Annotated in this window: 56 protein-coding genes, 2 pseudogenes and 1 riboswitch (2 of these 59 only partly in view); of the genes and pseudogenes, 35 read left to right on the top strand and 23 right to left on the bottom strand. The window is 69.8% G+C overall.

From position 1 onward, the window contains the following. A protein-coding gene (locus tag DFR72_RS22175; RefSeq protein ID WP_090074213.1) for a mycothione reductase crosses the window boundary here: on the bottom strand, positions 1-1,061 show its 5' portion. 313 nt of this gene lie to the left of the window's left edge; the window shows 1,061 of its 1,374 coding nt (coding positions 1-1,061); it begins with the start codon at positions 1,059-1,061; the stop codon falls past the left edge of the window. Positions 1,062-1,610: 549 nt separating this feature from the next. Then, the gene (locus DFR72_RS22170) at positions 1,611-2,138 is read right to left on the bottom strand and encodes a YbhB/YbcL family Raf kinase inhibitor-like protein (RefSeq protein WP_090074315.1); all 528 of its coding nucleotides are present in this window, start codon (positions 2,136-2,138) and stop codon (positions 1,611-1,613) included. A 299-nt stretch (positions 2,139-2,437) separates the two neighbouring features. Between DFR72_RS22170 and DFR72_RS22165 the strand changes: the two genes are divergently transcribed. The 4 genes from DFR72_RS22165 to DFR72_RS22150 all read left to right on the top strand — a co-directional run bounded on the left by DFR72_RS22165 (position 2,438) and on the right by DFR72_RS22150 (position 4,542). After that, positions 2,438-2,998, top strand: coding sequence for a polysaccharide deacetylase family protein (locus DFR72_RS22165; protein WP_342768664.1), 561 nt, complete (start codon positions 2,438-2,440; stop codon positions 2,996-2,998). A gap of 66 nt (positions 2,999-3,064) precedes the next feature. Beyond that, entirely contained in the window at positions 3,065-3,514 is a 450-nt protein-coding gene (locus tag DFR72_RS22160; RefSeq protein WP_090074216.1) for an AMIN-like domain-containing (lipo)protein, read from the top strand. Between the two features lie 18 nt (positions 3,515-3,532). Beyond that, on the top strand, positions 3,533-4,003 hold the full coding sequence (locus DFR72_RS22155; RefSeq protein WP_090074218.1) for an AMIN-like domain-containing (lipo)protein: 471 nt from the start codon (positions 3,533-3,535) through the stop codon (positions 4,001-4,003). A gap of 62 nt (positions 4,004-4,065) precedes the next feature. Further along, the gene (locus DFR72_RS22150; protein WP_143087019.1) at positions 4,066-4,542 is read left to right on the top strand and encodes an AMIN-like domain-containing (lipo)protein; all 477 of its coding nucleotides are present in this window, start codon (positions 4,066-4,068) and stop codon (positions 4,540-4,542) included. Between the two features lie 60 nt (positions 4,543-4,602). Here DFR72_RS22150 and lon read toward each other — a convergent pair whose 3' ends face one another. Further along, on the bottom strand, positions 4,603-6,954 hold the full coding sequence (gene lon / locus DFR72_RS22145) for an endopeptidase La (protein ID WP_090074320.1): 2,352 nt from the start codon (positions 6,952-6,954) through the stop codon (positions 4,603-4,605). 76 nt (positions 6,955-7,030) lie between these two features. Then, the gene (locus tag DFR72_RS22140) at positions 7,031-7,741 is read right to left on the bottom strand and encodes a cytochrome P450 family protein (RefSeq protein ID WP_090074222.1); all 711 of its coding nucleotides are present in this window, start codon (positions 7,739-7,741) and stop codon (positions 7,031-7,033) included. Between the two features lie 46 nt (positions 7,742-7,787). Between DFR72_RS22140 and DFR72_RS22135 the strand changes: the two genes are divergently transcribed. Further along, positions 7,788-8,624, top strand: a complete 837-nt coding sequence (locus DFR72_RS22135) for an SAM-dependent methyltransferase (protein ID WP_245983293.1) — start codon at positions 7,788-7,790, stop codon at positions 8,622-8,624. Here DFR72_RS22135 and srmL read toward each other — a convergent pair. Both srmL and DFR72_RS47550 read right to left on the bottom strand, forming a co-directional pair. Beyond that, complete coding sequence (gene srmL, locus DFR72_RS22130; protein ID WP_090074224.1) at positions 8,597-9,625, bottom strand: PheS-related mystery ligase SrmL; 1,029 nt, start codon at positions 9,623-9,625, stop codon at positions 8,597-8,599. The genes DFR72_RS22135 and srmL overlap by 28 nt on opposite strands. 126 nt (positions 9,626-9,751) lie before the next feature. Further along, complete coding sequence (locus DFR72_RS47550; protein ID WP_090074226.1) at positions 9,752-11,632, bottom strand: patatin-like phospholipase domain-containing protein; 1,881 nt, start codon at positions 11,630-11,632, stop codon at positions 9,752-9,754. A 6-nt stretch (positions 11,633-11,638) separates the two neighbouring features. Between DFR72_RS47550 and DFR72_RS22120 the strand changes: the two genes are divergently transcribed. Beyond that, positions 11,639-12,409: a hypothetical protein gene (locus DFR72_RS22120; protein ID WP_245983291.1), complete on the top strand. Its 771-nt coding sequence runs from the start codon at positions 11,639-11,641 to the stop codon at positions 12,407-12,409. Positions 12,410-12,412: 3 nt separating this feature from the next. On the opposite strand, the gene DFR72_RS22115 is transcribed toward DFR72_RS22120, so the two are convergent. The 4 genes from DFR72_RS22115 to DFR72_RS22100 are packed head-to-tail and all read right to left on the bottom strand — an operon-like array spanning position 12,413 to position 16,389. Continuing rightward, positions 12,413-12,955, bottom strand: coding sequence for an AAA family ATPase (locus DFR72_RS22115; RefSeq protein WP_090074228.1), 543 nt, complete (start codon positions 12,953-12,955; stop codon positions 12,413-12,415). Next, the gene (locus tag DFR72_RS22110; protein WP_090074229.1) at positions 12,952-13,587 is read right to left on the bottom strand and encodes a CatB-related O-acetyltransferase; all 636 of its coding nucleotides are present in this window, start codon (positions 13,585-13,587) and stop codon (positions 12,952-12,954) included. The genes DFR72_RS22115 and DFR72_RS22110 overlap by 4 nt, the downstream gene beginning before the upstream one ends. Further along, positions 13,584-15,458, bottom strand: a complete 1,875-nt coding sequence (locus DFR72_RS22105; protein WP_090074232.1) for an ABC transporter ATP-binding protein — start codon at positions 15,456-15,458, stop codon at positions 13,584-13,586. The genes DFR72_RS22110 and DFR72_RS22105 overlap by 4 nt, the downstream gene beginning before the upstream one ends. Before the next feature lie 34 nt (positions 15,459-15,492). Further along, positions 15,493-16,389, bottom strand: coding sequence for an alpha/beta hydrolase (locus DFR72_RS22100; RefSeq protein WP_211335477.1), 897 nt, complete (start codon positions 16,387-16,389; stop codon positions 15,493-15,495). 69 nt (positions 16,390-16,458) lie between these two features. On the opposite strand from DFR72_RS22100, the gene DFR72_RS22095 reads away from it, so the two are divergent. Further along, the gene (locus tag DFR72_RS22095) at positions 16,459-17,481 is read left to right on the top strand and encodes a M48 family metallopeptidase (RefSeq protein WP_090074234.1); all 1,023 of its coding nucleotides are present in this window, start codon (positions 16,459-16,461) and stop codon (positions 17,479-17,481) included. 15 nt (positions 17,482-17,496) lie between these two features. Next, positions 17,497-18,264 carry a S1 family peptidase gene (locus DFR72_RS22090; RefSeq protein ID WP_090074236.1) on the top strand — a complete coding sequence of 256 codons (768 nt, stop codon included), beginning with the start codon at positions 17,497-17,499 and terminating at the stop codon, positions 18,262-18,264. Positions 18,265-18,325: 61 nt separating this feature from the next. Here the strand turns inward: DFR72_RS22090 and DFR72_RS22085 are convergent, their stop codons facing one another. Then, on the bottom strand, positions 18,326-18,934 hold the full coding sequence (locus DFR72_RS22085; RefSeq protein WP_090074239.1) for a LysE family translocator: 609 nt from the start codon (positions 18,932-18,934) through the stop codon (positions 18,326-18,328). Positions 18,935-19,082: 148 nt separating this feature from the next. Here DFR72_RS22085 and DFR72_RS22080 point away from each other — a divergent pair, with 148 nt between their 5' ends. Beyond that, on the top strand, positions 19,083-19,817 hold the full coding sequence (locus DFR72_RS22080; RefSeq protein ID WP_090074241.1) for a serine protease: 735 nt from the start codon (positions 19,083-19,085) through the stop codon (positions 19,815-19,817). A 13-nt stretch (positions 19,818-19,830) separates the two neighbouring features. Next, the gene (locus DFR72_RS22075) at positions 19,831-20,289 is read left to right on the top strand and encodes a GNAT family N-acetyltransferase (protein WP_245983288.1); all 459 of its coding nucleotides are present in this window, start codon (positions 19,831-19,833) and stop codon (positions 20,287-20,289) included. Here DFR72_RS22075 and DFR72_RS22070 read toward each other — a convergent pair. Next, entirely contained in the window at positions 20,243-21,436 is a 1,194-nt protein-coding gene (locus tag DFR72_RS22070; protein WP_090074330.1) for an 8-amino-7-oxononanoate synthase, read from the bottom strand. The genes DFR72_RS22075 and DFR72_RS22070 overlap by 47 nt on opposite strands. A gap of 43 nt (positions 21,437-21,479) precedes the next feature. On the opposite strand from DFR72_RS22070, the gene DFR72_RS22065 reads away from it, so the two are divergent. The 12 genes from DFR72_RS22065 (at position 21,480) to cobA (ending at position 35,332) form a co-directional block, all read left to right on the top strand. Beyond that, positions 21,480-22,541, top strand: coding sequence for a cytochrome P450 family protein (locus DFR72_RS22065; protein ID WP_211335476.1), 1,062 nt, complete (start codon positions 21,480-21,482; stop codon positions 22,539-22,541). A 22-nt stretch (positions 22,542-22,563) separates the two neighbouring features. Continuing rightward, on the top strand, positions 22,564-23,523 hold the full coding sequence (locus DFR72_RS22060; RefSeq protein ID WP_090074244.1) for a threonine aldolase family protein: 960 nt from the start codon (positions 22,564-22,566) through the stop codon (positions 23,521-23,523). A 200-nt stretch (positions 23,524-23,723) separates the two neighbouring features. Next, a riboswitch (cobalamin riboswitch) is annotated at positions 23,724-23,850 on the top strand. A gap of 39 nt (positions 23,851-23,889) precedes the next feature. Next, a complete protein-coding gene (locus DFR72_RS22055; RefSeq protein ID WP_090074246.1) occupies positions 23,890-25,794 on the top strand; it encodes a putative cobaltochelatase in 1,905 nt (634 codons plus the stop codon). A gap of 10 nt (positions 25,795-25,804) precedes the next feature. Further along, positions 25,805-26,419 (top strand): cob(I)yrinic acid a,c-diamide adenosyltransferase, encoded by a 615-nt coding sequence (gene cobO / locus DFR72_RS22050; RefSeq protein ID WP_090074249.1) that lies wholly within the window; start codon positions 25,805-25,807, stop codon positions 26,417-26,419. After that, complete coding sequence (locus DFR72_RS22045) at positions 26,413-27,792, top strand: cobyrinic acid a,c-diamide synthase CobB (RefSeq protein WP_245983285.1); 1,380 nt, start codon at positions 26,413-26,415, stop codon at positions 27,790-27,792. Before cobO ends, DFR72_RS22045 begins: the two co-directional genes overlap by 7 nt. 30 nt (positions 27,793-27,822) lie before the next feature. Then, positions 27,823-28,860 carry a cobalt-precorrin-4/precorrin-4 C(11)-methyltransferase gene (locus DFR72_RS22040; protein WP_090074251.1) on the top strand — a complete coding sequence of 346 codons (1,038 nt, stop codon included), beginning with the start codon at positions 27,823-27,825 and terminating at the stop codon, positions 28,858-28,860. Between the two features lie 5 nt (positions 28,861-28,865). Next, positions 28,866-29,681 carry a hypothetical protein gene (locus tag DFR72_RS22035; RefSeq protein WP_143087020.1) on the top strand — a complete coding sequence of 272 codons (816 nt, stop codon included), beginning with the start codon at positions 28,866-28,868 and terminating at the stop codon, positions 29,679-29,681. After that, positions 29,678-30,934: a cobalamin biosynthesis protein gene (locus DFR72_RS22030; RefSeq protein WP_090074257.1), complete on the top strand. Its 1,257-nt coding sequence runs from the start codon at positions 29,678-29,680 to the stop codon at positions 30,932-30,934. The genes DFR72_RS22035 and DFR72_RS22030 overlap by 4 nt, the downstream gene beginning before the upstream one ends. A 101-nt stretch (positions 30,935-31,035) precedes the next feature. Further along, entirely contained in the window at positions 31,036-32,412 is a 1,377-nt protein-coding gene (locus tag DFR72_RS22025; protein WP_090074260.1) for a M4 family metallopeptidase, read from the top strand. Positions 32,413-32,536: 124 nt separating this feature from the next. Next, a complete protein-coding gene (locus DFR72_RS22020; RefSeq protein WP_090074262.1) occupies positions 32,537-33,313 on the top strand; it encodes a S1 family peptidase in 777 nt (258 codons plus the stop codon). Positions 33,314-33,358: 45 nt separating this feature from the next. Further along, positions 33,359-34,072, top strand: a complete 714-nt coding sequence (locus tag DFR72_RS22015) for a PIG-L deacetylase family protein (protein ID WP_090074265.1) — start codon at positions 33,359-33,361, stop codon at positions 34,070-34,072. A gap of 51 nt (positions 34,073-34,123) precedes the next feature. Next, the gene (cobA, locus tag DFR72_RS22010; RefSeq protein ID WP_090074268.1) at positions 34,124-35,332 is read left to right on the top strand and encodes a uroporphyrinogen-III C-methyltransferase; all 1,209 of its coding nucleotides are present in this window, start codon (positions 34,124-34,126) and stop codon (positions 35,330-35,332) included. 77 nt (positions 35,333-35,409) lie between these two features. On the opposite strand, the gene DFR72_RS22005 is transcribed toward cobA, so the two are convergent. The 4 genes from DFR72_RS22005 to yaaA all read right to left on the bottom strand — a co-directional run bounded on the left by DFR72_RS22005 (position 35,410) and on the right by yaaA (position 40,739). Beyond that, positions 35,410-36,600, bottom strand: coding sequence for an MFS transporter (locus tag DFR72_RS22005; RefSeq protein ID WP_090074270.1), 1,191 nt, complete (start codon positions 36,598-36,600; stop codon positions 35,410-35,412). A gap of 450 nt (positions 36,601-37,050) precedes the next feature. Continuing rightward, complete coding sequence (locus DFR72_RS22000) at positions 37,051-38,598, bottom strand: DEAD/DEAH box helicase (RefSeq protein WP_090074272.1); 1,548 nt, start codon at positions 38,596-38,598, stop codon at positions 37,051-37,053. A 235-nt stretch (positions 38,599-38,833) separates the two neighbouring features. Beyond that, positions 38,834-39,802 carry a serine protein kinase RIO gene (locus DFR72_RS21995; protein WP_425459909.1) on the bottom strand — a complete coding sequence of 323 codons (969 nt, stop codon included), beginning with the start codon at positions 39,800-39,802 and terminating at the stop codon, positions 38,834-38,836. A gap of 208 nt (positions 39,803-40,010) precedes the next feature. Continuing rightward, positions 40,011-40,739, bottom strand: a complete 729-nt coding sequence (gene yaaA, locus DFR72_RS21990) for a peroxide stress protein YaaA (protein WP_090074275.1) — start codon at positions 40,737-40,739, stop codon at positions 40,011-40,013. A 368-nt stretch (positions 40,740-41,107) separates the two neighbouring features. Here yaaA and DFR72_RS47935 point away from each other — a divergent pair. Beyond that, a pseudogene (locus tag DFR72_RS47935) lies at positions 41,108-41,242 on the top strand (helix-turn-helix domain-containing protein); the annotation flags it as partial. A gap of 6 nt (positions 41,243-41,248) precedes the next feature. Then, positions 41,249-41,395: pseudogene (locus DFR72_RS47930) on the top strand (integrase core domain-containing protein); the annotation flags it as partial. 13 nt (positions 41,396-41,408) lie between these two features. On the opposite strand, the gene DFR72_RS21980 reads toward DFR72_RS47930, so the two are convergent. Continuing rightward, positions 41,409-42,164 (bottom strand): SAM-dependent methyltransferase, encoded by a 756-nt coding sequence (locus DFR72_RS21980; RefSeq protein ID WP_090074280.1) that lies wholly within the window; start codon positions 42,162-42,164, stop codon positions 41,409-41,411. Between the two features lie 85 nt (positions 42,165-42,249). Here DFR72_RS21980 and DFR72_RS21975 point away from each other — a divergent pair, with 85 nt between their 5' ends. Then, on the top strand, positions 42,250-43,206 hold the full coding sequence (locus DFR72_RS21975; RefSeq protein WP_170176347.1) for a GNAT family N-acetyltransferase: 957 nt from the start codon (positions 42,250-42,252) through the stop codon (positions 43,204-43,206). Here DFR72_RS21975 and DFR72_RS21970 read toward each other — a convergent pair. After that, the gene (locus DFR72_RS21970; protein WP_090074285.1) at positions 43,203-43,562 is read right to left on the bottom strand and encodes a VOC family protein; all 360 of its coding nucleotides are present in this window, start codon (positions 43,560-43,562) and stop codon (positions 43,203-43,205) included. The genes DFR72_RS21975 and DFR72_RS21970 overlap by 4 nt on opposite strands. Before the next feature lie 135 nt (positions 43,563-43,697). Here DFR72_RS21970 and DFR72_RS21965 point away from each other — a divergent pair, with 135 nt between their 5' ends. Then, a complete protein-coding gene (locus DFR72_RS21965; RefSeq protein ID WP_090074288.1) occupies positions 43,698-45,440 on the top strand; it encodes a proline--tRNA ligase in 1,743 nt (580 codons plus the stop codon). 419 nt (positions 45,441-45,859) lie between these two features. Here the strand turns inward: DFR72_RS21965 and DFR72_RS21960 are convergent, their stop codons facing one another. Next, positions 45,860-46,840, bottom strand: a complete 981-nt coding sequence (locus DFR72_RS21960; protein ID WP_090074291.1) for a DUF8017 domain-containing protein — start codon at positions 46,838-46,840, stop codon at positions 45,860-45,862. Between the two features lie 119 nt (positions 46,841-46,959). On the opposite strand from DFR72_RS21960, the gene DFR72_RS21955 reads away from it, so the two are divergent. Next, complete coding sequence (locus DFR72_RS21955; protein ID WP_170176346.1) at positions 46,960-47,937, top strand: YhgE/Pip domain-containing protein; 978 nt, start codon at positions 46,960-46,962, stop codon at positions 47,935-47,937. On the opposite strand, the gene DFR72_RS21950 is transcribed toward DFR72_RS21955, so the two are convergent. Continuing rightward, positions 47,833-48,240, bottom strand: a complete 408-nt coding sequence (locus DFR72_RS21950) for a YjbQ family protein (protein WP_090074297.1) — start codon at positions 48,238-48,240, stop codon at positions 47,833-47,835. The genes DFR72_RS21955 and DFR72_RS21950 overlap by 105 nt on opposite strands. 4 nt (positions 48,241-48,244) lie before the next feature. Then, entirely contained in the window at positions 48,245-48,802 is a 558-nt protein-coding gene (locus tag DFR72_RS21945) for a sugar O-acetyltransferase (protein WP_090074299.1), read from the bottom strand. Positions 48,803-48,824: 22 nt separating this feature from the next. On the opposite strand from DFR72_RS21945, the gene DFR72_RS21940 reads away from it, so the two are divergent. The 4 genes from DFR72_RS21940 (at position 48,825) to DFR72_RS21925 (ending at position 51,983) form a co-directional block, all read left to right on the top strand. Beyond that, a complete protein-coding gene (locus DFR72_RS21940; RefSeq protein WP_114773726.1) occupies positions 48,825-49,778 on the top strand; it encodes a glycosyltransferase in 954 nt (317 codons plus the stop codon). Positions 49,779-49,788: 10 nt separating this feature from the next. Further along, on the top strand, positions 49,789-50,253 hold the full coding sequence (locus tag DFR72_RS21935; RefSeq protein WP_090074542.1) for a DUF4442 domain-containing protein: 465 nt from the start codon (positions 49,789-49,791) through the stop codon (positions 50,251-50,253). Further along, on the top strand, positions 50,246-51,199 hold the full coding sequence (locus DFR72_RS21930) for an aminotransferase class V-fold PLP-dependent enzyme (protein ID WP_090074540.1): 954 nt from the start codon (positions 50,246-50,248) through the stop codon (positions 51,197-51,199). The genes DFR72_RS21935 and DFR72_RS21930 overlap by 8 nt, the downstream gene beginning before the upstream one ends. 67 nt (positions 51,200-51,266) lie before the next feature. Beyond that, positions 51,267-51,983 (top strand): hypothetical protein, encoded by a 717-nt coding sequence (locus DFR72_RS21925; RefSeq protein ID WP_143087030.1) that lies wholly within the window; start codon positions 51,267-51,269, stop codon positions 51,981-51,983. A 7-nt stretch (positions 51,984-51,990) separates the two neighbouring features. On the opposite strand, the gene DFR72_RS21920 is transcribed toward DFR72_RS21925, so the two are convergent. Both DFR72_RS21920 and DFR72_RS21915 read right to left on the bottom strand, forming a co-directional pair. Continuing rightward, on the bottom strand, positions 51,991-52,419 hold the full coding sequence (locus DFR72_RS21920) for a ferritin-like domain-containing protein (RefSeq protein WP_090074535.1): 429 nt from the start codon (positions 52,417-52,419) through the stop codon (positions 51,991-51,993). After that, on the bottom strand, positions 52,416-52,859 hold the full coding sequence (locus tag DFR72_RS21915) for a hypothetical protein (RefSeq protein WP_245983282.1): 444 nt from the start codon (positions 52,857-52,859) through the stop codon (positions 52,416-52,418). The genes DFR72_RS21920 and DFR72_RS21915 overlap by 4 nt, the downstream gene beginning before the upstream one ends. Before the next feature lie 127 nt (positions 52,860-52,986). Here DFR72_RS21915 and rimP point away from each other — a divergent pair, with 127 nt between their 5' ends. From rimP to infB, 4 genes are all read left to right on the top strand, one after another. Further along, entirely contained in the window at positions 52,987-53,511 is a 525-nt protein-coding gene (rimP, locus tag DFR72_RS21910; protein ID WP_090074532.1) for a ribosome maturation factor RimP, read from the top strand. Beyond that, positions 53,508-54,521, top strand: a complete 1,014-nt coding sequence (nusA, locus tag DFR72_RS21905) for a transcription termination factor NusA (RefSeq protein WP_090074529.1) — start codon at positions 53,508-53,510, stop codon at positions 54,519-54,521. The genes rimP and nusA overlap by 4 nt, the downstream gene beginning before the upstream one ends. 117 nt (positions 54,522-54,638) lie before the next feature. After that, entirely contained in the window at positions 54,639-54,887 is a 249-nt protein-coding gene (locus DFR72_RS21900) for a YlxR family protein (RefSeq protein WP_425459908.1), read from the top strand. Positions 54,888-54,974: 87 nt separating this feature from the next. Beyond that, positions 54,975-56,098: the 5' portion of a translation initiation factor IF-2 gene (infB, locus tag DFR72_RS21895; RefSeq protein ID WP_114773725.1), read on the top strand. It continues 2,101 nt past the right edge of the window; only the first 1,124 of its 3,225 coding nucleotides appear in the window; the start codon lies at positions 54,975-54,977; its stop codon lies off the right edge, out of view.

Here is a 56,098-nt window from a genome sequence, read left to right as displayed (position 1 = left end):
ACGCTCGCGATCTGCGGGCTGGAGAAGACGGCGGCCGGCACGAAGCGGTGGTCGCTCTTGATCTGGTCGTCGGGGTGCGCCAGGTTGTGCTGGACGACCTTGGCCTCGTGGTTCGCGACGTGCTTGAGCTGGTAGTCCGAGCTGATGTCGCCGAGGGCGAAGATGTGCGGCTGGCTCGTGCGCTGGTACTCGTCGACCTTGACGCGGCCATCGCCGTGCTGGTCGAGTCCGGCGTTCTGGACCTGGAGCAGGTCGCTGTTGGGCTGCCTGCCCGTTGCGATGAGGAGCTGTTGTGCCTCAACGGTTTCCTCGCCGTTGGGGCCTTCCAGGTGGAGCTTCACGCCGGTCGCGGTCTTCTCGGCGCGGGTGGTCTTGCGGTTGAGCAGGACGTTCCACTTGCCCTTGGCGACCTCGGTGAAGCGCTGGGCGATCTCCAGGTCCTCGTGACGGAGCAGGAGGTTCGACCGGGCGATCACGGTGACCTCGACGCCGAAGCTGCTGAAGACGTGCGCGAACTCCGAGGCGATGAAACCGCTGCCGACGATGATCAGGCTCTCGGGCAGCTCGTCGAGACGCATGACGGTGTCGCTGGTGTGGAAACCCGTCGTGTCCAGGTCCGCGATGTCCGGAACGGTCGGGCGGCTGCCCGCAGCCACGACGATCCGGTCGGCGGTGATCGTCTCGCCGGTGCCCGTGTCGATCGTGTGCGCGTCGATGAAGTGCGCGGTGCCCTCGTAGACCGTCACGTTCGCGTTCTCGTTGGCGCGCCAGTTGCGGCCGCCCTCCGCGATCGGGTCGATCCTGTTGAAGATCCGGTCCCGGATCTCTGGCCAGTGGACCTTGTCCAGATGTGCGTCCACGCCCAGTTTCTTGGCGTTTGCAGGGGCTGCGGCCTGGTCTGCTGTGTGGACGAACATCTTGGTGGGGATGCAGCCCACGTTCAGGCAGGTGCCACCGAAGGTGCCCTTTTCCAGGATGGCGATCTGCCAGCCTGCCATGGCTTCCGTCGGGATGCTGTTGCCGGAGCCGGTGCCGATTATGACCAGGTCGAAGTGCCTCACGTGAGGATCCAACCATTTCGGGGGTGGGGGTGTTCCCTTGAAGGGGGTTGTGGAGGGCTTACGAGGGGGCGCGACCTTGCGGGTGGTGGCCGGGCGGGTGGTCACCTTTGCCTGCCGCGACCTTGTGGGTGGTCGCCTTTGCCTGCCGCGACCTTGCGGGTGGTCATCTTGCGGGCGCCGGGCTTGCGGTTGCGTGCGTTTTCCTGGGGCTCTGCCCCAGACCCCGGCAATCTGATCAGGGGTCCACGCCACGGGTGGGTTGATGGCACGCCTGTTGAGTTGGGCGGCCGCCGGTGGTTAGAGAGTGCGTTGGCGGTGGGTCCCATCACGAGCCGAGCCAAGAGCGGGCCACATGTGAGAAGGGTGTCAACTCGACGAAAAGCGTGTCGAGTTGACACCCCTTCACACATGCAGCAAGAGCTATGGCGCGACTCGTGATGGGACCCACCGCCCATACCGCGCGGTAAGGACAGCTCGCCTTCGGCTTCGCGTGCGAGGGACGGCTCGCCTTCGGCTTCGCGTGCGATCAGGCGCTTGCTGTTAGTGCTGTTAGTGCTGGTAGGTGGGGGTGATGATGGCCCTTGCCAGGGTGTGGAAGGCCAGGTTGAAGCTCACCACTGCCGGGGAGGCGTTCTCGTCCACGTCCAGCTTGTCCACGTCTACCGCGTGCACCACGAAGTAGTAGCGGTGGGGGTGGTCGCCCTTGGGTGGGGCGGCGCCGCCGAAGGCTCGGGTGCTGTAGTCGGAGCGGACGTGGAAGGCGTCGCCTGGGAGGGTGGCGTCTTCGGCGCCTGCGCCTGTGTCCAGGCTGGTGGTGGTCGCCGGGATGTTCACGGCCACCCAGTGCCAGAAGCCCGACGGGGTTGGGGCGTCCGGGTCGTAGCAGGTGACCACGAAGCTGCGGGTCTCCTCCGGGAAGCCCGACCAGGTCAGTTGCGGGGAGGTGTTGCCGCCCTCGAAGACCTGGGCGTCGGGGAGTTGCTCGCCGTCGCGCACGTCCGTCGAGGTGACGGTGAAGGTGCCGACCTGCGGTAGCAGTTCGTAGGGGTCGGGAGCGACTGGGCGCTCGAGGCTCATGTGGTCCTCCTTCTTTGTGATCACTTCGACCCTAGCCCCGTGCAACCATGAGGGCCTGCGCGACGTCTTTCGCGTGGAGGGGGATTTTGATGTCCAAGATGCGGCTTCTTGCTGCCTTTTTGCTGGTTGCCGGGGTTGTGGCGTGTGGGGACGCGCCTGGAACGCAGTCCGGTGGTCCGGTGTTGACCACGTCGTTGGCGCCGGTGACGACCAGTTCGACTGAGCGGCCCAGGCGGATGTTCGAGCCGCCGTATTCGTACGGGACTGTGCAGGCGCATGCGCCTGCTGTTGTCGACGGGATGGTGCCCGTTGTCACGCGGATTGAGACGGACAAGCCGTACGTGTTCATCACCATCGACGACGGGGCCGTGCAGCATCCGAAGGCTCGGGAGTTGATGATCGAGGCCGGGGTGTGGCCGTCGGTCTTCCTGAACACCAAGTACGCCGAGGGGCACAAGGACTACTTCAAGCGGTTGCCCGTGACGGTGCACAGTCACACGTCGAACCACCCGAACCTGATGGGGAAGGGGCTCGAGTTCCAGAAGAACGAGATCTGCGGCAACGCCGACTTCCTCGCCGGGGACTACGGGAAGCGGCCCACGTTGTTCCGGCCGCCGTTCGGAAACTACGACTCGGCCACTCGTCAGGCGGCTGCTGGGTGTGGGTTCAAGGCGTTGGTGAACTGGACTGCTGCCGTCAACGACGGGCGGGTGCAGTTCCAGCAGGGGGACAGGCTCAACCGCGGGGACATCGTGCTCATGCACTTTCGCACGACGTTCGTCGAGGACTTCACGGCTTTTCTGAACCGGGCGAAGCAGGACGGGCTGACGCCTGTGCCGCTGGAGGACTTCCTGGGGTAGCGGGGCAACCCGGAGGGCTCGTGGGGCGTGTCCACGTGAGGGGCCTTTCGGGGAAGAGGGGGAGAGATGAAGCGCATTGCTGTCGCGCTCGTCGCCGTGGGGATGGCGATGAGCGTCGTGCCGGCCGCGTCCGCGGCTGAGGGCAACCGGCTCACGGACATCCGCACCGAGCGGCACGCCGGGTTCGACCGGGTCGTGTTCGAGCTCGACGGGCCGCGGCCCGAGGTGACGGCGGAACGGTCGGCCGAGCCCTACCACTGCGGGTCCGGCAAACCGATCTCGGCCAAGGGTGACGAGTTCCTGGACGTCACCATGCTGCCCGCCAACGCGCACGGCTACACGGGGCCGCGTTCGTTCGAGACGCCTGGGCTCTTGAACGTCCGGAGCGTCACGAACACGTGCGACTTCGAGGCGCACCTCGGCTTTTCGATCGGGTACGCGGGCAAGGGGCGGACGTACGAGGTCTCGTTCCTGGACAACCCGACCCGTGTCGTCGTCGACGTCGAGAACAGCTGACATCCAGAGGGGGAGACGGTGAAGAAGCGTCTTGGCGCGGTGCTGCTCGCGGTGGCCGCGGTGTTCACGTTCGTTCCGGTGGCTTCGGCTCAGGGGCATGCCGAGCTCACGAACATCCGGACCGGCAAGCACGACGGGTTCGAGCGGATCGTGCTCGACATGAACGGGCTGCCGAGCAACCACCAGTCCCGGGAGACCGGTTCGGTCGTCAACTGCGGTTCAGGCAACCCCGTTCCCGTGCAGGGCAACGAGATCCTCGAGTCGGTGTTCCACTACGCCGCCTCGTACGACGAGAACTTCGACCCCACCTACACGGGGCCGCGCAACTTCTCGCCGGTGGGCCTGACCAACGTGAAGACCATCGCGTTCACCTGTGACTTCGAGGCGACGCTCGGCATCGCGGTCGGCTACGACGACCCGGACTCGTGGCACAAGGTCTTCACGCTGACCAATCCCGACCGGGTCGTCATCGATGTCTACTCACGCTGAGGCAACTGTGGCGTGGGTCACACGTCTTTAGGGCATCAAGTGAGCCCTGAGAGGGGGCCAAAATGAACAAACGTCTTGTCGCACTGCTTGTGGCGGTACTGGCGGTCTTCACCTTCGTGCCGGTCGCGTCGGCGCAGAGCACGCCCACGCTGTCGAACATCCGGACCGGACAGCACGTCGGGTTCAGCCGCGTGGTGCTGGACCTCTCCGCGTTGCCGTCGGAGCACCGGGTCAGTGAGGTCACGAGCGTGGCGCACTGCGCGTCCGGGAACCCGATCGCCATCGCGGCGCCTGGAGTCAACGAGATCCTGTCGGTCACGCTGATCGGTGCGGCCGCGCACGACGACAACGGGAACCTGACGTACACCGGGTCGCAGAACTTCGCGACGCCCGGCCTGAGTCACGTTCGCGGGGTCGCGCTCACGTGCGACTTCGAGGCCACTCTCGGGATCGCCGTCGGGTACAGCAACCACTACTCGTGGCACCGCGTGTTCACGCTGACGAGCCCGAACCGGCTCGTCATCGACGTGGGCCTCTAGACACGAAAGCCTCGTGGGGGCAGCAGTCGCCGCTGCTGCCCCCACGAGGGGTCTTTGTCGTTACGCCGCAACGGTCGTCGCGACGGTCTCCTTCGAGAGCGCGTGCTCGAGCACCTGGGCCACGTCCGAGACGAAGTGCACCGTCAGCTGCTCACGCACCGACTCCGGCACGTCCTCCAGGTCCGGCTCGTTGCGCTGCGGCAGCAGCACGGTCGTGATGCCCGCACGGTGAGCGGCCAGCAGCTTCTGCTTCACGCCACCGATCGGCAACACCCGGCCGGTCAAGGAGATCTCGCCCGTCATCGCCACGTCGGAACGCACCGGGCGGCCCGAGAGCAGCGAGGCCAGTGCCGTCGTCATCGTGACGCCCGCGGACGGACCGTCCTTCGGCACCGCGCCCGCCGGGACGTGGATGTGCACTCCCCGGTCGGCCAGCGCCGCGGCCCTGTCGTCGTGCGAACGCAGGTACGACAGCGCGATCTGCGCGGACTCCTTCATCACGTCGCCCAGCTGGCCGGTCAGCGTCACGCCGGACGCGCCGGTGTCCTTCGGGGCCAGCGAGGCCTCGATGAACAGCACGTCGCCGCCGACACCCGTGACGGCCAGACCCGTCGCCACGCCGGGGACGGACGTGCGTTCCGCCGACTCGGGCGTGTTCTTCGGGCTGCCGATGTAGGACTTCAGCGACGGCTGGTCGACCGTGATCGGGAACTCGGCCTCGCCCAGTGCCACCTTCGCGGTCGCCTTGCGCAGGATGCGCGCGAGGGCCCGTTCCAGTTGCCGCACACCGGCTTCCCGCGTGTACTCGCTCGCGAGCTGGTGCAGGGCGGGCTTGTCGAACGTGACGTCCTCAGGCGTGAGGCCGGCGCGTTCGACCTGGCGCGGCAGCAGGTGGCCGCTGGCGATCGTGACCTTCTCGTCCTCGGTGTAGCCGTCGAGCTGCACGAGCTCCATGCGGTCGAGCAACGGCGCCGGGATCGACTCCAGCACGTTCGCGGTCGCGAGGAACACCACGTCCGAGAGGTCGAGCTCGACCTCCAGGTAGTGGTCGCGGAACGTGTGGTTCTGCGCCGGGTCCAGCACCTCGAGCAACGCCGCCGTGGGGTCGCCGCGGTAGTCGGAGCCCACCTTGTCGATCTCGTCGAGCAGCACGACCGGGTTCATCGAACCGGCCTCGCTGATCGCGCGGACGATCCGGCCGGGCAGCGCGCCGACGTACGTGCGGCGGTGGCCGCGGATCTCGGCCTCGTCGCGGACGCCACCGAGCGCCACGCGCACGAACTTGCGGCCCATCGCCCGTGCCACGGACTCGCCGAGCGACGTCTTGCCGACGCCGGGAGGGCCCGTCAGCGCGAGCACGGCGCCGGAACGACGGCCGCCCACCACGCCCAGGCCGCGGTCGGCACGACGCTTGCGCACGGCCAGGTACTCGGTGATGCGCTGCTTCACGTCGTCAAGACCCGCGTGGTCGGCGTCGAGGATCTCGCGCGCCGCCTTGATGTCGTAGGAGTCCTCGGTCCGCTCGTTCCACGGCATCTCGAGGACGGTGTCGAGCCACGTCCGGATCCAGCCCACCTCGGGCGACTGCTCGGAGGTGCGCTCCAGCTTGTCGACCTCGGCCAGCGCGGCCTTCGCGACCTTCTCCGGCAGCTCCGCAGCCTCGACGCGGGCGCGGTAGTCGTCCTGCTCGGTCGCCGGCTTGCCGTCGAGCTCGGCCAGCTCCTTGCGGATCGCGGCCATCTGCTGGCGCAGCAGGAACTCCCGCTGCTGCTTCTCGACGCCTTCCTTGACGTCCTTCGCGATCGTCTCGTTGACGTCGAGCTCGGTCAGGTGCGCCTGACCCCACTCCACCAGCTTCTCCAGCCGGGTGGTGACGTCGCTCGTCTCCAGCAGCCAGATCTTCTTCTGGTCGTCGAGGTAGGAGGCGTAGCCCGCGAGGTCGGCCAGCGCGGACGGGTCGCTGATCTGCTGCACCGAGTCGACCATCTGCCACGCGCCGCGCGTCTGCAGGATGTTCGTCACGAGAGCGCGGTACTGCTTCGCGAGCTCGCGTGTCCGGTCGGTGATCGGGGAGTCGTCCGCGATCGTCGCGTTCACCCACAGCGCCGCGCCCGGTCCCGTGGTGCCCGTGCCGATGCGCACGCGCTTGGTGCCGCGCACGACGGCAGCGCGTTCGCCACCGGGCAGACGGCCCACCTGTTCGATCTCGGCCAGCGTGCCTACTGCTGCGTACTTCCCGTCCAGCCGTGGGACGAGGAGCACTTGATGATTTGCTGCGGTCGTGGCCGCGTCTACGGCCGCACGCGCCTCGGAGCTCGCGTCCTCGCCGGAGATGCGGATCGGCACGACCATGCCGGGAAGCACCACGACGTCGTCCAGCGGCAGAACCGGCAGGGCCAGAGTCTCGCCCATCTCGTCACCCTCCAAAGTTGAGTCTGTACCGCTCAACCAAATGGAGTGGGCCGGTGTTCCCCCGCCGTGTTCGCTGTCAGCGAGCAGCTGCCCGGAGGCGCCTGACCAGCGCGATCTCACCGGTCGCGCGGGCCAGCGCGGCGCTCGTGGGGCACGCGGCCAGCACGCCGACGGGTCTGCGGCGCAGGTCGAGGCGGTCGCCACCCGGAAACCTCACCGAACACCGGTTGGCCGCCGCCACGAACGGCACGAGCACCTCGCCTGCCTCGACCGTACGCCCGCTCAGCACGACCGGGTGGGGCGTCCGGCGGGCGGGAGCGATGGGGATCGGGGTGTCGAACCGCAGCAGCTCCTCGGCGGCGTCCTTCGCGAGCTCCGGGGTGGTCCTGAGCAGCTCGGCCTGATGAGGGTGGTCGTGCAGCGCGCGCAACGCGTTGGAGAGGAACGCCTGCGTGGTGGCCAGGGCAGTGGCCGCGAACGCTTCCACGCCGTGCGCGAGCGTGAACGCCTCGGCCGCCGTCGCCGCGACCGACTGCGTGAACGCGGCGTCGTCGGCGTCGAGCATCTCGAGGGTGCTCAGGGTGATCACCGGCCGGGCGAGCTTCACGGCACGCGCGATCGCCCGTTTGGGTAGTGGTTCCGGATCACCGGAATCGATGCCGAGCACTGTGAGTACGTCGTCGTAACGGGTGATGCACCACCCGCCGATATCGGCGTCGAAGTGCACCGGCGAGCGTTCCCTGAGAAGGCGGAACCTCGCATGGCGTTCGGCAGTGCTGGAGTGCATGGTTCCTCACACGTGACCGAAACCATCTCGGTTCGGATGTGTGGCGGTGGACACCCGTGTGGCGACGACGGAGGATGCGCACGTGATGGAAGAGCTGAAGTGGGTCCCGTCCACGGTCGACGTCACGCGCCCGAGCGTGGCGCGGATGTACGACTACTACCTGGGCGGCTCGCACAACTTCGAAGCCGACCGCGCCGCCGCCAAGCAGGTGGAGCAGATCTTCCCCGGCGTCGCCCAGAGCGCGCAGGCGAACCGCTCCTTCCTGCGCCGGGTCGTCCGCCACCTGATGACGGAGGGCGTCGACCAGTTCCTCGACCTGGGATCGGGCATCCCGACCGTCGGCAACGTCCACGAGATCGCCCAGCACGACAACCCGGACGCGCGCGTCGTCTACGTCGACTTCGAGCCCGTCGCCGTCTCGCACAGCAACGCCCTGCTGGCCGACAACCCCAACGCGAACGCGATCCTCGCCGACCTGCGCGCGACCTCCACGGTCCTCGCCGGCGCCCGCGAGACGCTCGACTTCTCCCGCCCGGTCGGCGTGCTGGTCATCGCCGCGCTGCACTTCGTCCCGGACACCGACAGCCCGTACGAGGCCATCGCGCAGTACATGGCCGACCTGCCGTCCGGCTCGTACCTGGCCATCACCCACGCCACCTGGGACACGCTGTCCGAACAGGAACTCGCCGAGGCACGTGAGGTCGCCAAGATCTACAGCAACTCGGACAACAAGCTCACCATGCGCACGCACGCCGAGGTGACGCGGTTCTTCGAGGGCATGGAGGTGCTGGAGCCGGGCGTCGTCGCGGTCAACGACTGGCGCCCGGACTCCTTCGACGACGCCCACGTGGGCATCTACGGCGCCGTGGGCCGCAAGCCCTGAAGCAGCCTGTCCCTGATCTCGTTCGTCTCGCGGTCGGTGAGGGTGCGTTCCGGCGCCCTCATCGTCACGCGGATCAGCACGTTCTTCTGGCCCGGCCTCGCGTCGAGCCGCTCCTGGACGTGGCCCGGCAGCTGCTCCGACGGCGTCTCGCTGAGAACCTCGATCTCCTCGACGACGTCCTCGGGCACCAGCGCGCGGATCCGGTCGCCCAGCGTGTCCGCGTCGTCGTCGTTGTCCGCCATGATCGAGATGTCCCGGATCGCGGCCGGGTGCCGGGAGATCGGCCGGTACCCGGCCAGGTCCAGCATCTGTGAACTGATGCGCGGGGCGGGGTTGCGCAGCAGGCGGATGTCCGGGACTCCCTTGCGCAGCATCAGGACCCGGTCCAGCCCCAGGCCCATCGCGAGGCCGTGCGGGTGGTGTTTGAGGACGTGCCGCGCGGCCCTTCCGCACTCGCCGACCTCAACCCACTGGCCGTCGTGCTCGACGTCGATCTGCTTGCCGTGCGTGGTGTACGGGTGCTCGGCGTCGATCGTGCGATAACGCTTGCCGGGCAACAAGGTCGTGACGACCGTGTCGATGAGGTCGTCGAGTGGTTCGGGGTCGGTGCTGATCCGCCAGACGTCGAGCTGGTGCGGTGTGCCGGTGTGCAGGCGGTCGACCGTGTCGCGGCGGTAGACCAGGCCGGGGCAGAGCAGCGTCACGTCCGGGGACACGTCCTTCAGCGCGGGCGGGATCATCGCCGTGGTGTGGCTGCGCAACATGCAGGTCTCGCTGACGTACCTGGTGTAGCGGGCGTCGCGGGTGATCGCGTCCCTCGGGTAGCCGAGGTGCTCGTAGTTGTGCTCCACCGGAACGAGCGGGTGGTGGCGGACTTCCCGCGGGTGGTCCAGCGCGGCTTTGAGTTCGGCGATCAGGAGTTGCATCGCGTGCGGGCCCTGCGCGGGATCGGTGAGGTCGCGGACGTTCAGGGCGTGCACGAGTTCTTCGGTGCGGTACATGGGTTTCCCGTTCTTCTGGCCTGGGTTCCTGGTTGCGGAGTCCCCCGACCGACGGGAATTTCAGGCGCGCGCCACCCACGCGGGTCGGGGGTGGCTAAATCGCGTCACGGGGCCAGGCTAGCGCGCCTACTCGGGTGGCGTCAGCCGCAAATCCGGATCGACCGGCGGCACCCCGTCGAACGGCCCGTCGTCCTTGAGCAGCCCGACGTGGTCCAGCGCGACCTCGATCCCCGCCCGGAACGGATCACCGTCGGCCGGCGGAGTGCGGAACCAGTCGTGCAGCTCCTCGGGGATCTCGAACCGCCGCAGCAGTTCCTCGTACAGCGCGTCGCGGTCGGCGGCCTGCGCGCCGAGGTCCTGGTACTCGCGCAGCGCGATGCGCAGCCGGATCCAGCGGTAGCGGTCGGTGTTCTGCTGCTGCTGGAAGCGTTCGCGCAGCAGGTCGCCGGCCCGCTGGCCGCGCAGTGCGAGCTTGCGGATCGTGGCCGGCGGCATGAACAGGTTCGAGCCGCCCTCGTCGGCCGACTGCCGCACGTGCGCGATGCGGCCGCGGTAGCCGGGCAGCGCCGACTGCATGGTGTCGCGCCAGTCCAGGAACGTGTCCAGGATGGACACGAGGAACCGCGGCATGGAACCGATCGACGCGTAGGGCGTGCCCGAGGCCGACGCGTCCTGCTCCGGCAGCCACACGTCGTTCGTGTCGCCGTTCGGGTAGGGCTGCAGGCTCAGGCCGAACGTGGGCCAGCGCGGCAGCAGCGCGTCGAAGAAGTGGATCGGGAAGTTGCTGGTGATGCCGCCGTCGGAGAACCAGTGCACGCGCCCGTCCCGGCACAACGGCACCGCGGCGATCAGGCCGGGGAACGACAGCGACATCCGCACGGCGACCACGACCGGCAGCTGGTCCCTTGAAGGCAGGTCCAGCAACGGCATGTACTCGTGCAGCGGGCACTTCTCCGCCGTTTCGCGCCCGTTCAGCTGCTCGACGACCCTGCGCGGCAGGACGTGGCTGAGACACTCCTCGCAGTACTGCCACTGCTCCTCGAACGGCAACCGGTACGGCCTTCCCTCGGACAGGTCGGTCGTCATCAGCACGAGGTTGATGTCGCCGAGGTCGCCGAACGTCAACGCCTCGTCGGTCCCCGCGATGTCGTCCAGCCGGTCCGCGATCCAGTCGGCCAGCGGCGGCACGCCGGTCGACTTCGGCACGCCCGCCAGCCGGTCGAGCCACGACGGCCTGAAGTCACCGGTGCCGGGCACGAGTCCGAAGTGGATGGACCGCGCGTTGTTCTTCAGGAAACGCTGCACGGCATATCCGTACGTGACGAACAGCGCGCTGACGGCCGCCAGCGACAGCACCAGCCACACCAGCAGCACGATCGCCGCCGTCGCGTGGTGCCGGGAGAACGCCAGCCCCAACGCGAGCGGTACCGCCGCGAACACCCAGGCAGGCCAGGGCAGACTCGACCGCAACGGCCACAGCACGATCACCAGGCACGCCAGCGCCACCACGACGACGACCGCCGCGAGCCACACCGGATACGCCGAAGGCGCGAGCCAGGCCGAGAACAGCACGGGCCCGCCCAGCCACAGCAACGCCATCAGCGCCAGCACGGCCTTCGCGCGCCACCCGACCGCGCCCAGCAACGCGAAGAACAGGCACGAGATCGCACTGCGCCCCGTCGTCTCCCGCTTCTGCATGGACGCGACGACGATCCGGTACAGCGCACGCGTCTTCTCGCCGGGCTGGAACAGCTGCGCCATCCGCCACCGCTCGGCGCCCGACCCGGACGTGAACCAGTCGATCAGCCCTGCCAGCTTCTCGAAGCCACCGGAGGCGCGCCCGCGTTCGGCCGCCGCCGTGAACCCCGCCGCGATCGCACCGGCGGACGCGCCACCGATCTGCTTGAACTCGTAGTGGCGGGCCAGCGAGGCGACCGCGAGCGGGTACACGACTCCGCTGGTCGTACCGCCGCGCATGGTCAGGTCGCAGTAGCGGTCGTACTCCATGTGCCGATGATCGCTCGACCCGCGTCGCTGGACGACGAAGTTCACTCGGACGCCGCAAAGTCGATCTCCACCCGTGACCAGCACTCCTACGTTCCGGCCACCTGCTTGGATGTCGCCGTGACCGCGTACGACGTCGCTCGTCTCCTGCCCGCCATCCCGGAGCTGCGCGAGTTGTGCCGTGCGCTGGCGGCTCTGGACGTCGTGCTGAACCCCGGCAGCGATCACCGGCGCCACCTCCACGACACCGCGTGGGCGCCTGGCGAGGAGCTGGCGTCCATGCGGGACGGCGCGGGCAACGAGTACGACATCGTGTTCACGGCCGCAGGGGCGTACGTGCGCGGTTTCGACCACGAGTCGCCCATGAGCCCCTACGCCACCGACGACGAGGAACCGTGGCCCGGTGTTCTCGACTCAGTGCCCGAAGTGTTCCGGAAGTGCGTGGAGGAACCGGCGTTCACCGACGAGTTCGACACGCCGTGTCTGACGGTGTGCCTGTGGCGTGAGCACGGCGGCACCGCATGGCGGCACGGAGACATCGCCTTCCCCGAGGGAGGCGACGACGGGGCCGACTGGCTGTTCGCCCTGCTGACCGACGGCACGCCCGAGGCGTTCCAGGAGTGGGCGCAGGACTACTACGAGATGCCGGTCGACCTCGGCGCGGTCCGGCACTTCTACGCCGGGCGGCCGTTGACCGCGGACGTCGTGACCGCGCTCAACCCCGGCACGTCCCTGGCCGCCGTCACCGGCGACGTCCTGGCGACCGGCTACCCGGTCTGACGTTCAGCCGGACGCCGGCGACTCGATCGGTTGCCGTTCCGCGGCCAGCCACCACGAGATCACGTCCTGCGCGACCTCGGCCACCGGCTGGTCCGCGGAGACCACGAAGTCCTCGATCCAGGTGGTGCTGTAGAGCATCTCCAGCTCCTCGGCCCGGTTCAGGTGCCACCGCAGCTCGGCCTCGTCGTGGTGCCGCGCCGCGAGCCGCCGGTGGAGGACGGACAGGTCCGCCTTCAGCCGGCAGACGTTGAGCTTCGCGCCGACCACCTCGGCGTACCGCTCGCGGTCGGCCCGGCTCTCCACCACACCGGCGAGCACGACGCGGTGCACGCCGGCGTCGGTGTAGTTGCGCACCAAGGCCTGCAGGTTGCGCAGCTGCAGTTCGAAGTGGAACGGGTCGTCGGCCGGCGCGGGCCAGCACGCCGACAGCCAGTCGAGGTCGATGACGGCGTGCGGGACCTTCGCCCCGGCGAGTCGTGCGCCGACGGCCTCCGCCACCGTCGTCTTGCCGGCCCCGACCGGGCCGGTGATCAGCAGCGCCTTCACGGAGCGACCGCGGCGAGCTCGGCGGGCGTGCCGGCCATGATCACGCGGACGTGTTCGGTCACCTTCTCCACCGGCCAGTCCCACCACGCGACGCGTTCCAGCAGTGCGACGTCCGCCTCGCTGTAGCGCGTCTTCAGCAGCTTCGCGGGGTTGCCGCCGACGATGCCGTACGCGGGAACGTCCGACACCACCACGGAACCGGCGGCGATGATCGCGCCGTTGCCGATCCGCACGCCCGGCATGATCACGGCGTTGTAGCCGATCCAGACGTCGTTGCCCACCACCGTGTCGCCGCGGCTCGGCGCCCCCAGCGCGATGTCGAGCGTCTTCTCGCCCCAGACGCCGCCGAAGATCGTGAACGGGAACGTCGACACGCCCGCCATGCTGTGGTTGGCGCCGGACATGATGAACCGGACGCCTTCCGCCAGCGCGCAGTAGCGCCCGATGACCAGCTTCTCCGCGCCGTAGTTGTAGAGCACGTTGCGCTGCTCGAACTCCGTGGCGTGATGCGGGTCGTCGTAGTAGGTGTACTCGCCGACCTCGATCTGCGGGTTCTTCACCAACGGCTTGAGCAGCACCGTGCGGGCGTAGTCCGGCAACGGGTAGAGGTTGTCGGGCGAGGGAATGCTCACGGTGCTCCGATCGGCTCTTCGCTGAACTGCGTGCGGTACAGCTTGGCGTAGTGGCCTTCCAGGGCCAGCAACGCTTCATGCGTACCACGTTCGACGATCTGCCCCTTGTCCACGACCAGGATCTGGTTCGCCGCGCGGATGGTCGAGAGCCGGTGCGCGATGACCAGTGACGTCCGCCCTGCGAGCGCCTCGACCAGCGCCTCCTGCACGGCGGCCTCCGATCGCGAGTCCAGGTGCGCGGTCGCCTCGTCCAGGATCACCACGCGGGGCTTGGCCAGCAGCAACCGCGCGATGGTCAGCCGTTGCCGTTCGCCACCCGACAGACGGTAGCCGCGTTCGCCGACGACGGTGTCCAACTGATCCGGCAGCGACGACACCAGGTCCGCGAGCCGGGCACGGGTCAGCGCGTCCCAGATCTCCTCGTCCGTGGCCGTGGGTGCGGCGAGCCGCAGGTTCGCGCCGATCGACTCGTGGAACAGGTGCCCGTCCTGCGTCACCATGCCCACGGTCTCGCGGATCGAGTCGAACGACAGGTCGCGAACGTCCACACCGGACAGCCGGACGGTACCGGAGTCCGCGTCGTAGAGGCGGGGCACCAGCGAGGCGATCGTCGACTTGCCCGCACCCGACGCACCGACCAGCGCGATCAGCGAACCGGGCTCCGCCACGAACGACACCCCGCCCAGGATCTCCTCGCCACCGCGGGTGTCGAGCGACGCCACCTCCTCCAGCGACGCCAGCGACACCTTCTCGGCGGACGGGTAGGCGAACTTCACGTCGGAGAACTCGACCCGCACCGGCCCGTCGGGCACGGAGACCGGCTCCGGCTTCTCCTTGATCAGCGGCGGCAGGTCGAGCACCTCGAAGACGCGCTCGAACGACACCAGCGCCGTCATCACGTCCACCCGTGCGCCGGCCAACGCCGTCAACGGCGCGTACAGCCTCGTGAGCAGCAGCGCGAGCGTCACGATCGTGCCCGGTGCCATCTCCCCGGCGAACACGAAGTAGCCGCCCAGCCCGTAGACCAGTGCCAGCGCCAGCGACGACACCAGGGTCAGCGCCACCAGGAACAGCCACTGCGCCACCGCGGTCCGCACACCGATGTCGCGCACCCGCCGCGCCCGCGTCCCGAACTCGGCGCTCTCGATGGAGGGCCGGCCGAACAGCTTGATCAGCGTCGCGCCCGGCGCGGAGAACCGCTCGGTCATCTGGGTCGTCATCATCGAGTCGAGGTTCGCCGCCTCGCGGTGCAGGGACGCCAAACGCTTGCCCATGCGCCGCGCGGGGATCAGGAAGATCGGCAGCAGCAGCATCGCGAGCACCGTGACCTGCCACGACAGCGTCAGCATCACGATCAGGGTCAGCACGAGCGCGATCACGTTCGTGACGACGCCGGAGATCGTCTCGGAGAACGCCCGCTGCGCCGCGATCACGTCGTTGTTCAGCCGCGACACCAGCGCACCGGTGCGCGTGCGGGTGAAGAACGCGATCGGCATCCGTTGCACGTGGTCGAAGACGGCCTGCCGCAGCCGCAGGATCAGGTCCTCGCCCACCCGCGACGACTGCCAGCGCTCGGCCAGCGAGAACCCGGCCTCGAGCACCGCCACGCCGGCGATCGCCAGCGCGAGCCACACGACCAGCCCGAAGTCACGGCCGCCGATGATGGTGTCGACGACCCGTCCGGCCAGCACCGGGGAGGCCACCGCGAGCACGGCCGCGACCGCGCTGGTGGCGAGCAACGCGTACACGGCACGGCGTTGCGGGTGGGCGAACCGGGCGACACGCTTCAACGTCGCCCGGCTCACGCGACGGTTCTTCTCGTCCTGCATCGCGCTTTCGAGCGCGTACCAGGCGTTGAAGTCGATGTTCATGACGACCAGTCTCGAACCTCGACCTACAACGAGGTCAAGCTGTTTTCAGGAACTCGTCGACTTCGGCGAGGGCCGCCGCACGCACTGGCTCAGGCGACAGGAACAGGTCGTGCATGCCGGCCTTGATCTCCACCACCTTGACCGATGATCCGATCTTCGGACCCCACTTGCGCATTCCCTCGACGTCGAGCACGGCGTCCGCCTTCGAGACGTCCTCGCTCCACTCGCGAGCGTTCAACATGCTCTTGTCGGAGTGCAGCACCAGCACCGGCACCCGCACGTCGAGTCCCTTGTGGACCTTCTCCTGCGCCACCAGCACGGCCCGGATCCACCCGGCCAGCACGGGGAAGCCCGCGAGCGGCTTCCACTTCAGGTCGAAGTCCCACTCGCCGTTGCGCGAGTTGTGGATCGCGGCCCCGTACGCCTCGCCGAGGTTCGCGCGGATCTTCACCTTCGGCGCGAGCCCGCCGATCAGCTTCACGACCTGCCGCATCAACGGCGGCTCGACCACGTCCAGCCACGGGCTGTTGAGCACCAACGCGTCGATGAGTTCGCTGGAGCGTCGTTCGTGCGCCCACAACGACGTGGTGAGGCCACCGGTCGAGTGGCCCATGAGGACCACGCGCGAGTGCTCTTCGCGGATGACGGCGATCGCCGCGTCGATCTCCTCGAAGTACACGGCCATGTCGGTCGTGTAGTTCGGCACCTCGCCGTCCCGCAGTGACCGGCCGTACCCGCGCAGGTCGACGGCGTAGAAGTCGTAGCCCTGGGCGGTGTAGTGCTCGGCCACGTGCTCCTGGAAGAAGTAGTCCGCGAAACCGTGCACGTAGAGGATGGCGCCGCGGTCGTTGGCCGCGGCCCGACGGCGGACCAGGGTCGCTGAGGCTCCGCCGCGCAACGGCAGAACCGTGGTGTCTTCGTCGCTGCTCACCGGGCAAGTTTGCAACGGTCTGACGCCGTTTCCCTGCAGGCTTGTCCGGATCGTGTCTAACCTGGGGGAGTGACGGGGGATATTGAGCAGTCATCGAGGGTGCGGTTCCCGGGCATCAGCCCACGCGCCTATGAGCATCCTGCCGACCGAGGCGCCCTCGCGGTGCTGAGGGCGGTGCCCGCCGTGGCACCGATCCTCAAGGCGGTCGCCGGAGCCTTCACCGAGCGGGGTGAGCGCCTGCTTCAGGTGGCGTCGTCCGTCCGGGTCGGTCCCAAGCAGTACCCGCAGCTCGACCGCATCCGCAACGAGGTGGCGGCGACGTTCGACCTCGCCGAGGTGCCCGAGCTCTTCGTCGAGCGCAACGCCCAGGCGTACGGCTACACCTACGGCATCGACAAGCCGTTCATCGTGATCAGCACCGGTTCGGTCGACCTGCTCGACAACGAGTCGCTGCGCTTCCTGATCGGTCACGAGATGGGCCACGCGATGTCGGGCCACGCGCTGTACAACACGCTGCTGCGCCGGCTGATCGACCTGACCACTTCCTTCGCGTGGGTGCCCGCGGGCGCGATCGCGATGCGCGCGGTCATCGCGGCGTTGCGCGAGTGGCAGCGCAAGACCGAGCTCTCCTGCGACCGGGCCGGCCTGCTCGCCTGCCAGGACCCGCAGGCCGCGCTGCGCACGCACCTCGCGCTGGCGGGCGACCTGGGCGGTCAGGTCGACATCGCGTCGTTCCTCGCCCAGGCCAGGGAGTACGAGGAGGTCGAGGACATCCGCGACAGCGTCCTCAAGCTCCTGCACACCGAGCACCGCACGCACCCGCTGGTCGTGGTGCGGGCCGCCGAGTTGCAGCGCTGGTCGGCGAGCGAGGAGTACCGCGAGATCCTGACCGGCACGTACGCGCGCCGCGAGGACGACCGGCCGACGACGAACCTCAGCGACGACATCAAGGGCGCCGCCCGGTCGTACAAGGAGTCCATGGGCAACTCCGCCGACCCGCTGATCAAGACGATCAACGACATCGGCGAGTCGGTCATGGGCGCCGCCGGAAAGCTGTGGAGCAAGGTTGCTCCGAACGGCCCAGCGGAGTAGCTACCATCTGGAGTCATGAGACGACTCCTGGTGCTGGTTCTCTCCGCAATGCTTGCCGCAACGGGCACCGCCGCCGCCAACGAACAGGTCGTTGGCGGCGAGCGGGCGTCGATCCAGGCCAATCCGTGGGCCGTCTACCTGGTCGACGACCGCGGTGCCCAGTTCTGCGGCGGCACGATCGTCGCGCCGTCCAAGGTGCTCACCGCCGCCCACTGCGCGATCGGCCGCTCGCCGAGGGAAGTGCAGGTCGTCGCCGGTCGCGAGGACAAGCAGGACCGCAGGGCCGGCGTGACGGCCGCCGTCACCAAGATCTGGATCCACAAGCAGTACGTCGCCGCGGACGAGGGCGAGGACATCGCCGTCCTGACCCTGAGGGACGCGCTGCCGTACCAGCCGCTGCCCTTCGCCGAACCGTCCGACCAGGCGCTCTACCAGCCCGGCACGATGCTGCGCGCGCTCGGCTGGGGTCGCACGTCCGAGAACGGCAAGACGTCCCGCTTCCTCATGCAGGCGAGCGTGCCGGTGCTGCCGGACGAGTTCTGCGTGGACACCTACCCGCAGTTCGTGCAGGCGGACATGTTCTGCGCCGGGTTCGAGGGCGGCAAGGTCGATACCTGCCAGGGCGACTCGGGCGGCCCGATCGTGGTGGACGGCAAGCTCGTCGGCGTCACGTCGTGGGGTGAGGGCTGCGCCCGCAGGGGCAAGCCGGGCGTGTACGTCCGGATCTCCCGGTACGCCAAGGACCTGCACCCGGTCGTGGATGCCGGGGTTGTCGAGCCGTAAGTCGCGGTCGAGGTGCTGTGGACGGTGGCCCTGACGACGACGTCGGGCCACCGGCTCCGGGTCAGAGCACCAAGCCCACGGACATCGTCAGGAAGACGGCCGCGCACACCGCGTCCAGCGCCGTCGTCACGCCAGGTCGCTTGAGCTTCCCGGCCACCCGCGACGCCGCCAGCACGATCATCAGCTCCCACACCGCCGCGAGTCCGAGGAACACGACCGCGAGCATCGCGAGCTGCGGCGCCGGTTCACCCGATCCGATGAACTGTGGCAGGAACGCCAGCGAGAACAGGATCATCTTCGGGTTCGTGATGTTGGTCAGGAAGCCCTGCCGGAACGGCCGCGCGCTCATGACCTCCTCGGGGGTGTCCCCGGTGCGCCTGATGAGCCCGCGCGTGATGGAAACCGCCAGGTAGAGCAGGTAGCCGGCACCGATCCAGCGCAGTGCCACGAGCACCATCGGGTACTGCGCGAGCAGCACTCCGAGGCCCGAGATGACCAGTGCGACCTGGACCGCCGCGGCCGTGTGGATGCCGCCCAGCGCGAGCAGGCCGGCTCGGGTGCCGGACCGCAACGACGTGCGCAGCAGCAGGAACGCGTCCACGCCGGGGGTCACGATGACGACCGCGCACGCGATGAGGAAGGCCGGAACTTGGCCGAAGTCGAACAACACCGTACATACCCCCGTGAGCTACACCACTGACCGCAAAATCTTCGGCCTAATGGGACACTAACACGAGAATCTCCGGTTTTGACGCCGTCCTAGCGCGATCGCTACCGTTGGTGACCGATCGTCCACCTGGTGCAACGAGGAGTGGTCCGTGAGGGGTAAGCGGCTTGCCGTGCTGGTGGCGGTGATCGCCCTGGTCAGCGGCGCGACGTCCGCCGATGCGATCGTCGGGGGGACACCCGCGCGGGTGGCCGACACCCCCTGGGTTGTGGCGATCACCACCACGGACGGTCAGCTGATCTGCGGTGGCGCGCTCGTCGCCCCGGACAAGGTCATCACCGCCGCGCACTGCGTGACGCTCAAGGGCGTGCTCGGCAAGAACCAGCGTCCCGCCGAGCAGCTGCGCGTGGTCGCCGGCCGCACGGACCTCAGGAGCAAGGCCGAGGGAGTCGAGGCGGTGGTCGCGAGCGTGTGGCGGCACCCCGAGTACGTCGAGGTCACCAAGGGCGACGACGTGGCGGTCCTGACGCTGGCCCAGGCCGTGCCGTACCGGACGATCGCGCTCGGCGAGGTCGGTGACGACGGCGTGGTGCTCGGCTGGGGCCGCACCGGCGAGAACAGCGCGCCCGCCATGTCGCTGCGCAAGGTGACGGTGCCGATCCTGTCCGACTCCGAGTGTCTGCTGAAGGAACCGGACTACCGGCAGGGCGCGATGCTGTGCGCCGGGCGCGGTGGCCGGGACGCCTGCACCGGCGACTCGGGCGGGCCGCTCGTGGTGCGCGGCAGGCTCGCGGGCGTCGTGTCGTTCGGTCGCGGCTGCGCCCGGCCCGATGAACCCGGTGTCTACACCCGGCTCGCGAACTACCGGCAGACGCTGGGCTTCTGATATCCACGACCAGGTGCGAACCACACAGTTTCCCGCCACCCTGCGCCGCCAGTGGGGGCTCGACCTGAGCCCCGCCCAGCTCTACGCGATCCTGCGGCTGCGGCAGGATGTCTTCGTCGTGGAGCAGAACTGCGTCTACGCAGATGTGGACGGCCGTGACCTCGACCAGGGGACACGGCACTTCTGGCTGGAGACGGAGGGGACGCTCGACCCGCTCGCCTACCTGCGGTTGCTCGAGGAACCGGACGGCACGTTCCGCGTCGGACGCGTCGCCACGGCACGCATGGCCCGCGGCCGGGGGTACAGCCGCCGGCTCATGCAGGCCGCGCTCGTGGACATCGGCACCACACCGTCAGTGCTCGACGCGCAGACGTACGTCGCCGACTTCTACGCGTCGTTCGGGTTCGTCGCCGAGGGCACCGAGTTCATCGAGGACGGGATTCCACACCTGCGGATGCGGCGCTCTCCCTGATCACGCGCACCGCGCGCTCGATGTCGGCCTCGGTCAGATCGGCGCGCGCGGTGAGCCGCAGCCTGCTGATCTGGTCCGGCACCGACGGCGGCCGGAAGCAGCCGACGACGACACCGCTCGTGCGGCACGTCTCGGCCCACTGGAACGCCTGCTCCGGCGAGGGCGCCCGCACGCTCACGACGGCCGCGGTCGGCGTGCTGACCTGGAAACCGGCCTCCTTCAGGCGGTTGCTCAGGTCGTGCGCCACGGTCAGCGCCCGCTCGGGACGGTCCGGCTCCTCGCGCAGGATCTTGATCGCCGTGAGGGCCGCCGCCACGCTGCTCGGCGCGAGACCGGTGTCGAAGATGAACGGTCGCGCGGTGTCGATCAGGTGCCTGATCACCCGGCTCGGGCCGAGGACCGCACCGCCCTGCGCACCCAGCGACTTGCTCAGCGTCAGCGTGGTGATCACGTCCGGTGCCTTGACGATGCCCGCCTCGGCGACCGCGCCGCGGCCACCGGGCCCGACGACACCGAGGCCGTGCGCGTCGTCGACGACCAGCGCGGCACCGGTCGCACGGCAGGCCTCGTGCAGTTCGTTCAGCGGGGCGATGTCGCCGTCGACGCTGAACACCGAGTCCGTGACGACGATCGCGCGCCGCTTGCCGCGGGTCTCCAGCGCGTGCCGGACCTTGCCGACGTCGCAGTGGTCCGCGACGACGACGTCGGCCTTGGACAGGCGCGTGCCGTCGATCAGCGAGGCGTGGATGTGCTGGTCGGCGACGATGGCCGTACCGGGGCCCGTCAGCGCCGTGACCGCGGCGAGGTTCGCCATGTACCCGCTGCTGAACACGAGCGCAGACTGCGAGCCGCAGAAGTTCGCGAGCTCGAACTCCAACTCCGCGTGCAGCTCCGTCGAGCCCGTGACCAGGCGCGATCCCGTCGAGCCCGAGCCCCACTTCAGCGTGGCGGCGGCCGCTGCACCCGCGACGCGCTTGTCCTTGGCGAGGCCCAGGTAGTCGTTGCTCGCGAGGTCGAGGTCCGTCGAGTCCGACGTGCGCGGCCGCAGTCGCCGGCTCAGACCGGCCTTGGCCCGCGCTTCGGAGCGGGTGTCGATCCAGTCGAGCGTCGACTCACCACCGCTGGAACTCGCCTCAGTTGTGCTCACGGTCACCGACCGAGTCTCCCATCCGCCCGCTAGCGTGCCGCTCGTGGACCTGTTCACCTTCACGCGCGCCGAACTCACCTCGCCGGTGCAGTTCCTCGGCGGACGCTGGGTGGTGTCGGCCTACGACGACGTGCGCGCCGTGCTGGCCGATCCGGTCACCTTCCTGCCCGACAACGCGCTGACCGCCGTCACCCCGGTGGCTCCGGCCGCCCTGCGCGCCCTGGTGAGGGCCCGTTTCTCGTTGCCGCCGACGCTCGCGAACAACGGGTCCTCGTCGCACGCCGACCTGCGGCGGCTCGTGGCCTCGTTCTTCACACCGGCGCGCGTCGCCGCTGCGGAGCCTCGCATCCGGTCCCTGGTTTCGGAACGCCTGGGTGGCGCGGATCTCGTGCGCTCGCTCGCGTGGGACCTGCCCGCGATCGTGCTGATGGACCTGCTGGGGCTGCCGAACGTCGACATCCCGACGCTGAAGCGCTGGAGCACCGGTTCGCTGGAGTTCTTCTGGGGCGACATCACCCGCGAACGGCAGATGGAGCTGGTCGACGACGTCGGCGACTTCCACCAGTGGCTGGTCAAGCGCTACCACGCCCGCGACGGCGAGCTGTTCTGCGCGCTGGCCGACGCCGGGGTGTCCGCTGAGGACTCCGCCGGTCTCTGCTACTTCCTGCTGATCGCGGGCCAGGAGACGACGACCCAGCTGTTGTCCACGGCGTTGCGCCGCGCGTTGCAGGACCGCTCGCTGTGGGCGCGACTGCCCGAACCCGGCGTGGCCGAGTCGTTCGTCGAGGACGTGCTGCGGACCGAGACGCCCGTGGTGACGTGGCGGCGGCTGACCGCGCGGGAGGTCGTGCTGTCCGGTGTGCGCGTGCCTGCCGGTGCGGAGCTCGTGTTGTTGTTGAGCGGCAAGGAAACCGACCCCCGGCACCTCGCGTTCGGCTATGGCAGGCACTTCTGCCTCGGGGCGGGGCTGGCCCGGTTGGAGGCCGCCGTGACGTTGCGGACCGTCGCCGAGCACGAGCCGTCGTTGCGCCTGGCAGGGCCGGAGCCGGAGTGGCTGAACCTGCTGTCGTTCCGCGCGCCGAAGTCGGTGGCAGTGACCCGCTGACCTGAGGTTTGATGCCCGGGTGATGAATCGACAGCTCTCCGGAACCCGCAAGAAGACGCTCCTGGAGAGGCTCGGCCCGGTGCCGGACGTCGACCCCGACCGCTACGGCGACGGCGGGCCGGTGGGCGCGCTGGAGACGCGGGTCGCGCAGCTCCTGGGCACCGAGGCCGCGCTGTTCGTGCCGACCGGGACCATGGCGCAGCAGATCGCCCTCAAGTGCTGGGCGGACCGCACGCACAACCCGATCGTGGCGATGCATCCGCAGGCCCACCAGCTCAACCACGAGGACGACGCGCTCACCGTGCTGTCCGGCCTGCGCCCGATCAAGGTGCCGAACTCCCAGGTCGCGACCTGCCCGGAGCCGTACGGGACGCTGCAGCTGGAGGTGCCGGACCGCGAGGCCGGGTTCGTCCTGCCGACCTGGGACGAGCTGACCTCGCTCGTCGACGCCGCCCGCGAGCGGGACGCGGTCGTGCACCTCGACGGCGCGCGGCTGTGGGAGAGCACCTTCGGCCTGGGCAAGCCGCTGCCGGAGATCGCGGGCCTGTTCGACTCGGTCTACGTGTCGTTCTACAAGTCCCTCGAAGGCGTCTCCGGCGCGGCGCTCGCCGGCACCCAGGACTTCGTCGACCAGGCACGGGTGTGGCGGCACCGGTACGGCGGCATGCTGTTCCAGCAGTGGCCGGCGGCGCTGTCCGCGTTGCACGGCCTGGACACCGTGCTGCCGAAGCTCGGCACGTACGTCGAGCACGCCAAGGTCGTGGCGTCCGCCATGGGGCTGCCCGAGCCGCACACCCACCAGTTCGCGCTGCACCTGCCCGGCGACCCGCAGCGGCTGACCGAGGTGAGCGGCCAGTTCCTCGGCAACTTCTGGCGGGACGGGACGCTCGCGAAGAACGAGATCACCATCGCCGAGCCCGCCCTGGAGTGGACGGCGGACGAGGTCGCGGAGGCCTGGGCGGAGTTCCAGAGTCTGATCTAGGCCTGTCCTGCAAGTCTCGTCCGCGACAGTCGCGGCCGAGGGCCACGGAGGCGGTACCGCCGCAACGCCCGAATACGCCCGGTATGAGGGCATAGCGGCGGCACCGCCTCCGTGACTCTCGACCGTGACTCTCATCGAACGGACTTACAGGACAGGCCTAGGGCGACGTCGCTCACCTGGCTGTTGGACCTGGCCGTGCGAAATGCGACGATGCCGGGGCTGTGAGGGGAGTGCGAGGAAGCCGGTGTGAATCCGGCGCCGTCCCGCGACTGTGACCGGTAGCGAGAGAACCGGGAGTCAGGAACTCGTCCCCCTCTTCGACCACCTACCGCGGGCGTGGACACCCGAGGAAGGACTTCGCCGAGCATGTACCCCTTTTCGGCTGTCGTCGGACATGAAGACCTCCGCCTTGCCCTGCTGCTGAACGCCGTGCACCCCGGCATCGGCGGCGTTCTCGTCCGCGGCGAGAAGGGCACGGCGAAGTCGACCATCGTGCGTGCCCTCGCCGCGCTGCTGCCCGACCTCGACGTGTCCCGGGGCTGCCGCTTCGGCTGCGCGCCCGGCACCACCGACTGCCCCGACGCACCGCACGAGGACGTCGAACGGCGTCCCGCCCGGCTCGTGGAACTGCCCGTCGGCGCCACCGAGGACCGGCTGGTCGGGTCGCTCGACCTGGAGAAGGCGCTGACCGAGGGCGTGCGGGCGTTCCAGCCCGGCCTGCTGGCCGCGGCGCACCGCGGCGTGCTCTACGTCGACGAGGTCAACCTGCTGCACGACCACCTGGTCGACCTGTTGCTCGACGCCGCCGCCATGGGCCGCGCGCACGTCGAGCGCGAGGGCGTCTCGGTCTCGCACCCGTCGCAGTTCCTGCTGGTCGGCACGATGAACCCCGAGGAGGGCGAGCTGCGGCCGCAGCTGCTCGACCGGTTCGGGCTGACCGTGGCGGTGAAGGCCGCGCGGGACGTCGCCGTGCGCACCGAGGTCATCCGGCGGCGGCTCGCCTACGAGGCCGACCCCGTCACGTTCGCGGCGAAGTGGGCCGGGCAGGACGCCGAGCTCAAGCAGAAGATCACCGACGCGCGCGCCAACCTGAAGCGGGTGTCCCTTCCGGACGGTGAGCTGCGCCGGATCGCCGCCGTCTGCGCCGCTTTCGAGGTCGACGGCATGCGCGCGGACCTCGTCGTCGCCCGTGCCGCCACCGCCCACGCGGCGTGGCGCGGCGCCACCGAGGTCGAGGAGACGGACGTCGAGACCGCGGTCCGGCTCGCGTTGCCGCACCGGCGCCGCCGCGACCCGTTCGACGAGCCCGGCATCGAGGAGCAGCAGCTCGAGGACGCGATGCGCCAGGCGGCCGAACACGCGGAGGAGCCGCCGGAGGGCCCGGACGACGACGGCCCCGGCGGCGGCGAGCTGCCCGAGCCGCAGGAAGGCCCCAAGGGCAACGGGAACGCGCCTCAGGACCGTCCGGCGCCGGAGCCCGCGCCCGCGTTCAAGGCGCGGCTGCTGGAGGTCCCCGGAGTCGGCGAAGGCGCGCCAGGCAAGCGTTCCCGCGCCCGCGCCCGCACCGGCAGGATCGTCCGTTCGTCCAAAGTGGACGGTAACGGGCTGCATCTGGTCGACACCCTGACGAACGCGGCACCGCACCAGGCAGCGCGTGGCCGCAGTGGGCCCGGACTGCTGCTCACCGCCACCGACCTGCGCAAGGCGGTCAGGGAGGGCAAGGAGTCGAACCTCGTCCTGTTCGTCGTCGACGCTTCCGGCTCGATGGCCGCGCAGAAGCGGATGTCGGCCGTCAGCGGCGCGGTGATCTCGTTGCTGCGCGACGCTTACCAGCGCAGGGACAAGGTAGGCGTGGTGACGTTCCGCGGGCAGACCGCCGAGGTCGCGTTGCCACCGACGACCTCGGTGGACGCGGCTGCCACCAGGCTCAAGAAGATGCGCACCGGAGGCCGGACTCCGCTCGCGGACGGCCTGCTCAAGGCCCACCGCGTCCTGGAGATCGAACGGATGCGCGATCCTCGGAAGCGCCCGCTCGTGGTGCTGCTGACGGACGGCCGCGCGACGTCGTCCGGCCTGGGGGGCGACCCCACCAAGGACGCGCTCAAAGCCGCGACACTGCTGGAGAAGACCGCCGTCGTGGTCGTCGACTGCGAACAGGGCCACGTGCGCCTCGGTCTCGCCCAGAAGATCGCTGAAGCGCTTCAAGGCACTTGCGTGAAGCTCGACCAGCTCAGCGCCGACCACCTCGCCGGCGTCGTCCGGGCCGCATAAGGAGAACCCAGTGCCTCAAGGACAACCCACCGAGGTGCCGAAGGACGGCCTGACCACGCGCCAGCGCAGGAACAGGCCGTTGCTGATGCTGCACACCGGTGAGATGAAGGGGAAGTCGACGTCGGCCTTCGGCATGGCGTTGCGCGGCTGGAACCAGGGATGGGACATCGGCGTGTTCCAGTTCGTGAAGTCCGCCAAGTGGAAGGTGGGCGAGGAGTCCGCCTTCAAGGCGCTCGGCCGGCTGCACGACGAGACCGGCGAGGGCGGCGCCGTCGAGTGGCACAAGATGGGCGAGGGCTGGTCCTGGACCCGCAAGCAGGGCACCGAGGACGACCACGCCACGGCCGCGCTCGAGGGCTGGCACGAGATCCAGCGCAGGATCAACGCCGAACGCCACGGCTTCTACGTGCTCGACGAGTTCACCTACCCGCTGCACTGGGGCTGGATCGACGTCGACGAGGTCGTGGAGACGCTCGCGAACCGGCCCGGCCACCAGCACGTCGTGATCACCGGCAGGTACGCGCCGCAGAAGCTGGTCGACGCCGCCGACCTCGTGGTGGAGATGACCAAGGTCAAGCACCCGATGGACGCCGGGCAGAAGGGGCAACGGGGGATCGAGTGGTGAACAGGCTGGTCGTCGCCGCCCCGGCCTCCGGCAGCGGCAAGACCACCGTCGCGACGGGCCTGATGGCCGCGTTGCGCGCGGCCGGGTCGCGGGTCGCGCCGTTCAAGGTGGGACCCGACTACATCGACCCCGGCTACCACTCGCTGGCGACCGGGCGGCCAGGCCGCAACCTCGACCCGGTCATGGTCGGCGAGCACCGGATCCCGGGTCTGTTCGCGCACGGCTCGAAGGGCTGCGACATCGCCGTGGTCGAGGGCGTGATGGGGCTGTTCGACGGCCGCATCGACACCGCGGGCATCGGCTCCACCGCGCACGTCGCCAAGCTGATCGGCGCACCGGTGCTGTTCGTCGTGGACGCCCGCGGGCAGAGCCGGTCGCTCGCCGCGCTGCTGCACGGGTTCCGCGGCTACGACCCGACGGTCCGGCTCGGCGGCGTGATCCTCAACCAGGTCGGGTCGGAACGGCACGAGCAGGTGCTGCGGTCGGCGTGCGACGAGGTCGGTCTCGACGTGCTCGGCGTACTGCCGCGCGATCCGCAGTTCTCCTTGCCCTCACGGCACTTGGGCCTCGTGACGGCGGCGGAGCACGGTCCGGAGGCCGTGGCCGCGGTGGACGCGATCGCCGCCGCGGTCGCCAAGCACGTCGATCTCGACGCGGTGCGCAGGCTCGCGTCGTCGGTCCCCACGATGGCGGTCTCCGCGTGGGAACCGCAGGTCGAACGCGTCGCGGACGAGCCGGTGATCGCGGTCGCGGGCGGAGCGGCCTTCACGTTCGGCTACGCCGAGCACGTCGAGGTGCTGAAGGCGGCGGGCGCGGCCGTGGCGGTGCTCGACCCGCTGCACGACGAGGACCTCCCGGAGGGCACGGCGGGACTCGTCCTCCCGGGCGGATTCCCGGAGCAGCACGCGGAAGCGCTGTCGGCCAACGCGACGTTGCGGGAGGCGGTCGCTCGGTTCGCTCGATCGGGCGCGCCGGTGCACGCCGAATGCGGAGGGTTGCTGTACCTCGCGAGATCGCTCGACGGGCACCCGATGTGCGGCGTGCTCGACGCCGAGGGGTTCATGACCCCGAAGCTGACCCTGGGCTATCGCGACGCGGTGGCGTCCGCCGGCTCACCGCTGCACTCGCCGGGCAGCCGCGTGACCGGCCACGAGTTCCACCGGACCCAGCTGTCCACACCGCACTCGACCCCGCCCGCGTGGCAGTGGCGCGGCGTCGACTCACGGCCCGTCGCCGAGGGCTTCGTGGTGGGTGGCGTGCACGCGTCGTACCTCCACACGCACCCGGCCGGTGATCCGGAGGCCGTAGCCCGTTTCGTGCGGGCCTGCCACCCGTTCGTGGCAGGAGTGGCAGACGGTACGGTCATCGCTTAAGTCTCTCCCCAAACCCCCTGTGGAGCTGTCGTGACGACGACCGGTCGGGTCTCCTTCGTCGGCGCCGGTCCCGGTGCCGCCGACCTCATCACTCTCCGAGGCGCTCGCCGCATCGCGGAAGCCGACGTGGTCGTCTGGGCCCCCAGCGCGGTGGACGCCGAGTGCGTCCGCGAGCACGCCCGCGCCGAGGCCGAGCTGGTCGACTTCTCGCGCGTCACGCCCGAGGAGATCACCGACGTGTACCGCCGCGCCGCCGCGGCGCGCCAGGTCGTCGTGCGCCTGCACTCGGGCGACGCCGCGACCGGTGGTGGCGTTCAGGAGCAGCACGACCTGTGCGTGCGGCTCGGTCTCGAGGTCGAGGTCGTGCCGGGCGTGTCCGTCGTCGCCGCCGCGGCCGCGAAGATCGGTCGCGAGCTCACGCAGACCGAGGCGTCCTCCACCGTGCTGATCTCGCCGGAGAGCAGCGAGCTCGTGAGCGAGTTCGCCGCGCTGCAGACCACGATGGCCGCCACGGTCTCGGGCGCGCGCACCGGCCAGTTCGTCGAGAAGCTCCTGCAGGGCGGGTACTCCGAGAGCACGCCGGTCGTCGTCGCGTACAAGGTGAGCCAGGCCGACGAACTGATCGCGCACACCACGATCGGCGAGCTGGAGTCGGTCGTGAAGCAGCACAAGCTTTACCGACCGACGCTGTTCCTCGTCGGTGCCGCGGTGAAGGCGCCCACGCGTCGTGTCTCGGCGACGGCCACGGGCTCGGTGGACGAACCGCTGCGCGCCGCCCGCCCGACCCGCTGGTCGCGCCGGGCCGCCTCGCGCATCGCGACGCGCACGGACGAACCGATCCCCGCTGCCGCTCCCGCGGTTCCCACCACCCCGTCGGCCGAGCCGAACCCGGCGTGGACGGCGGTCGAGGAAATACAGCAGTCCGTGCGCAGGCCCGCCGAGGAGCCCGCGCCGAAGCCGAAGCTGACGGTGGTCGCGGCGGAGATCCCGAAGCCGCCGACGGTCAACGCCTCGACTTCCACGCCGAGGAAGAAGCCGGTCCGCAAGCCCAAGCGGTCCGCTAACTGATGTCGGTGGAGAAGCTGCGGGAGGCAGCGGGCCGTCCCGTCGAGGTCGTCGACGCCGAGGACGGCCTGCGTCCCGCGTTGAACGTGTGCCGCGCCCACTCCGCCGTGATCGTCAGGCTCGCCGAGGGCATCGGCCCCGCCGAGATCGGTGCCGGCCTCGCGGGCTGGCGCCGCACGCTGACGGTGCAGGACGGCGACGAGCTGGTCCCCGTCGACCCGCGCGACGCGGTGACGCGCCGCTGGACCGCCCCGGATGCCGTGTTGTGCCTGGCGGACAACGAGTTCCTCCGCTCGAACGACGGCTGGGCGCTCCCGGACGACGCCTTCGCGAGCCGCACCCACGTGCTCGGCGCCGAGGTGCGCGCGTTCGTGCTGGCCCGTCTCGCCCCGCGCCCCGGCGTGCTGGTGTGGGACGTGCTCGCGGGTTCCGGCGCGGTCGGCGTGGAGTGCGCCCGGCTCGGTGCCGCGGTGATCGCGGTCGAGCCGGACCCCGTGCAGTGCGTGCGGATCATCGCGAACGCCTCCGCGCACGGCGTCGACGTCCGCGTCGAGGAGTCCGAGCTGGACGCGCCTTCGTTGCCGCGGCCGGACGCGGTGTTCGTCGGCCGGGGCGAGCTGAGCGCGGTCAAGGCCTCGGCGGCGGTATCGGCTCGCCGAGTCGTGGTGGCGACGGAGAGGGTCGACGAGATCGTGCCCGCGCGGGACGCGTTGCAGGCCGCCGGGTACGAGGTGGAGGGCGTGCACTGGACCGCCTCGCGCCTGCTGGACTCGGGATTCGCTCCGGCGGTCCCGGTGACCTTGTTGTGGGGAAACAAGAAGTGATCGGAGTGTTCGCCGGTCCGGCGCAGCGCGGTGACGCCGCTGACCTGGCCGGGCTTCTCGGTGCCGACGCCGTCGTCCCCGACGGCCCGGTCAAACCCGCCGTCCGCAGCCTCTGGCCCCGCCTGGGCGCCGTCGTGCTGTTCCTGGACGCGGGGTCCGCGGTCAGGCTGGTCGCGCCCCTGTTGCGGGACAGGCGATCCGACCCCGCCGTGGTGTGCGTGGACGAGCACTTCGTCGTCGCGCTGGCCGGGGACGCGGACGTGTTCACCCGTCACGTCGCCGACGTGCTGAACCGCACGGCCGTGGTGACGACCGGTCCGCTGGTCGACTCGATGCTGGACGAGCTGGTCGAGCAGCTCGACGCCACCGCCGTCGGTGACGTCGAGGGCTGCACCGCCGCCATCGAGGCGGGCGAGAAGGTCGTGTTGCGCAACCCGCTGAACTTCCCGCTGCCCGCGTTGCCGCCCAACGTCGTGGCGGGTGGTGAGGACGCGACGTGGGTGATCGTCGTCGACGACCGCGCCGCCGCGGCGAAGGACCACGTGTTGCGGATCGTGCCGCGCACGCTCGTCGTCGGAGTGGGGTCGACGCGCGGTGCGTCGGCCACGAGCGTGGGCGCCGCGCTGTCCGAGTTGGACGTTCAGGGCGGCCTGGACCTGCGTGCCATCAAGGCGTTCGCGACAGCGGACGCCAAGGCGGACGAACCCGGCATCGTGGACGCGGTGGAGGACTGGGGTTTCTGGCACGGCGACACCGCCGAGCTGCTGACGTTCCCGACCGGTGAGCTCGCCGAGATCGGGGTGCCGAACCCGAGCTCGGTCGTGCGCAACTCGATGGGCACCGCGAGCGTCGCGGAGGCAGCCGCGTTGCGTGGTGCGCGCAGCGTCGGGCACGGCGGCCAGATCGAGCTGGCGGCCGAGAAGTTCAAGCGGGACAACGTGACCGTGGCCGCGGCACGGGTGCTGCCGCGCGGCCGGCTCGCGCTGGTCGGGCTCGGTCCGGGTCCAGCCGAGCAGCGCACGCCCCGTGCGGAGGCGGAGATCCGGCGCGCGGCGTTCGTGATCGGGTCGCCCGAGGCGATCGACTCCGTGCGCCCGCTTCTGCGCTCGGGCACCGAAGTCGGTCACGAGGGAGCGTTCGACCTGGCCGCTCGGGGTGCCGCGGTCGCGTTCGTCGCATTCGGAACCGGACCAACGCTGGACATTCCGGTCGAAGCCGACGTAATTGTTGTTCCCGGAGTCTGGGAACACTGATGTTTTTCCTTCTTTCGTAGGGTCTGCACCGAAGTCTTCTTGATTAGCGTCGCCATGCACACGGCCCACCCTGCTCGGGCCCGAAAGCACTGGAGACCGGCATGAGAGCCCGTCGTCTCGTCGCTGTCGCCTGCACCGCCGGCGTCGCACTGTCCCTGCTGACGATCACCGCCCAGGCCGCCGCGCCCAAGGAAGGCCTGCGGCTGCTGACCGTCCGCGACTCGCTGACCGCCACGCACACCTGGTACGAACAGATCTACGACGGAAAACCGGTGCTGGGCGCGTACTACGCCGAACACGTGGACAAGGCGACCGGCGCGAAGACCGTGGACGACGGCCGGCTGGCGGTCGGTTCCGTCGACGTCACGCCCGCGGTGTCCGCCGAGGACGCCAGGACGAAGTCCGCCGGTGCTCCCGAAAGTGCGAACCTGAAGGTGCTGCCCGGCACCGGACTCGTCTACGAGGTGATCTCCGACAACGGCAGGGGGTCCGAGCGCACGCTGGTGCACGCCGAGTCCGGCGCCGTCGTGAAGACCGAGAGCCTGGTCAAGCACGCCGACGGCACCGGCAAGGTGTTCAGCCCGAACCCCGTGTCGTCGCAGCAGAACCAGAACCTCGTGGACGGCGACGACGCCGACTCGGCCGTGCCCGCCGCCGCGTACAGGTCCGTCACGCTGTCCCACCTGGACGGATCCGGCTACCTCAAAGGCAACTACGCCCAGCTGACCGGCTCGAAGAGCAAGCTCGCGTACAACAAGAGCAACAAGTTCGAGTACACGCGCGCCAACGACCTCTTCGAGCAGGTCAACGCCTACTGGGGCGTGACGGAGTCGCAGAAGTACATCCAGGGCCTCGGGTTCAAGGACGTCAACAACGAGTCGCAGAAGATCACCACGATCGGCCTGAAAGAGGACAACTCGTTCTACGACCCGAACAAGGACCAGATCACGTTCGGCACGGGCGGGGTGGACGACGCCGAGGACGTCGAGGTGGTGTGGCACGAGCTCGGCCACGCCATCCAGGACGCCCAGGTGCCCGGCTTCGGCTCCACCGTCGAGGGCGGCTCGATCGGTGAGGGCTTCGGCGACTGGTGGGCGTTGATCATGTCCTCCGCGGACGCCAAGGACACGGCCACCGTCCCGTTGGCGTGCATCATGGACTGGGACGCCACGGCCTACACGACCGAGACGCCGCACTGCCTGCGTCGCACCGACACCGACGTGAAGTACGCCGACCGCAAGGGCGAGGTGCACTTCGACGGTCAGATCTGGTCGCGGGCGTTGTGGGACTTGTACAAGAAGTTCGGTCGCGACAAGTCGGCGAAGATCGTGCTGGAGGCGCAGTTCTCCTACTCGCCCTCGACCGACTTCGCGAAGGCCGCCACCGCGACCGTGGAGACCGCCAGGAAACTTTACGGTGACACGGACGCAGCAATCGTCCGATCTGCTTTCGACGCCCGCGGAATCGAAAAGAAGTAAGTCAAAAGTCAAACTGCCCTAAACAGACAAGTGGCGGTTGTGCTGCTGAATCTCCGCCCGTGACGCTGTGTGTGCTGTCGCTGTACACCCTGCACACACAGTGTCATCGGGAAGGACTGGCAACATGGCGAAAACCCTGCATCGCCTGATCGTGTCCGTCGTGGTGTCCGCTCTCGCGAGCATCTTCTTCAGCGCCCCCGCGGCCAACGCGGAGGACGTGTCGCCGATGATCGTCGGCGGTACGCGAGCGAGCACCTCGACCTATCCGTGGGTGGTCTACCTGGCCTCGACCTCCGGTTCGCAGTTCTGCGGAGGCACGCTGGTGAAGGCCAACAAGGTCGTCACCGCCGCACACTGCGTGAAGGGCCGTACCGCCGCCAGCACGCGCGTCGTGCACGGCCGTGACGACAAGCAGAGCACCGCGGGCACGGTCGCGAGCGTGACCAAGATCTGGGTGCACCCGAGCTACACCACCGCGACCGCGGGCTACGACGTCGCGGTGCTGACGCTGGACCGCAGCATCAACTCGGCGACCCTGCCGCTGGCCACGCCGCAGGACACCGCGCTCTACGCGGCCGGCAACTCGGCGCTGATCCTCGGCTGGGGCACCACCTCCTCCGGTGGTTCCGCCTCGCGCTACCTGCTCAAGGCCAACGTGCCGCTGACCTCCGACTCGACCTGCAAGACCGCGTACTCGCAGTACAGCAACACCTCCATGGTGTGCGCGGGCTTCCCGCAGGGCGGCACCGACACCTGCCAGGGCGACTCCGGTGGCCCGCTGGTGTACGGCGGCAAGCTCATCGGTGACACCTCGTGGGGCCGCGGCTGCGCCGGCGCCGGCTACCCCGGCGTGTACGGCCGGATCGCCTCGTACTACTCGGTGATCACCGCTCAGCTCTGAGCCTGTCTGTTGCAGGGTGCGTGCTCCGGCGCGCACCCTGCACGCATGGCTGATCTGGAAGCTGTGCCCGAAGACTGGTCGAGCGCTCTGGTCGTCGTCGCTCATCCCGATGACATGGAGTACGGCGGTGCGGGCGCCATCGCGCGTTGGACCGCCCAAGGCAAGAACATCAAGTACCTGCTCGCGTGCCGTGGAGAGAACGGCATCGACTCGATGGAACCGGCTGCCTGCGCGCCGTTGCGGGTCGAGGAGCAGATCGCCTCCTGTGCGGCCGTCGGCGTCACCGAGGTCGAGTTCCTCGACCACCCGGACGGCACCATCGAGTACGGCATCCCGTTGCGGCGTGACATCGCGGCCGCCATCCGCCGCCACCGGCCGGAGTTCGTGATCACCGGCAACTACCGCGAGACCTGGCCCGGCGGCGGCCTGAACATGGCGGACCACATCGCCGTCGGACGCGCTGCCGTCGACGCGGTCAGGGACGCGGGCAACCGGTGGATCTTCCCGGAGCTCGGACTGGAGAAGTGGGAAGGCGTGAAGTACGTGGCGGCGGCATCCTCGCCGTTGGCGACGCACGCCGTGGACATCACTGACTCGTTCGACGCTTCCGTGGCCTCTCTACGGGCGCACAAGGCGTACCTGGAGGCGTTGAGCGGCGACATGGCCGACCCGGAGCCGTTCCTCCGTTCGATGGCAGAAGCGGTGGGGGAGCGCTTCGGAGGGGTGCTGGCCACCTCTTTCGAGCTGCTGTCCGTGTGACCATGTTCCCTTCGGCTGGACACGGCGTGTCCCGTGTGGATGCTTCTACGCATGCCCTTTGAACAGCACTACCTGGCCGGCCTCGACCTCCGGGGCCGGCGCGTCCTCGTGGTCGGCGGAGGCACGGTCGCGCAGCGCCGTCTACCTCGCCTGATCGCGTCCGGCGCCGTCGTCGAGCTCGTGTCGCCGTCCGTCACCCCCGCCGTGCAGGGCATGGTAGACGCGGGAGAGCTGACGTGGCACGAGAGGCGTTACGAGGCCGGTGACGTCGAGGGCGCGTGGTACGTGGTGGCGTGCACGTCCGACATCGAGGTGAACACGCAGATCGGCGAAGAAGCGCTCTCGCAGCGTGTGTTCTGCGTGCGCGCGGACATCGCCGTCGAAGGCACGGCCGTCACCCCGGCCACCGGCATGCACGACGGCATGTTGATCGGTGTGCTGGCGGGTGGCGAGCACCGCCGGTCAGCCTCGGTGCGCGACGGGCTCGTGGCGGCGTTGCGCGACGGCCGCATCGCGGACCAGACCGCGCCGCCCGTCGGTGTGGCCCTGGTCGGCGGCGGCCCCGGCGACCCCGAGCTGATCACCGTCCAGGGCAAGCGTTTGCTGGCACACGCTGACGTGGTCGTCGCGGACCGCCTGGCCCCGCGAGAGTTGCTGGAGGAACTGCCCGCGCACGTCGAGGTCGTGGACGCGGCGAAGATTCCCTACGGCCGTGCGGCGACGCAGGAGTTCATCAACCAGACGCTGATCGACCGCGCCAAGAAGGGCAAGTTCGTCGTCCGGCTCAAGGGCGGCGACCCGTACGTCTTCGGGCGCGGTTTCGAGGAACTGCTGGCGTGCGCGGAAGCCGGGATCCCGGTGACCGTGGTGCCGGGCGTGACGTCGGCGTTCGGTGTGCCGGCATTGGCCGGTGTGCCGGTGACGCACCGAGGAGTGGCGCACGAGGTCGTGGTCGTCTCCGGTCACGTCGCGCCGGACGACCCGCGCTCTCTCGTTGACTGGTCCGCGATCGCACGCCTTCGTGGCACCGTCGTGCTGATGATGGCGGTCGAACGGGCCGGTGCGTTCGCTACGGCGTTGATGGAAGGCCGTCCCGGTTCAACGCCCGTCGCCGTGATCCAGGAGGGCAGCACGGCGGCTCAGCGCGTGTACCGGTCCACTTTGGACACCCTGGGCGCGGACGTGAAGGCCTGGGAGGTTCGCCCGCCGGCGATCATCGTGGTGGGCCCGGTCGCGGGCATCGCTCCCGTGAACAGTTAGTTTCTCCGCAAATGCCGCGCAGCCGGTGGGCTCTGCATTCACGCCGCCCGAGTCCACCGGTTCCGCGAAGCGGACATTCAGGGCCGCGGCCGGGAAATGGCGTTCTCCGCGGCAGGCACCCGCACGTACGCGCGCAGTGACTTCAGGCTGAGGAGCCCGACCGCGGTGCGAAGTGCCACCGCGACGTACCAGGGCGCGAGCAGCCCGAAGTAGTCCGCGACAAGTCCGCCCAGCAGCGCGCCGACCGGCTGAACACCCCAGGTGATCAGCGTCTGCGCGCTGCTGACGCGGCCAAGCAGTTCGGCCGGCACCACACGCTGCCGGAAACTCGACGTGGCCACACCCCACACCGCCGTGCAGAACGAACTCACCACCGCGAACGCCGCGACCGTGACGAGGTCGTGGGCCGCAGTCGCGATTCCCAGCCACATCAACGGAATCAGCACCACCGTGACCGTGACCGTGCTCCGGTACCTGGCGAGCAACCGCTCAGCGAGCAGCCCGCCCGCAACACCCCCACACGCGAGCGTGGCCAGGAAGACGCCGAACCCCGCACCGGTGAGTCCGAGCCGTTGCTGCGCGAACAACACCAGCGTCGCCATCGTCATCGCGATGCACAGGTTCGTGGTGGCCGACACGACTGTGATGGTCCTCAGCGCCTTGTGCCTCCCCAGCCACAGCAGGCCTTCCCTGACCTTGGGCCTGGCCGTCGGCACCTTGCGTTCGGTACGCATCCTGCTGACCAGCAACGCCGCAACGGCGAACGTCAGCGCGTTGACCCAGAACGGCGCAGGCACAGCAATCGTGAACAGCAGCCCGCCCAACGGCGGCCCCACGAATTGCAACGCCACAGCCTGCGACGCGAACAACCTGCCGTTCGCACGCTCCAGCAGATGGTTCTCCACAGTGGCCTTGATGAGCGGCTGCCCCACGGCCCGCGGCACGTTCTCGGCCGTGCCGATCAGAAAGGCCATGCCGTACAGAACCGCGATGGGCGCGCTGTGAAACGCCGCAAGCACCGCCATGAGCGAACACTGCACCCACAACGCCACCAGCAGAAGCCGCCTGCCGTCGTACCGGTCGGCCGCCGCGCCGGCCGGAAGCGCGGCCAGCAGCCACGGCAGTGCGCCGAAGAAGCTCACGCCGGCGATCAGCTTCGGATCCTGGGTGATGGTGGTGGCGAGCAACGGCAGCGCCGCCAGGAAGATCCCGTCCCCCAACGCCGAGATGGCGCTGCCGCTCCACAGCAGGTACCAGTTCCGCCCCATGGGGCACCTTAAGCGCCACGACCAAAACGAACCGAAGCCGAGGCCCCGCCCTCCCAGGGGGCTGACCACCAACCTCCACCCAAACCTAGCGACGATTCGCGCGTGTCAACCCACCGCTCACCGATCTGTGGACAACTCGGCCCCGCGCACGCCAAGGGCGCCTCGTCGAGGCAGGAAGAGGGCGTCGCCGTCGGTCGAGGCAGCTGCCGCCGAGAAGGCAGGAAGCGACGTTCGCTGTCGGTCAAAGGCAACTGCCGCCGAGGAGGCACAGTCGCCGCTCTGCGGTGGGTGGCTCGGCCTGACCACGGCGAAGGCGGTCTCCGCGACGCGGGAGGCGGTCATCGCCGTCCAAGGTGGCCCGTCGCGGAGGCGTCACTCGCCTACGACCCCGCACACGGCAAAGGCCGCCTCCCCAAGGGGAAGCGGCCTCCACCGTCGATCAGGTCAAGCTCAGTGCTGGGGCGCTGCCCGGCGCGGACGACCCGCGCCACGCTCGGTCCGCCCGAACGCGCGACCACCCTCGGTGCGCTCCGAACGGCGCGGTCCACCGCGGAACTCGCCACCCTCGGTGCGACGGCCGGAGCCACCGCGGTACTCACCGCGAGCGGCGCCGGCGGCGGCCGGGGCACCGAAGCGGCGGCCGGAGCCACCGGTGCGGCGGGCCGGCTTCTCGCGTTCGATGATCGGCTCGCCGGACGGCGTGCGGGCGCCGGTGATGCGCGCCAGGTCGTCGTCGCCGGGGCGCACCTTCGTGCTCTCCGGACGGATGCCCGCGCGTGCGGCCATGCCCTGGACTGCGCGGCGCTGGTCGTGCGTGACCAGCGTGACGACCGTGCCGGACTGACCTGCGCGGGCCGTGCGGCCGGCGCGGTGCAGGTAGTCCTTCGGGTCGGCCGGCGGGTCGACGTGGACGACCAGCGAGACGTCATCGACGTGGATGCCGCGAGCGGCGACGTCGGTGGCGATCAGGACCGGCATGGTGCCCTCGCGGAACTCGCCGAGCACGCGGGTGCGCGCGCTCTGCGCCTTGCCGCCGTGCAGCGCTCCGGCGTTGACGCCCATCGAACGCAGCTTCTTGGCCAGGCGGTCGACGTGGTGCTTGGTGCGCACGAACATGATCGTGCGGCCCTCGCGCGCGGCCACCTCGTTCACCACGTTCTGCTTGTCCTCAGCGGACACGAGCAGCAGGTGGTGCTCCATCGTCGTGACGCTCGCGGTGGCCGGGGCCACCGAGTGCGTCACCGGGGAGTGCAGGTACTGGCGGACCAGCTTGTCCACGTCGCCGTCGAGCGTCGCGGAGAACAGCAGGCGCTGCCCGTCCTGCGGGGTCAGGTCGAGGATCGCCCGGACCTGGGGCATGAAGCCCATGTCGGCCATCTGGTCGGCCTCGTCCAGCGCGGTGATCTCGACGGAGCCGAGGTCGCACGTGCCCTGGCGGACGTGGTCGGACAGGCGGCCCGGCGTCGCGATCAGCAGGTCGACGCCGCGGCGCAGGTGTTCGATCTGGCGCGGGAACGACGTGCCGCCGACGATGACGCGGCACCACAGGCCCAGCGAGCGGGCGTGCGGCGTGAGCGCCGTCTCCACCTGCATCGCGAGCTCGCGGGTCGGGACGAGGATCAGGCCGCGCGGCTTGTTCGGCTGGGAGCGGCCCTTCGCGAGGCGGGTCAGCATCGCGAGACCGAACGCCAGCGTCTTGCCGGAGCCGGTCTGACCACGGCCGAGGATGTCGCGGCCGGCCATGGCGTCGGGAAGGGTGGCCGCCTGGATCGGGAACGGCTCGGTGATTTCGTTGGCGACGAGCGACTTGATCAACGCGTCGGCAAGGCCGAGTTCAGCGAACGAGGGCAACGGGCCTTCCGGCAACGTGCTCTCGAACGGCTCGGCGACGATCGGTTCCTCGACCCGCTGCTGCGGACGCGAGGAATTGCCCTGGCGACCCGAGCGGCGCCGCGGTGACCTGCGGCTTTGCCCATGCTCGGAACGACCTTCGGACATTGATGGCAAAACAAACCTCCGGGACATGGCACGTCTCGAGGCTGCCCCGCGCGCTACCGCGGCGCCGATCACAAGGACGGGCCCGGCGTGATGGTCACGCCGCTGATGAGTGGGTGGAAACACCGGTCAACGGCCGTCAGGCCTTCATCGGTGTACAGCACAGTCTAGCTGATCAATGGCGATGCCTCGCGCGCCCGGCAGTGTCGTTGGACACGGCCGGGCGCGCGACGGTGGGTCAACCCATGCCCGCGACCTCCAGCAGCGTCGCCACCAGCGCGGACGGGTCGCCGATCTCCGGCGGCAGGCCGCGCGAGGCGAACCAGCCGCAGATGTTGCGGACGTCGCGGTCGAGGAACTCCACGCCGCGGGGGTTCGCGACGAGGTCGACCACCTGCGGCAGGTCGATCACGACCAGCCTGCCGTCGTGCACCATCAGGTTGTACGCCGAGAGGTCGCCGTGCGTGATGCCCGCCTCGGCGAGCGTCATCAGCGTCGCGACCAGCTGGCGCCACAGGTCGAGCAGCTCGTCCTCGTCGGGACGGACCTGCGCGAGCCTCGGTGCCGCGTTGCCCTCGGCGTCCCCGATGAACTCCAGCAGCAGCTCGGTGCCGCTGCGCTGCACCGGATACGGCACCGGGGCGCCGATCTGCCACAGCCTGGAGAGCGCGGCGAACTCCGCGACCGTCCACTGTTCCGCGATCAGGTTGCGCCCGAACGCGGTGCGGTTCGCGATCGCCCGCGTCTCACGGGACTTCTTCATGCGACGACCCTCGAGGTACCCCGCGTCGCGGTGGAACATCCGGTGGTCGTTGCTGCGGTAGCGCTTGGCGGCGAGCAGGCACGACCTGTCGCCCATCGCGCGTTCCAGCAGGAAGACGTCCGCCTCCTTACCGGTCTTCACGATGCCCAGCTCGCGGTCGACCGCGGCCAGTTCCGTGATGAGCCAGTCCGGGTGCGGTGTCGGGCCCTGGTCTGCGTCGCCCCACGTGGACCAGCGGTCGCCGTCCTCGGGGGTGTCCGCCGAACTGAGCTGGTCCTCGCGCACTCGTGCGACGCGCAGCTTCTCTTCTTCGGTCATGCGGCCGCGGCGCGTGGGTTCCGCGTCGTCGGCCCTGCGGTTGGTGCGCTTTCCCTTGCGCCGCATGGTGTCGTCGGCGCCTTCGAAAGCAGATTCGTAACGTTCGAAAAGATCGTGCTCGCGCACGGTGGGGTCTCCTACGAGATGAAGGTGACCGCCCCACTGGCGCTCTGCGATCAAACGGTGCTGATCAGGCGCGAAGGGCGGCTGGACGGGTCGCGAGTGCGGTGCCGCGCCCAAAGACAGGCTCTGACATTTCGCACCTCCTCGTTCCAGCTCCGTTGTCACGCTTCGGGGAGAAGCTTGGCGCGCGCGTTCCAAGCGCGCAACCGAATTAACCGGTGATCAGGTCCGCGGTCCTCGCACCGGTCGGCACCATCGTGAGCCCGGCCTTCCGCGCGAGCTTGACCAGGCCTTTCAGGTCCGCCGGCTCCGCGCTGGACTTCGCGATGGCCCGCGCGAGCAGGCCCTTGTGCGCCTTGTTGAAGTGGCTGACGACCTTGCCCTCGCTCGTGACCACCCGGACGACGACGGCGTGCGGGATCCGCGCGAGGCTCGAGTACGCGCCGGAACGCAGGTCGACGACGAACTCGTCGGCCTCCTCGAACACCGGCTCCAGCGCGGGCTTCCACACCGTGCGCAGGCTGCCGTGGGACGGCAGCGTGGTGCCGCCGGACAACCGGTACGCCGGCACCGGGTCACCACCGCGGACCGCTCCGAACAGCGCCGAAGCGACCGCGAGCCGCTCGTAGGCGCGTTCTTTCTCGGCCTTCTTCAGCGACGGGAAGTCCAGGTTGTCGTAGAGCACGCCGGTGTAGCGCAGCAACGCGGGCGTGGTCTCCGACGTGCGCAGCGACGCGTTGCGGTGCACCTCGTCGACCTGGCGTTCGGAGATGTCGAGCGCCTTGAGACTCGCCGGGACGTCCTTCGCGAGATCTGCCAGGGCGGACACCAGCTTGTCGCGCACCGGGTTGAGCTCGGGGAACGACAGCGCGTCGAGGTCGAGCGGCGCGCCCTCGCCGCCGATCGCCTTGGTCTCCGACGGGGGAAGCAGCACCAGCACGGGTCAAAGGGTAGGGCAGCGACCGAAAACCGCTGGACCTGCGGGGTCTTCCGCGCGGCACGGACGCGTTCGGCCGTCTGCGCCGCGTCGCGCGGCGCCTTGGCCGATCCCTGGGGGCGTGTCCCGTAAGTCTCGTCCGCGATGGTCGCGGTCGAGTGCCCCGGAGGCGGCACCGCCGCCCGGTATGAGGGCGTCGCGGCGGCGCCGCCTCCGGGTCTCTCGACCGTGACTCTCATCGAACGGGCTTACGGGACACGCCCTAGGTGTATTTGGCCACGACGTTGGTGGCGGTGGATGGGGTGTTGACGTGGGGAGAGCCTCCGGCTGGGGTGTGGTTTGTCTAGGACCCACGCCAGCCGGAGGCTCTCGTGTCCCACCGTAACGCCCGGACCACGTTCTTGAGCAGAGTGCTGATCGTTCAGCGGCATCAGGCAGGGTGGCCTCGAGCGCATATCGCGGCCGCGATGGGGATCTCGCGCAAGTGTGTGCGGACCTGGCTGGGCCGGTATGCCGCCGAGTGGGCCTACCGGCACGCCTTCACCAGCAACACCGACCGCACCGCCGCCCTTGCACCCTGGATCGAGCACTACAACACCCAACGCCGCCACAGCGCACTCGGCGGCCACCTACCCATCACCCGACTGGCACCAACCTGATGGCCAGATACACCTAGGGGGCCAGCAACGTCAGGTAGGCGAGGCCCATCGTGCCGCGCCACCCGCGCAGCCGGCGGTTGCGCGCGCTGTCGGCCGTCTCCCTGATCTCCGCGGCGTGCTCGGAGTCCGGGTTGTCGCGCAGCCAGCGCTCCCAGGCGAGACCGTGGCCGTTCTCGAACACGTCCCACTCGTCGAGGCTCGCCTGTTCCGCGGCGAGCATGCGGTAGCCGTGGCTGTGAGCCAGGTCCACCAGGTCCGCCAGCGAGCCCAACTGGTCTCGCGGGACCGGCATGGCGGCCAGCTGGGCCTCCGTGGGCTCGCGTTCCCAGAAGCACTCGCCGAACAGGAGCCGCCCGCGGGGAGCGAGCAGTTTCCTGGCCTCGGTGAGCGCGTTCACCGTGTGCTGCAACGGGTCTCCGCCCCACACGTGGCTGGCGCCGTTGACGATGACCACGTCGGCCGGCCTCGCTGCTTGCCACTCGGCGACATCGGCCACCTGGAGGCTGACGCGGCCGCTCAGACCTCGGGCGTCGGCGTTGGCCTGGGCGCGCGCGATGTCCGTCGCGTTCCTGTCCACGCCGGTGCCGGTGGCCGTGGGTGCGGCCTCCAGCGTGCGCAGGAGGAACTCCGCCCAGCCGCAGCCGAGGTCGAGCACATGGGCGTCGTCCAGTGGCATGAGCGAGCGGATGAGGCGGGCAGCTCGTTCCTCGGACAGGGGTCCGTGGAACGTCACGTCCTCGTACAACGGTGTGATCTTCGGAGATGTCATCGCTCGCAGGATGGCGCTGGTGGTACGTCCCGGGCAAGCGATATTCGGTTGTTGGGGCCATCTCCCTTCCGTAGCGTCGATCGGCGTGGAACTCGTGTGGCGCCCGCTCACGACAGCGGACATCCCGGCGGTGGCCGCGCTCTACAACGCGGCCGAGGCGGTCGACGACACCGGCGAACTGCTGTCCGAAGAGGACTTCGCCCAGTCGTTCGGCCAGACCGACCTGCCCGGTGGATCGCTGGCCGTGCTCGCGGACGGACGGCTCGCGGCTTACGGGCTGGTCGCGTTGCGCGACAACCCCGTGGGCACGCATCGCGTCCGGCTCGACGGGATGGTGCACCCCGAGTACCGGCGCGCGGGCATCGGCCTGCAACTGCTGCCACGTCTCGCCGCACTCGCGCGCGACCTCCACGGCGCACGGCACCCGGATCTGCCGCTGACCGTGTGCACCATGGTCGAGAGCCGGTCCGAAGGGCACGTCGCGCTGGTCGAGAAGCTCGGATTCGGTGCGGACCGCCACTTCTACGAGCTGGAGGTGGCACTGGGCGAGTCACTCGCCCAGGCCCCGATCCCGGCCGGCTACGAGATCGTGCCGTTCTCCGCGGCCCGTGACGAAGAGGTCCGCCTGGTCTGCAACGCGGCGTTCGCACAGCATTGGGGTTCGGTCGAGCGCAGCCCCGAGGAGTGGGCGGCGTCGTTCACCGACAGCAAGCGGTTCGTTCCGGAGTCCTCCTTCCTGGCGCTCTCACAAGACGCCGTGGCCGGGTTCGTGCTCGCACGGCACTACCCGGTCGTCGAGGAGATGACCGGCGTCCGCGAGCTGTGGATCGGCGACGTCGGCACCCTGGGGGAGCACCGCGGGCGTGGCGTGGCCTCGGCCCTGCTGAGCCACACGCTGGCTCGGGGCAGGACGCAGGGCTACCAGCGCGCGGGACTCTCCGTGGACTCGGCCAACCCGACCCGTGCGCTCGGCGTGTACGAGCGCGCCGGGTTCGAGGTGACGCGGACCTGGATCGACTACGGGAAACCGGTGGCGTTCTAGAGCTCTTCGCCCGGCTGGCCGACGCAGAACTGGTTGCCGTCCGGGTCGGCGAGCACCGACCACACGAGGCCGGGAACGCTGTGCACGCCGACCTCCGTGGCACCGAGCTCGACCAGGCGGGCGACCTCCGCCAGCCGGTCCGGCACGTGCGAGTCGAAGTGGACTCTGTTCTTGCCCGGCGTCGCGTCCGGCACCTGCTGGATGCCGAGCGCCGGCCCGGTCTCGGTGTTCGGCGCGAGCACGATGAACTCACCCCAGTCGTTCTGGATCTCGGTGCCCAGGGCGGCCGTCCAGAACTCGGCGAGCTTGCGCGCGTCGCCCGTGTCGATCGTGATCATGTCAATGGTCAGCGGCATGGGAAGGACGCTACTCAGGGGGTCTGACAATTCCGGTCGCCGCAGGTCAGAGGCGAACCGGAGCACCGCGCGCGATTTCGCGGAACATCCAACCAGTACGCTGCTACAACTGCCCGTGAACGAGGAGTACCCACCGTGATCACCAGGATGTCGTCGCTGTTCCTGCGCACCCTTCGCGAGGATCCGGCGGACGCCGAAGTGCCCAGCCACAAGCTGCTGGTGCGCGCCGGCTACGTCCGCCGCGTCGCACCGGGCGGGTACACCTGGCTGCCGCTGGGCCTCAAGGTCCTGCGCAACATCGAGGCCGTCGTCCGCGAGGAGATGGACGCCTTCGGCGCGCAGGAGATCCAGTTCCCCGCGCTGCTGCCCAAGGAGCCCTACGAGGCGACGAACCGGTGGGAGGAGTACGGCCCCAACCTGTTCCGCCTCAAGGACCGCAAGGGCGCCGACTACCTCCTCGGCCCCACGCACGAGGAGATGTTCACCCTCACCGTGAAGGGCGAGTACAGCTCCTACAAGGACTACCCGGTCACGCTGTACCAGATCCAGACCAAGTACCGCGACGAGGCGCGCCCCCGTGCGGGCATCCTGCGCGGCCGCGAGTTCCTGATGAAGGACTCGTACTCGTTCGACCTCACCGACGAGGGCCTGAGCCAGTCGTACAAGGACCACCGCGACGCCTACATCCGCATCTTCGACCGGCTCGGCCTGGAGTACGTGATCGTCTCCGCCACGTCCGGCGCGATGGGCGGCTCGGCGTCCGAGGAGTTCCTCGCCGTCGCCGAGACGGGCGAGGACACGTTCGTGCGCAGCACCGAGTCCGGTTACGCGGCGAACGTCGAGGCCGTCGCGACGCCCGTGCCGCCCGCGCAGTCGATCGACGACAAGCCCGCGGCCCAGGTGCACCACACGCCGAACACGCCCACCATCGAGACACTGGTGGACTTCCTCAACGCGAACACCGACCGCAAGTTCACCGCGGCGGACACGCTGAAGAACGTCCTCGTGAAGGTCAAGCACCCCGGCAAGGACTGGGAGCTGCTCGCGATCGCCGTCCCCGGTGACCGGGAGGTCGACTTCAAGCGCCTCGAGGCAGCGCTCGAACCGGCCGAGGTCGCGATGCTGGAAGCCGCGGACTTCGCCAAGAACTCGTTCCTGGTCAAGGGTTACATCGGCCCGGGAGCGATCCAGGCCAACGGCGTCCGCTTCCTCGCCGACCCCCGCATCGTCACGGGCACCGCGTGGGTCACCGGCGCCGACAAGGCCGACCACCACGTCGTCGACCTGGTGGTGGGCCGCGACTTCACCCCCGACGGCGTCATCGACGTCGCCGAGGTCCGCGAGGGCGACGCGTCGCCGGACGGCAAGGGTGTGCTCGTCGCCGCGCGCGGCATCGAGATCGGCCACATCTTCCAGCTCGGCCGCAAGTACGCGGACGCGTTCTCGCTCGACGCACTCGGCCCGGACTCCAAGCCCGTCCGCATCACCATGGGCTCGTACGGCGTCGGCGTCTCGCGTCTCGTCGCGGTCATCGCGGAGCAGTCGCACGACGACCGCGGCCTGATCTGGCCCCGCAACGTCGCGCCCGCCGACGTCCACGTCGTGGTCGCCGGCAAGGACGAGACGCTCATGGGCGCCGGCGAGGACTTCGCGAAGCAGCTCAGCGCCAAGGGCCTCAAGGTCCTGCTGGACGACCGCAAGGCGAGCCCCGGCGTGAAGTTCGCGGACGCCGAGCTCGTCGGCATCCCGACGATCCTGGTGATCGGCCGCGGCCTGAAGGACGGCACGGTCGAGGTCAAGGACCGCCGCTCCGGCGAGCGCGTCGAGGTGCCGGTCGCCGAGGCCGTCGAGCACCTGGTGCAGGTCGTCAACAGCTGAGGTAGGAACTGAACGCCGGGCAGTGCGCTGGAAGTTGGGGCGCGCGGCCCGGCGTTCGGCGTTTCGGCGGGGGAGCGGTCACAGGGCAGGGCGGACCGCAAGCGTGTGTTCGGTGAGGCTGGGAAGCCTGGGGGGAGCGCGCGATGCGGGTTGAGCGAGTAGAACCTCGGCCGGGTTGATGGCGAGTGGGTCCGGCTCGATCTCGCGTGGTGGCTCGCCGCTGTCCACGTCGGATGGCTGCGCGGCCCGGATTTCGCTTGGGGAGCGGTCAGTTCAGCGGACCGCATGCGCATGTGCGGCAAGCCCGGGGAAGCGCACGATGCGGGTTGAGCGAGCAGGGCCTCGACCCGCGTGGATCCGGCTAGACCTCGCGCGGTGACCCGCCGCCGTCCACGTCGGACGGCGGCGCGTGGGAGGGCCTACGAGGTCGGGATCAGCGAATCGACGATCTTCTGCAGGTCGGACTCCTTGAGCAGCGGCGGGGTGGTGCCGCCACCGCCTCCCTCCAGGTCGCCGTTGACGGCCAGCACGTGCAGCTTGTTGCTGCCGTTGAGCACCACGACCTTGACCGTGCCCTTGCCCGCCAGGCACTTGTTGCCGGTCTGTGTGACGGTGGCGTCGACCTGCACGCCGTCGATGGTGACCTTCTTGCCGTCCTTCAGGGTGTGCTGGATCTTCACCGGCTTCGGCTGCGTCGTCGTGACCTTCGGGTCGCCGCCCGACGAGTAGTACTGCGCGGCGAGGGCCTTGGTGAAGTCGGTGGCCGTGGTGTTGATGTCGCTCTTCGGGAGCAGCGTGCCGCCGTTGGTGCCCTTGGTGAACGACTTGCCCTCGCAGGTGTAGTCGCCGTAGGTGGTGACGCCGGACAGCGAGATGCCCGCGAAGCCCTCCACCGGGATCTTGGCGTCGGCGATGATGTCCCAGTTCTTCGGGACCTCGTAGTTGAAGCCGAGCGCCGTCTCGACGCACTGCTGGCCCTCGTTCTTCGGGCAGGCAGCGTCGGTCGGCTGCGCGGAGGTGCTGGGCGACGGGGACGGGTCGTTCGTCGCCGTCGTGCCGCCCGAGCGCGAGAGCAGGAGCCAGGTGAGGCCGCCGCCGACGAGCAGCACGAGGACCACGGCGCTGAGCACCAGCCAGAGCGTCTTCTTGCTCTTCTTCGGCGGCTCGTTGTCGAAACCGCCGTACACGCCGAGGCCGCCGTACCCGCCGTAGCCCTGCTGCGGGAACTGGCCCTGGTCCGGGAACTGGCCCTGCTGCGGGAAACCACCGGTCTGCGGGTACCCGCCGGTCTGGTAGCCGCCCGTCTGGTACCCACCGCTCTGGTGGTCACCCTGTTGCTGCTGGCCCCAGCCCTGCTGGTCGTTCCAGCCGCCCTGTCCGCCGCCACCTGGGTAAGTCACGGGGAAACGGTACCTGGTGGGTCTGACAGCGGTTCAATTCATCACGCGTTGACTTACGCGATGGACGAGGCGTAGCGTTCTCGCTAAATTCAACGCTTGATGAACAAAGGGGTCCGATGATGCGCACCGTGCTGGTCACCGCCGTCGCAGGTGCTGTGGTGGCGTTCCTCCTGGGGCTGCTGACGTTCGGCGTGCAGGCGACCGTGCACCCGCACGACGTGCCGCTCGCCGTGGTGGCGCCTCCGCCGATAGCGGAACGCGTCGCGAGAGCCGGCTCCGCCGAGGTCGACATCAGGGTCGTGTCCGCGGACGAGGCCAGGGACCTCCTGCGGGACAAGGAGGTCTACGGGGTGCTGGAGATCGTGCCCGGCCAGGCGACGATCCGGCTGAACCCGGCGGTCAACCCGTCCGGCACGCAGGTCGCCCAGCAGGCCCTGACCGGCGTCGCGCAGGGTGCCGGGCTGCCGGTGAAGGTCGAGGCCGTCACCCCCACCGCCGCCGAACGCACCGCGCCGCTCGCCGCGTCCGCGCTGCTGTGGGTCGGCGGGATGATCGCCGGACTGCTGTTCGTGGTGCTGAAGGGCACGAGGCTGAGGTGGCTGTCGGCGGTGACCGCCGCCGTCCTCGTCACCGGCTCGACGGCAGGCCTGCTGGCGTGGTGGGGTGTCACGTTCACCGCGCAGGCGCTCGCGTTCATGCTCGCCGTCGCCGTGTCGTTCGCGCTGTTGCAGGCCGGGCTGTTCAAGCACCTCGGCATCCGCGCGATGGGCGTTCTCGGCATCCTCTACCTGATGGCACCGGCGGTCGCGGGCCAGGTGCCCGAGTTGCTCAACCCGGTCTACAAGGCGGTCCTGTGGTCCTGGACGCCGTTCCGGTTCTCGGCGGAAGGCCTGCGCAGCCTCCAGTACGACGGCTCCATCAGCACCGAGTGGTGGGTGTTCGGCGGCATCGCGCTCATCGGGCTCGTGCTGCTAGCCGTGAAGAAAGCCCCACTAGCCGGCGAGGAAGCTCAGACGGACCGTGCGGACGGGATTGTCGACGTTGGTGTCGACCAGGCAGATGGACTGCCAAGTGCCGAGCGTCAGCACACCGCCTAGAACGGGGATCGTCGCGTAGGGCGGCACCAGTGCGGGCATCACGTGGTCACGGCCGTGGCCGGGAGTGCCGTGCCGGTGCCGCCACTTCACGTCGCGGGGCAGGATGCGCTCCAGCGCGGTCAGCAGGTCGTCGTCGCTGCCCGCGCCCGTCTCGATGATGGCGACGCCCGCCGTCGCGTGGGGCACCCACACGTGCAGCAGGCCGTCGCCGTTCTCGTCCGAGAGGAACCGTTGGCACTCGCTCGTCAGGTCGTGCACGACCTCGTCGGCACCGGTGCGGATCTGGATCTCCTCGCTGCGCATGACCTCAGATCTTACGAATGACCCGTGCGGGGTTGCCGACCGCAAGCACGTGAGCAGGCAGATCCCGCGTCACGACACTGCCCGCGCCGACCACCGTGTTGTTGCCGATGGTGACGCCGGGGCACACGATCACGCCGCCGCCGAACCACACCTCGTCCCCGATGACGATCGGCGCGGTCGTCTCCCAGCCCTCGATCCGCGCGTCGTGGTCCTCGATCGGGTGCAACGCCGTGAGCAGCTGCACGTTCGGGCCCATCATCACGTGATCGCCGATGGTCACCGGTCCGCAGTCGAGGATGACGCCGCCGTAGTTCATGAAGCTGTTCGCGCCGACGCGGGTGTTGTAGCCGTACTCGATCTGCAGGCGCTGCATGAACGTCGAGTTCTCGCCGATCTCCGCGACGAACCCCTTGAGGATCGCGTACATCCCGTCGAGGTCCTCCGGGTCGTGCGCGTTGAACCTGGCCATCTCACGCCAGCCGCGGCGCCGGTCCGCGTCCAGCTCGGGGTCCGCCGGCAGGTAGGGCTCGCCGTTGATCATCTTCTCGCGGTTGGTTCCCATGAGGACTCAGTATCGTCACGGCATGCGCGTGCTCTTCGCCAGCATGGCCGCCGTCGGCCACACGTACCCATTGATCCCGTTGGCGCAGGCCCTGCACAAAGCCGGGCACGAGGTGCACTTTGCGGTCGGCGAGGAGATGCACCCGGTGCTCGGGAAGCTCGGGCTGCGGCCGTTCCGGCCGGGACTGGTGTTCGGCGAGATCTACGCCGGGGACATCGCGCAGGAGCTGGAGCGGTTGCTGCCCGACCTCGTGATCGGCGGGTGGGCGGTGCCCGAGGTCGTCTCCGAGGCGCGGCGCCGGGGGTTTCCCGCGCTGTGGCACGGGTTCGGGCGGATGTTCCCCGACGGGATCGGCCTCGTGCGGCCCACCGGTGGCCGGCACCTCGACATCTGCCCGCCCTCGTTGCAGGACGCGAACTTCCTGGGAGAGGAACGGATCCCGTTGCGGGCGGTGCCGTTCTCGCCGCCCGGTGACGTGCCGGTGCGCACGGCCGGGAAGCTGATCTACCTCACGCTCGGCACGGCGTTCGGCACGCGGGAACTGCTCGCCGAGGCGGTCGTGGGGCTCGGCAAGGTCCCCAAGGCGCAGGTGGTCGTGGCCGCGCCGCACGTCGCGCTGGGCAACGTGCCGCCGAACGTGACGGTCTACCCGTGGCTGCCGCAGGCGGAGGTGCTCCGGTACGCGGACGTCGCCGTCCACCACGGTGGGAGCGGCACGATGCTGGGCGCGCTCGCCGCCGGCGTGCCCCAGGTCGTCCTGCCGCAGGGGGCGGACCAGTTCGGCAACGCGGACGCGCTCGTCGCGGCCGGTGCGGCGCTGCGGCCGGCCGCGTTCAGTGCCGGGCCGATCGCGGACTGCGTGCGCCGGCTGCTCGTCGACTCGTCCTACCGGGAAGCCGCTGGTCAGATAGCCCGGGAGATACGTCACACGCCTTCGCCGGAAGAAGTTGCGGACAGTCTGGCGGACGTTGTGTAACACTGTTTTTATGAAGGCAAGCCGCCTGCGCTTCGGGATGAACCTGTGGCCGCCGTTCCTGTTCGCCGGCATCCGCGTCGTGGAGATCTCGCCGGACTACCGGTACGCGCGGGTGCGGATGCGCCTGCGCCCCTGGAACCGCAACTTCTTCGGCACCCACTTCGGCGGTTCGCTCTTCGCGATGACCGACCCGTTCTGGGTGTTGCTGCTGTTCAACCAGCTCAAGGGCGAGCACGTGGTGTGGGACCGGGCCGGTGAGATCGAGTTCGTCGCGCCCGGCCGCGGCACGGTGTACGCCGAGTTCCGGCTGACCGACGACCACGTCGCCGAGGTCCTCGACCAGACCAGGGACGGCGAGAAGGCCTTGGTCTGGTTCGAGACGGACGTCGTCGGGCAGGATGGGGCCGTGATCGCACGGGTGAAGAAGCAGGTCTACGCGCGCCGCAAGCGCGACAAGCAGCTCGCGCATGCGTGAGGCCTTCGGAGCGGTCTTCGACGTCGAGCCCGGCTACCTGAACACGGCGTCCATCGGCGTGCCGCCCCGGCACGTCGCCGACGCGGTGGCGGCCTCGCACGAACGGTGGCGACGCGGCCAGGACACGTCCTCCACGTTCAACGAGGTCGTCGAGACCTCCCGCGAGGCGTTCGGGCGGCTGGCCGGGGTGCCTGCGGCCTCGGTCGCCTGCGGCGCGACGGTGTCGCAGTTCGTGTCACTGGTCGCGCAGTCCCTGCCGGCCGGCTCGAAGGTCTTCGTCGACCCCGGCGACTTCACCAGCGTCACGCTGCCGTTCGTCGCGGCCGGCCACCAGGTCGTGTCCACAGTGGAGGAAGCCGATCTCGTCGCCACGAGCGTGGTCCAGTCGGCGGACGGCAAGATCGCGGACCTCGAAGCGTTGCGCGCTTCGGGCAAACCCGTGCTGCTCGACGTGTCGCAGGCCGCCGGGTGGCTGCCGTTGTCGTTGGCGTGGGCCGATTTCGTCGTCGGCGTGGCCTACAAGTGGCTGATGGCACCGCGCGGTGCGGCGTGGATGGCGGTGCGTCCGGACCGGATGGCGTCCCTCAAGCCGTTGGCGGCCAACTGGTACAGCACGGGTGAGAACTACGGCACCGAGCTCGTGCTCCGTTCGGACGCACGGCGGTTCGACCTCTCGCCGACGTGGTTCTCCCACGTCGGTGCGGCGGTTGCGCTCCCGTGGGTCGCCTCTTTGGACCTGGAAGCAGTGCGCGCGCACTGCGTGAGCCTGACGGATCGCCTCCTGACCGGTTTGGGGCTACCGCCCAACGGCTCGGCGATCGTCTCAGTCGGCGGGCCACCCGTTCAGGGGGTCGTGTCCTCGGTCCGTGCAGGTCGCACGCGGTACGCATGTCACATGTACAACACGATCGAGGACGTCGACCGGGTGCTCGAAGCGCTCGCGTGACTGCCGTCCGTTACCGTGGGTCCTTGTGTCGGAACCACGCCAGTCACCTGAAGAGGTGACCCAGAACATGCCTCGCTTCCCGCCGAGGCCCACCGACACCGCGCCGTTGTACCCGGCCGACGAGCTCGTGAAGCTGCAGTCGATCATGGACAACCGCCAGGGGCAGCTGCCCCCGCCGCCGCCTCCGCCCCAGCGCAAGTCGACGTGGGTGGGCAAGGCGCTGGCGCTCGTCGGCGTCGCGGTGGTGTCAGGGTTCGTCTGGTGGGTGTTGCAGCCGTCGGACCCGGTCGACAAGCCGGTCGCGCAACCGCAGAAGACCGCGGGGGAGTTCGAGTTCACCACCGTGCCGGAGCTGCCGGAACCGGTGAAGGACAGCGACTGCGCTGCCCACGCGACGAGTCAGACGCAGGCGTTCTTCAAGACCACGCCGTGCCTGCAGCTGACGCGCGCCTTCTACACGGCCAAGCTGCCGGACGGCCGCACCGTGTACTCGTCGGTGTCGGTCGTGAAGATGAAGTCGGCCGACGAGGCGAAGCAGCTGCGTGAGCTCACGCAGAAGGACGGCACCGGCAACGTCAAGGACCTGGTGCTGGACAAGGCCATCAGCGTTCCGCCGCTGACCACGCTGGCCAACGGCGGGTACGCCTCCGAGCAGCGCGACCAGCTCGTCGTGATCGTCGAGTCCGACTCACCGACCAGGGGAGCCGACGCGCTCGCGCACAACAAGGACATGAAGAGGGTCTCCAACGACGCGATCAGGCTCGCGTCGTCGTTCGCCGGCTGACACCCGGTCAGCCCGAGGCGACACCCGGCATCGTGATCGATGCCGGGGCCGACCCGGCCGCCTTGCGCCACCGCGTTGCCCGCACCGCCGCCGTCGTCAGCGCCTCCAGCGCCGACGTCCGCAGCGAGGAGTCGTCGGTCCGCTCCAGCACACCCCGCCACGCGGCACAGGTGTCCTGCTCGACGGCCACGAGCGCGGCGAGCGCGGAAGGGCCGTCCGACACCGGCGCGGGCGGCAGGTAGGCCGCGGCGGGCGGGTTCGGGGTCGCGCCGTGGTCACGCAGCCACCGCTCGGTCGTGTCCCGGCGCGCGCGGTGCAGGTTCGAGCCCTCCGCGACGGCGGCGGCCTTGTCGTTCAGGAACGCCGACACCATGCCGTAGGTCCACAACGCCGCGTGCTCGGTGCCGAGCGCGGTCTGCACGGACTCCACGCTCATGCGAGCACCTCCCGCAGCGAGGCGCAGCCGGCGGCCACCGAGCCGACGAGACCGGCTCGGTAGGCGGGCAGCGAGGCGACGGTGGCCGAGGCCTCGCGGACGGCCTCGTCGAGCGCGGTGCGCAAGGCGGCCAGCGGGTCCGGCGGCGTGGGCGGAGCGGTGGGAGCGGGCGACACGGTGGACGACTGCGGCGGGCGTTCGCGGTCGACCTCGGCCTGCAGCAGCGAGGCGTGCGTCTCACGGGCTTTCGCGATCTCCGCGGCTGCGGGCACCGTCGTCAGCGCCTGGGCCAGCTTGGCGTCCGCGCGGGCCTGCGCCGCGAGGGCCGAGAGCGGGTCCGGAGGCGGTGGCGGAGGCGGTTCTGCGGTGCACGCGACGGCGAGCGGCGCGGCGGCCACCGCGAACAGCACCCGGCGGCGGCTGACCGATTCGGAGATCACGCGACCCATGGTGCCAGCAGCCGTGCGGCGCGGTGGGAGCCGGGCGAACGAGATAGTCTGGTCGTCCACGGCCGCCGAAATACCGTCGGCCGGGGTTTTCATGCGTTCGAACTGAAGGAGACACCACGTGTCCAGCCCGCCGCGCGGAGAGCTTTCCGCGCAGCTAGCACCCGTTGTGCGGGAAGCTCTCGAAGCCGCCGGCTTCGACCTCGACGCGCTCGACGTGAATCAGGCTGGGCGCCGCCGTCTGGTCAAAGTGGTCGTGGACGGCGAGGACGGGATCGGGCTCGACGAGGTCGCCGAGGCGAGCCGCGTGGTCTCCGCCGCACTCGACGAGCACGACCACATCATCAACGGGCCGTACACCCTCGAGGTCACCTCGCCGGGTGTCGACCGCCCCCTGACGCGCCCGCGCCACTGGAAGCGCGCTCACCTGCGTCTCGTGAAGATCAAGCAGCCCGACCAGGCCGAGTGGTTCGGCCGGGTCGGCGAGTGCGACGAGACCGGGGTCGAGCTGCTGCACAAGGACGAGCTGCGACGCGTGGAGTACCGCCACATAGAACGCGCGGTCATGGAGATCGAGTTCAAGCAGCCGCCGGTCGAGGAACTGGCTCGGCTCACTCGGAAAGCACCGGAGGAGGAGCCGAGGTGAACGTCGACATCGCCGCCCTGAGGGCGATCGAACGTGAAAAGGACATCCCCTTCGAGACGGTCCTGGAGGCGATCGAGTCAGCACTGCTGACCGCCTACAAGCACACGGATGGGCATGCCACGCATTCGAAGGTGGAGATCGACCGCAAGACCGGCGTCGTGCGCGTGATCGCGCAGGACCTGGCGCCGGACGGTGTGGTCCGGGAGGAGTGGGACGACACTCCGGAGGGCTTCGGCCGCATCGCGGCCACGACGGCGCGCCAGGTCATCCTGCAGCGCCTGCGCGACGCCGAGCACGAGCGCACGTTCGGTGAGTTCGCCGCCAAGGAGGGCGAGATCATCGCGGGTGTCGTCCAGCGCGACGCCCGCGCGAACGCCCGTGGCATGGTCGTCGTGCAGGTCGGCGACACCGAGGGCGTGCTGCCGCCGGCCGAGCAGGTGCCGGGCGAGCAGTACAACCACGGCGAGCGCATCAAGTGCTACGTCGTGAGCGTGTCGCGCGGTTCCCGCGGGCCGCAGATCGCTCTCTCGCGCACCCACCCGAACCTCGTGCGGCGGCTGTTCGCCCTCGAGGTCCCGGAGATCGCGGACGGCACCGTGGAGATCCCCGCGGTGGCACGTGAGGCAGGTCACCGTTCGAAGATCGCGGTGAAATCAACGGTTGCCGGAGTGAACCCCAAGGGCGCCTGCATCGGCCCGATGGGTGCCCGTGTGCGCAACGTCATGCACGAGCTCGGTGGCGAGAAGATCGACATCATCGACCACTCGGACGACCCTGCCACGTTCGTCGGGAATGCCTTGTCCCCGGCGAAGGTTGTGTCCGTGCGGGTGCTCGACGAGCGCGCCAAGACGGCGCGTGTCGTGGTGCCGGACTTCCAGCTCTCGCTGGCGATCGGCAAGGAGGGCCAGAACGCCCGCCTGGCCGCCCGTCTGACGGGCTGGCGCATCGACATCCGCAGTGACGCGGAGGCTCCGGCCACCGATGCGGTCACATCCGGTTCGGCTGAGTGAGCTCCAGGGGATAGAATTATCAACGGTTCAACGTCGGGAGCGGCTTCCCAGCACATCGGCCCAGTTCGTACGTGTATTGGATGCCGCACGCGGACGTTGCCCTCCGAGCTGCTGCGAGTGGTCGCGGTGGACGGTTCGGTGGTTCCGGACCTCCATCGGCGGCTTCCTGGTCGAGGTGCTTGGTTGCATTTCGATCTCGAATGTCTCCGCAACGCCGAGCGGCGACGGGCGTTCTCACGGGCCCTCAAGGTCCAGGGAGCACTCGACGTCGCTTCGCTGCGCGAGCACGTCGAGCAGCAAGGGAAATTGGCTTCGGGACAGCCCCGCGGCCAGCAAGCAACAAGGAAGCAGGTCGACCCGTCATGAGTCAGCCGTGAAGCTGAAGACATGAACGCGCGACGTTAAGACGAGGTCGATGGGACTTGCCCGCCGGCCTCACGACCTAGGAGAGCAGTGGCAGGCAAGGCCCGCGTGCATGAGCTCGCAAAAGAGCTCGGTGTTACGAGCAAGGAAGTTCTCAACAAGCTCGCCGAACAGGGCGAGTACGTGAAGTCCGCGTCCTCGACCGTCGAGGCCCCCGTGGCCCGGCGGCTTCGTGACGCCTACGAAGCCAAGTCCTCGAAGCCGGCTCCCAAGCCGTCCGCTCCGAAGCCGAAGGCACCCGCACCCGCTGCCGCCGCAGCGCCCGCCGCACCGGCGGACGCCAAGCCGGCGGCCGACGACAACAAGCCCGCTGCGGCCAAGGGCATGCCCGGACCTCGTCCGGCCGCCCCGCGCCCGCCGGCCCCGAAGCCCGCACCGGCAGCTCCTGCCGCGCAGGCTCCGGCCGCCCCCGCGGCGCCCGCACCGGCACCCGTGCAGTCCGAGGCTCCGGCAGCTCCTGCCGCGCAGGCTCCGGCCGCGCCCAAGGCTGCCCCTGCTGCCGGCTCCAAGCCGGGCAGTGGTCCGCGTCCGGGCCCGCGCCCGGCCCCGGCTCCTGCTCCGGCTCCGCAGCAGCAGCCTCAACAGCCCCAGCAGCCGCAGGCCCCGGCCGCGTCCGCTGGTGCACAGCCCCAGTCCGTGGTGCCGCCGCGCACGCAGGCTCCCAAGTCTGCGGGCCCGCGTGCCCCGCGTCCGGGCAACAACCCCTTCGGCGTCGGTGGCGGCAACGCTCCGTCGCCGCGTCCCGGACCCCGTCCCGGCCCGCGCCCCGAGCAGGGCGGCGACCGCCCCGCAGGTGGAGCGAAGCCCGGCGACCCGCGTCCGGCGAACCCCCGTCCGAGCGGTGCGCCCGGTCAGGGCGGTCAGCGTCCGGCTGCCGCACAGGGTGGCGGTCGTCCCGGCCCCGGTCAGGGCGGTCCTCGTCCCGGTGGCCCCGGTCAGGGCGGTCCTCGCCCCAACCCGGGCAACATGCCCCCGCGGCCGAACCCCGGCATGATGCCGGGCAACCGTCCGGCCGGTAACAGGCCTGGTCCCGGCGGTGGCGGCGGTGGCCGTCCCGGTGGTGGCGGCGGTGGCGGCGGTCGTCCCGGTGGGGGCGGCGGCGGTGGCGGCGGCTTCCGCGGAGGCGGCGGCGGTGCCGGCGGTGCCGGTGGCGG

The organism is Lentzea flaviverrucosa (assembly GCF_003350445.1).
Classification (GTDB): domain Bacteria; phylum Actinomycetota; class Actinomycetes; order Mycobacteriales; family Pseudonocardiaceae; genus Lentzea; species Lentzea californiensis.
This window is presented reverse-complemented; position numbering and strand designations above follow the sequence as displayed.

What these genes read in the sequence shown, in the direction of transcription:
- DFR72_RS21980 (WP_090074280.1), bottom strand. Translation starts at nt 42,164, where the DNA reads ATGACATCTCCGAAGATCACACCGTTGTACGAGGACGTGACGTTCCAC.
- DFR72_RS21950 (WP_090074297.1), bottom strand. Translation starts at nt 48,240, where the DNA reads ATGCGCAGCGAGGAGATCCAGATCCGCACCGGTGCCGACGAGGTCGTG.
- DFR72_RS22060 (WP_090074244.1), top strand. Translation starts at nt 22,564, where the DNA reads ATGAATCGACAGCTCTCCGGAACCCGCAAGAAGACGCTCCTGGAGAGG.
- DFR72_RS21935 (WP_090074542.1), top strand. Translation starts at nt 49,789, where the DNA reads ATGAAGGCAAGCCGCCTGCGCTTCGGGATGAACCTGTGGCCGCCGTTC.
- DFR72_RS22165 (WP_342768664.1), top strand. Translation starts at nt 2,438, where the DNA reads ATGGTGCCCGTTGTCACGCGGATTGAGACGGACAAGCCGTACGTGTTC.
- DFR72_RS22000 (WP_090074272.1), bottom strand. Translation starts at nt 38,598, where the DNA reads ATGTCCGAAGGTCGTTCCGAGCATGGGCAAAGCCGCAGGTCACCGCGG.
- DFR72_RS22140 (WP_090074222.1), bottom strand. Translation starts at nt 7,741, where the DNA reads ATGCACTCCAGCACTGCCGAACGCCATGCGAGGTTCCGCCTTCTCAGG.
- DFR72_RS22025 (WP_090074260.1), top strand. Translation starts at nt 31,036, where the DNA reads ATGAGAGCCCGTCGTCTCGTCGCTGTCGCCTGCACCGCCGGCGTCGCA.
- DFR72_RS22150 (WP_143087019.1), top strand. Translation starts at nt 4,066, where the DNA reads ATGAACAAACGTCTTGTCGCACTGCTTGTGGCGGTACTGGCGGTCTTC.
- DFR72_RS22015 (WP_090074265.1), top strand. Translation starts at nt 33,359, where the DNA reads ATGGCTGATCTGGAAGCTGTGCCCGAAGACTGGTCGAGCGCTCTGGTC.
- DFR72_RS21955 (WP_170176346.1), top strand. Translation starts at nt 46,960, where the DNA reads ATGCGCACCGTGCTGGTCACCGCCGTCGCAGGTGCTGTGGTGGCGTTC.
- DFR72_RS22090 (WP_090074236.1), top strand. Translation starts at nt 17,497, where the DNA reads ATGAGACGACTCCTGGTGCTGGTTCTCTCCGCAATGCTTGCCGCAACG.
- cobA (WP_090074268.1), top strand. Translation starts at nt 34,124, where the DNA reads ATGCCCTTTGAACAGCACTACCTGGCCGGCCTCGACCTCCGGGGCCGG.
- DFR72_RS21970 (WP_090074285.1), bottom strand. Translation starts at nt 43,562, where the DNA reads ATGCCGCTGACCATTGACATGATCACGATCGACACGGGCGACGCGCGC.
- DFR72_RS21925 (WP_143087030.1), top strand. Translation starts at nt 51,267, where the DNA reads ATGCCTCGCTTCCCGCCGAGGCCCACCGACACCGCGCCGTTGTACCCG.
- DFR72_RS21930 (WP_090074540.1), top strand. Translation starts at nt 50,246, where the DNA reads ATGCGTGAGGCCTTCGGAGCGGTCTTCGACGTCGAGCCCGGCTACCTG.
- lon (WP_090074320.1), bottom strand. Translation starts at nt 6,954, where the DNA reads ATGGGCGAGACTCTGGCCCTGCCGGTTCTGCCGCTGGACGACGTCGTG.
- DFR72_RS21945 (WP_090074299.1), bottom strand. Translation starts at nt 48,802, where the DNA reads ATGGGAACCAACCGCGAGAAGATGATCAACGGCGAGCCCTACCTGCCG.
- DFR72_RS22020 (WP_090074262.1), top strand. Translation starts at nt 32,537, where the DNA reads ATGGCGAAAACCCTGCATCGCCTGATCGTGTCCGTCGTGGTGTCCGCT.
- DFR72_RS22170 (WP_090074315.1), bottom strand. Translation starts at nt 2,138, where the DNA reads ATGAGCCTCGAGCGCCCAGTCGCTCCCGACCCCTACGAACTGCTACCG.
- DFR72_RS47550 (WP_090074226.1), bottom strand. Translation starts at nt 11,632, where the DNA reads ATGGAGTACGACCGCTACTGCGACCTGACCATGCGCGGCGGTACGACC.
- DFR72_RS22055 (WP_090074246.1), top strand. Translation starts at nt 23,890, where the DNA reads ATGTACCCCTTTTCGGCTGTCGTCGGACATGAAGACCTCCGCCTTGCC.
- DFR72_RS21920 (WP_090074535.1), bottom strand. Translation starts at nt 52,419, where the DNA reads ATGAGCGTGGAGTCCGTGCAGACCGCGCTCGGCACCGAGCACGCGGCG.
- DFR72_RS21940 (WP_114773726.1), top strand. Translation starts at nt 48,825, where the DNA reads ATGCGCGTGCTCTTCGCCAGCATGGCCGCCGTCGGCCACACGTACCCA.
- srmL (WP_090074224.1), bottom strand. Translation starts at nt 9,625, where the DNA reads ATGTACCGCACCGAAGAACTCGTGCACGCCCTGAACGTCCGCGACCTC.
- DFR72_RS22005 (WP_090074270.1), bottom strand. Translation starts at nt 36,600, where the DNA reads ATGGGGCGGAACTGGTACCTGCTGTGGAGCGGCAGCGCCATCTCGGCG.
- DFR72_RS22105 (WP_090074232.1), bottom strand. Translation starts at nt 15,458, where the DNA reads ATGAACATCGACTTCAACGCCTGGTACGCGCTCGAAAGCGCGATGCAG.
- DFR72_RS22160 (WP_090074216.1), top strand. Translation starts at nt 3,065, where the DNA reads ATGAAGCGCATTGCTGTCGCGCTCGTCGCCGTGGGGATGGCGATGAGC.
- DFR72_RS22120 (WP_245983291.1), top strand. Translation starts at nt 11,639, where the DNA reads ATGATCGCTCGACCCGCGTCGCTGGACGACGAAGTTCACTCGGACGCC.